This window comes from Photobacterium proteolyticum (genome assembly GCF_001939735.1).
Taxonomy (GTDB): Bacteria; Pseudomonadota; Gammaproteobacteria; order Enterobacterales; family Vibrionaceae; genus Photobacterium; species Photobacterium proteolyticum.
In genome coordinates, this window is sequence record NZ_MJIL01000084.1 from 1 (window position 1) to 57,671 (window position 57,671).

Below are 57,671 nucleotides of genomic sequence, written 5' to 3' on the forward strand. Positions count from 1 at the left end.
TTCGCGCATCTCGACATTCGCGCCGTCCATCGTACCGATGGTCAGGGCACCGTTCATCGCGAACTTCATGTTACCTGTACCCGATGCTTCTTTACCGGCAGTCGAAATCTGCTCTGATACGTCTGCTGCAGGGAACAGGATCTCTGCCAGGCTCACACGGTAATCAGGAATGAAGACCACCTTCAGCTTGCCGCCAAGACGAGGATCGTTGTTCACTTTCTCGGCAACCTTGTTGATAGCAAAGATAATATCTTTCGCCAGCGCATAACCTGGCGCCGCCTTGGCACCGAAGAAGAATACGCGAGGCTGCATATCGAACGTCGGGTCGTTCAGCAGACGGTGGTACAGCGACAGAATGTGAAGCAGGTTCAGGTGCTGACGCTTGTACTCGTGCAGACGCTTGATTTGAATATCGAAGATAGCATTGGTATCCAGCTCGATACCCATGTTCTCTTCAACCCAGTCAGCCAGACGTTGTTTGTTCTCTTTTTTCACTGCCATGTAACGCTTCTGGAACGCTGCATCTTCAGCAAACTTCTCCAGACCGGCAATTTTCTCAAGCTTGTTCGGCCAGTCGTTACCCACCTTCTCGCTGATCAACGCAGAAAGGCCCGGGTTACAGTATTTGATCCAGCGACGTGGTGTGACACCGTTAGTCACGTTCTGAAGACGGCCAGGGAACAGCTCGTTGAACTCAGGGAACAGGTCACGCTTGACCAGCTCTGAGTGCAGCGCGGCTACACCGTTGACGGCATAAGTACTGACCACACACAGGTTCGCCATGCGTACCATGCGCTGAGGGCCTTCCTCAATGATAGACAACTTGCGCTTCACTTCATTGTTGCCCGGCCAATGCGCTTCAACCAGCGTCATGAAGCGGTGGTTGATTTCGAAAATGATTTCCATGTGACGAGGAAGCATTTGGGCAATCAGTGCTTCGCTCCACGTTTCCAGTGCTTCAGGCAGCAAGGTGTGGTTGGTGTAGGCGAATGTCTTCGAAGAAATGGCCCACGCGGCATCCCAACCCAGCTTGTATTCGTCAATCAGAATACGCATCAGTTCTGGGATAGCGATAGTCGGGTGCGTATCGTTAAGCTGGATAGTTTCAAGCTTAGCCAGATCTTCAATCTTGTTACCGGCACCGATGTGGCGGCGCAGGATATCGGCAATCGAACAGGCACAGTGGAAGTACTGCTGCATCAGACGCAGTGCTTTACCCTGGTCATGGTTGTCGTTCGGGTAAAGAACCTTGGTCACGTTACCGGCTTCCAGTGCAGAGTACTGAGCCCCCACATAGTCACCGTCGTTGAAACGCGCCAGATCGAACGGTGCATTTGAACGGCATTCCCACAGACGCAGCGGATAAACGCTCTTGTTATCGTAACCGACAATAGGCAGGTCCCAAGCCACACCTTCAACCGTCATTCCCGGTATCCAACGGCGGCGGGTATCACTGTTCTCGTCAATATAGACTTCTACGCGACCATAAAGGCTCACTGTCTGAGAAAGCTCAGGGCGAATCACCTCCCACGGGTAACCTTCAAGGCCACGCCATGCATCAGGAGCTTCTACCTGACGGCCTTCAACAAAAGACTGACGGAACAGACCGTACTCGTAGTGCAGGCCGTAACCTACCGCCGGGTACTCTTGTGCAGCCAATGAATCCATGAAACAGGCAGCCAGACGGCCAAGACCACCATTGCCAAGGGCTGGATCACGCTCTTCTTCCAGTAAGTCAGTCAGATTCAAGCCTAGCTCTTTCATTGCCGCAGCAACGTCTTCATACAGACCCATGCTGATCAGGTTGTTGCCTGTCAGGCGGCCGATAAGGAATTCCAAAGAAAGGTAGTTCACACTACGCGCTTTCTCTTCTGCTAGTTGTTTTTCTGTTTCCAGCAGATTGCCGGTACTGATTTCTGCCAGTGCTCGGCCCATCGCCAGATACCAGCTACGTGGAGTGGCAGTCTCTGAAGTATTCGCATAAGTCGTCGTCAGGTGTTTCTCTACGGCTGCTTTAAATGCTGCCTTGTCAAATTGCTGTGTTTGCCCACTTTTAGACATGGTTCAATCTCACTCTAGGATTATTTCCAACTGGTGACTATGTTGCCTTCAAGTGTATGTTAGAACATCCTCCGACCCTCGAAGGATTATGGATGAGTGCTTGGGGCGTAGCTCCCCTCCTGAGTGTGACATCCTGCAAAACTTTGAGGTATAGATAACTAAGCCTGAACATTGCGATGCAACTTAATTCATTAGAAAGTGATTAAATAACATACTCAATAATAAGCTGAATATTAAATGTTCGTAATAGGTTTGAACCATACTAAAAGCGGCCTTACTCACTCTATTGCTTTTCCGTTACAGCCAATTAAGTGTTAAGATCACAAAAATCATAACGCTTTGCGGATCGGTGACATAAATGTCACGGACAACAAATAATGAAATGATATCAAGGGATACAGTGCCCAGGCGTTTTTAGCATTTGTTTATAGCACCCCATCATGTAACCCAAAGCGTATATCAGAATATTAAAAAGGTTATTTTTCAAATGAGTAGTCAGACTATCCAATGGTTCCCGGGCCACATGCACAAGGCTCGCAAAGAAATTGAAGAAGCCATTCCAAAAGTCGATGTCATTATTGAAGTACTTGATGCGCGCATCCCTTTCAGTAGCGAAAACCCGCTGATCAAATCTTTCCGTGGTCAACATGGTGACAATGATAAGCCTGTTGTTAAGGTTCTTAACAAACGTGACTTGGCCGATCCTGAGATGACCCAGATGTGGATCGAGCACCTTGAGAAAGAGCAAGGTGTTAAAGCGATTGCTATCACCACGGAAAACATCAGCGAAGTGAACAAAATCACCGAACTTTGCCGCAAACTTGCCCCGCATCGCGAAGATATGGGTAAAAACATTCGCACCATGATCATGGGGATCCCGAATGTCGGTAAATCAACCATCATCAACACACTTGCCGGTCGTACCGTTGCAGTAACGGGCAACCAGCCAGCTGTAACCCGCCAGCAACAGCGTATCAACCTGCAGAACGGTATCGTACTTTCCGACACCCCGGGAATTTTATGGCCGAAAGTAGAAAACCCGCACAGTGGTTTCCGCCTGGCAGCAACAGGCGCCGTAAAAGATACTGCAATGGACTACATTGATGTGGCGTTCTTTACGGTCGAATACCTAAAAGAAGCGTATCCGGAGCTACTACAGGCACGCTACAATCTCGATGACGAGCTGCCGGAAACTGAAATAGAGCTGATGGAAGAAATCGGCCGTAAACGCGGTTGCCTCAAAGGCGGCGGTCGCGTTGACCTGCATAAAGCCTCTGAAATCCTAATCAATGAGCTTCGCAACGGTACCCTTGGCAAAATCACCATGGAACGCCCTGAAATGATCACCGAAGAGTTGGTCAATGTCGCGATTGAAACAGAACGCAAAGCAGAAGAAAAAGCGAAGAAGAAAGAAGAGCGCCGCAAGCGCTACCTTCGCAATAAACGCTAAGCAACGACCCTGTTACGATAAATGCTGCCAACTGGCAGCATTTTTTATGTCTAATGTAAGCCTACTCACATAATAAAAAGCGGTGCTGTTTCCCCGCTACTGAAAACAGCACCAATACGTCAAACGACAAAGGATTATGTACCATAGCTGCAGTTTTCCAGATTTAGACTATGCAATAAGCAGAACCACGCTAAATACTGCAACACCGCAACTATTAGGTAGCAACCATTATGCCAACCGTTCATAGGCTATAAATCAATTAGTTATGGCATGAGTACATCAATCATGCACCTTCAGAAGGAAGATCTGCACTGTTAAGGCGCAACAAACCAGCCATCTAAATCGCTAAGAACAAAACCTAACTTAAAACATAAGACCCGCGACATCTTGCCGGGTTTTTCGTCACACCTTGCTATCAAGACTTCATATATTTCCGTTTTTCATATTTGTTTTTGTACCCCACAGAGTCAATCTGCGTTAGCAAAGGTGTTAGAGATTTAGCCCGAAAGCTCAGGCAACATGGTTAGCACTTGATCTATCAGAGCACTTTCATCTTTTATCAAATCATAAGGGATAACCCTAACGGTTAACTCGTCATCAAACCTAAACGCCGGCAAAGGCTGGTTAAAGTGCTCATGCTTGGGGTAAATCAGGTATACCGTACCAGTACCTTTCAAATATTTGTGCCCATAAGCAAACATCTGATACATGTCAGATTGACTAATACCATATTTGTAGCCAACGTTATTCCTTTTCGTTTTTATAATTAGTCTATTCTAAACCCTAAGCGTTCCAAGGTTGCCTTCATTGATTTTTGAAAATCCTTCATCGACTTCATATCTGTGATTTGAGCCAGATCGATTAAACCATCATCAACAAGTTCATTGAGCTTTAAACGGGTCGCAGGTTCACCTAGATGTTCTTCCAACTCACCTTTTAAAGAGTGCGGGGAGTCGTCGTTACCAGAGCGGCCTTCAAATGCAGTACAGTCTTGATAGCCGTTTTTCAGGGCACATAGTAGCCAAGCTTCTGATTTAGGTTGGGCAACGAAAGGAACACCATTTTCAAACTCTTGAGCAATAAAGCCATGCTCCATCGAAAGTCGCTTAGTCTCGTAATTGGGCCACTTGTTACTGTCTGAATCATGAAAAAGTACAGCCAAGCTTGGTTGGACATCGGCATTTTTGGCCACATGCGCTAAAGCACGTGCTGCACTGTAAAACTCGCGGGTTTCGTGCTGGGTCTTTTTACCACGCCTAGAGAGTGGCTTGATGATGCTTCTATCACGGGAGATACGAGTAATCTCTGTCTCATGAACGACTTCAAGCATCCCCGCATCCAATAACGAGTATTGAGTGTACGGTTCAATAAACTTATCAATCAACTTACTAAGCGGACCAATTGCTTCATTGCTTTTACCGATGTCGGTTTCACCTTCACCACTGACAACTAAATACATGCTTAATGCTCCTTTTAGTTGTCAGTTTTTTCTAGTGACGCGATTTCAGATGCAAGATTTTCAAGCATAGTGTCTTCATAAGCTTCGCCCGGGCCCATGAAGTTCAGCTTGTGCTGCATAGAAGGAATATCAAACAGACGAATCGCTTGAGTGGCACCCTTTTCATTCTTATACAGATAGACAACGCCCGCTTTCGCGACTTCATCTTCCATGTAATTAAGGATCATTGGGCTGTGCGTTGTGACAATCACTTGAGTATTTGCCGCTACTAAGCTGTCTACTAGCTTTTCGATGAGCTCTGGGTTTACGCCATTCTCAATCTCATCCAGCAAAAGCGCACTTTGCTTTTTGGTTAACTGAGCGAAGATAGCCATAAAGCGAAGTAAGCCATCATTGATGTGTCTGGCTTCGGTTTTGATGGGCTTCCCGCCAAACTTTTCTTCTATCTCAAGCTTTACTGTGCCAGCTGATTTTTGAACCGTTGCATCCACTTTGACCAAGCTTGGGTACAGCTCTTTCAAAGTCGATACTAATTTCGCTTTCTCTTCTTTCGTCATATTACTGATAAAGCTTGAAAGCATCTTACCGCCAGCGCCTAGAGTTTTACCGCTGATGTGTTGGTCACGCAGCATATCCGGTGAAAGCATGTCTAATGCATTTAGCTCATTAAAGAAGGTTTTAAACTCCACCAGCTCTTTAGGAAGCTGGTTTTCTCTTAATTGGGATAGAATCGAACCTTGATAATCAAAGGTGATTGGTGCTTGAAGGTCCTCTGTAGGCAGTGAGAACTTACCATCAGCGACGTTAAGCAGAATTTGACCACCCCAGGTAATTTTCTCAGCTGTACAGAACAACTCTGTTCTGTTGAAACTGCCTTCCCAAATAACTGGTTTATCCGAGTAAGAAAGCGCTACTGTAAAAGTAATATTGGATTGCTTAGTGAGCGTCGAATTTAGGTCTTTAGCACTCCATTGACGGCTTTCTAGCCATTCATCAATATCACCACTGACCTGCTGAGAGAGGAAGTCAATAAACTGTAATACCGTTGATTTGCCCGAGCCGTTTAAACCCACTAGGCAGTTAAACTTGCTAAACGGCAGGGAAAAATCTACCAACGACTTAAAGTTGTTGGCTTTGATGTTGACTAAAGAGAGTGATGGATTCATGTCGTTTATTATACCTTCTCTGCCGTTTTCGCTTTGGTGGTGCGTTTGCGAGTGACTTTTTTCGGCTTGTTCTGCTCTTTTTCTGCAAGAATACGCTCTAACAACTTTTCTGCTGGTTCATCATTTGGATCTTGTGGCACCAACTCACCTCGGAAAGCTTTGGCTAGAATCGATTGTGTTAGGCGGTCTAGGCGAGCCTTGGCGTCTAGGTATTGTTTTTCGACTTTATCCGCCTTTCTAAATAACTTCTCGACTAAACCAACAATATATTCTTGCTCTACCAATGTAGGTAAAGATATCGGTGCTGCAGAAACTACTGCTTGATTAATTTTAGGCATATTGCCAGTTGTACCGGTTGCATTATCCCTAAAGTATTTTCTTACTACCTCTGATGATAATGCGTAATATAGATATTTAGGCAATATACAATCGTTAGCTCTGCATTTCATAATCAGATCAGGGTAGATATATTTATCATCTTCACCTTCATATATCGCACTGACACCAACATATTCGATTGAGTTAGCTCTTTGAATCAAAATATCTTGATTTTTCACCCACAAGTGGGAGTTTTCTGAAACATCAAGATCAACAAACTTGAACTTATTTTCGACAAAATAACCAGGAGTGATTGCGGACAAAGTTAAGTTTTTGATCCCCGTGTCGAAATCAACGCCTTTTGGTGATTTACCATTACGAGGCTTAGTTTCAACAACATCTATTAGCTTTACACTCTTCCACTCTTTTGAAGTAACACTCGAATCAGTCAAGTCCCCAGACGTTGCGGCAGCCAATACTGATTGACGGAAACGTTTTAGGATTGCAGGAATTTTGTCTAAGCGAGCTTGGGCTTTGTCGACCTTAGCAAGGATAGAATCTAACTTATTGGCAATGCGGATTTGTTCGTTTAGTGGGGCAACACAAACTTTCATCTCTTTTAGCTTTGCTGACTTAATCCCTTTAACTGTCGTACCAGTCGACTGTTCTAGCAGCAAAACTTGAAACAACGGTGATCTCATAAAGTAATGCACAAATTTTGAAACTGACTTGTCTGATATTTGAAGACATATAGCCCGTTGCGCCAATACAAATTTTTCTTCAATATCAATACATGCCACATTTCCTAAAGGAGCTTCTGAGGTAATTAGAATGTCTCCAAATTCAGGAATGCCCCGAGTCATCCAACCTTCATAACTATCTTCTGTCACATATTCACGAGGTTCTCGGTTGATATAACCGTCTCTAATGTTTTTTGCAGTAATTAAAGGTAAACCGGCGCTTACCTTTTTAGGAGTTTTTCCTCTGTAATCAATAAACTTACAGATTTCCTTCAATTCGATAGATAACCAGCCTTTCGGTAACTCGCTCACAGAGCCACCTCATCACTTTCCGCTGAATCTAAATCTACCAAAATCGCTTTTAGCTCTTCCATCGCACCCGCCATTTCAATCAGCGCTTCATTGATCAACACATCTGGCGCAGGCAGCTTCGACGCGTCTTCATTGTTTTCATCACGGATCCAGCTTAAGTCAAGTGACTCATCTTTGGTTTTAATTTCATTGCGGCTAAAGCAACGTAAGCGGCAACCATCAATGTCATTTTCATGCTTGCTCAAGAAGTTTTGACGAGCTTTCTCGTCTACCTGAGTTAGGTCGCTGCCGACTGCCTCGTAAAACTCTTCAAAGTGTTTTTTAGTTAGTACGGTACGCTTACCAAATTTCGGCATGTTGGATCGTAGGTCATACACCCACACATTTTGAGTTTGACCTTTATCTTGGGTTACGTTTTCTGGTTTGGAGAAGAACAACACGTTGGTTTTTACCCCAGCAGCATAGAAGATACCCGTTGGTAAACGCAGGATAGTGTGAAGGTTACATTTCTCCATCAGGTCTTTACGGATGGTTTGCCCGGTTGAACCTTCAAACAATACGTTGTCAGGCAATACCACCGCCGCTCGACCGCCCGGCTTAAGCATCTTGTGGTACATCAAGTGCAAGAAGGCTAGCTGCTTGTTACTGGTGTAGTGGATCAAATCATCACGCGTGGGTACGCCACCGCCCTGCTTGGTACCAAATGGCGGGTTAGCAAGAATCAAGCTAGCTGATGGCAGGGCTTTACCTTCATTAGAAAGAGTATCACCAAACAAGATACCGGAGTTTTCATCATCCACCGCTAAATCATGCAACATGAGGTTCATCATGGCTAGGCGGCGCGTATCTGGCACCAACTCCATACCAAAGAAAGTTTCATGCTGATATTTGTCGTATGAGAGTGTGTCTAACGCTTCAATGTCATTGTGAGCTTTAACGTAATTATGCGCACTGATTAAGAAGCCGCCTGTGCCTGCGGTTGGGTCGACTATCACATCGTCTAAGGTTGGCTTCATCAACTCAACCATTACATCGATTAGAACTCGGGGAGTAAAATATTGCCCTGCACCGGATTTCTTTTCACCTGCATTGATTTCTAGCAAGCCTTCATACATGTCACCTAACCCTTCGGTTTTAGCGCTGTACCAATCAAGTTTGTCAATCTCTACCACCAGCTTATTCAACGTGGCAGGCTTACGAATTACGGTGCTGGCATTGGCAAAAATTGCTTTAGTGATCAATGAACCATTTGACCCTAAGTGCAGAAGCAGCTTTTTATACTCATCAAGGCGCACTGCAGAGTTATAGGCTTCTAGATCTTCCCAGCGGTAACCTTTGGGCAGAAGCTCATCTTGACCTGTTTCATCAACCATTTTTAAGAAAACAAGGTAAGTTAACTCGTTAAGGTATTCGTGATAGGTCACGCCGTCGTCGCGGAGTAAATTACATAGATTCCACAACTTGGCGACGAGATCTTGAGTGCTCATTTATTTTATTACCTTTATGAGTGCGACAGCACTAAGCTGTTTTTGCTTGCTGCTGCGGAGCTGACTGTTGAGGTGCTAGCCACAGCGCTTTGTTAAATTGGAGTAGAACATTCCCGATAGGTTGTTCAAACAGTTTGTTGGCACGTTTAATGCCACCTTGTTGTTGCTTAAAAATACCCTGATCTAGTGCAGGTAAATCAACAATGGTGGTCGCTTTCATTTGCTTAGCGATAAGCTCTAACCATTTCTTTTGTGGTGTCTTCCACTGCTGACTAGCCAGCATAGTTTCTAATGCTTTATCGACACGCAGATCAAACGGAATAAGGGCTTCACCCAACGCTGCTTGGCGAATAAAGCCGATGATTCTAGCAGCGATTTCTTCATTTGTTACTTCGTTCCAGGCCACTTGCAGATCTTGTTCTCTAAAGCGGTTCTTTTCAAGCTCTAGAGCCAGTTCTTTGAGGCTTTTTCTTGTCAATTCCCAAGGTTTTTGCACAACTGTTTGAATTGCAACCAATCTATTGCTGTTAGCTTTAACAAAATCGCTGAATGCTTGAAGATAATCGGATGGTTTTTGCCCATCGCCGTAACCTGTAGTGACATTGGTCACCTCGTCGTCATGGTCAGAAATAATTACTGGAGGGCGATTACCTCCTCCGGTCACTTTACTATCTAACAGTTCGCCTAATCCCGGATGCTCGGTAAACCACGCTGCGACTTCATTGACTGGTCGACTCTTCAGATCTTGAATAAAGTCTTCAGGGGATTGACCAACAATGGTTTCAAAATCTTCACGCTGCGAGTCTGTTAAGTGACGACGTTTGACCTGAAGCTTGGCGATAAACTGATTTTTAGCTAACGTTTGTAGCTCTTCTTCATCGACTTGAGTCATTTCATTCTCAAGCTCGCTGAATGTAATATTTACGTTGGTCACAACAGGCTTCATGCTGTTCACGTCTTCAAGCTGAGTATAGATATCGACCGCATCGTAAATTCTAAATGGCCCCTTGGCGATCTCATCACATAAACGTGTGGCGCGACCTAGCATCTGTTCAAACAAAATGCGACTATTCACTCGACGCATGAAGACCAGATTACAAATCTTAGGAACATCAACCCCTGTTGTTAGCAGATCAACCGTCACCGCAATATTGGGTAAACGATCATTCTTAAACAGACGGATTTTTTCTAATGGCTTATCCGATGCTCCGGTGATCTTTTGGATGGCGTCGTCTTCCACCTCACCATGATAGTGTTCACACGCTTCTTTTAGCGCTTCTACTACTTGATCGGCGTGTTTGTCGGTCACACAGAATATGAGAGTTTTCGCTTCAGAGTATGGATTAATCGCGTCACTTTCGATTAGCCATTTGGTCACTACTTTAGTGAAGTTTGGACTCACCACTTTCTTATTAAACTGCGACACATCAAAATCGAGTTCATCTGGCGTGCGATATTTTTCAATCGTATTGTCTTCGATGTTATACGCCTGAACTTCTTCGTTGATGTTGTAATGAATACCCTGCTCTGCAAGCTTGGTGTGAATTCTAATCGGTGGCAGGTGATCGTTAAGATAGCCATCAATAACCGCTTCCGTATAGGTGTAGCTAAAGATAGGCTCACCAAAGATATCTACTGTATGCAGCGCTGGCGTGGCTGTTAAGCCAATTTTGAAGGCATCAAAATAGTCCAAAACCGCTCGGTACTTGGATTGGTAATCTTTTTGATCACGAAACTCAAGCTCAGTCTCGCTCTGAATTCTGTCAAGCAGATAGCCGCGGTGACACTCATCAACCACAATGCAGTCGTATTGTCCAACGCCTGGTTTGGTATCGCCATCGTTCGGGTACAGAATACGTTTAACTAAGCCTTGCACGGTCGCTACATGTACCTTGGTATCGTCTTCAGGTTTAGCGACTGGCGGTTTATCTGCTTCCATACCAATGACATCGAATGTATCGGCAAAGGTATTTAAGTTCTCTAATCGAACTTCACCAAAGTCAGTGGTTGCCTGCACACCAAGCGCTGAACGATCAACCAAAAATAGAATGCGACGAAAACGTTCTGCTTTGAGCAAGCGATACACTAAAGCAATACAGGTTTTAGTTTTACCTGTTCCAGTTGCCATTGCCACCAGTGCGTTCGTCTTACCTTGTTTAATCGCCTGTTCTACCGACTGAATAGCCTTAACCTGGTAGTCACGGAGTTTTAAGTCGTAATCAAATCCCATCTGGTCAAGTTCTTGCTCTGCTTGCTGCGGCGTTTGACGAAGGTACGCTTTAATTTCACTTGGTGAGTACCAACCTTTTAGCGCTCTACGGCGGTTGGTCGTGTCTCGAACATCTAAAAACCAGATGCCACTCTCTTGTTCCAGCTGTTCTAAGTATGGGCGACCGTTAGTCGCAAACACGACAGGAACTTTGAACTCACCGTAAGTGGTTTCAATAATAATTCCGCCTTTATTGGTTAAGCCTTTGGCATAGCGCTTCGCTTGGTCAATTGCACCATATACATTCTTCGCACTTTTCTTTGCTTCAACCACGGCTACAGGGGTTAACCCCATAAATAAAACGTAATCTGCTGGCCCAGAGCTAGTCGGCCATTCGGCTATGGCACGGTTTTCGTTGGCAACTGGCCTCGCCCCTTTTGAATATTTGAGGTTTACGCTGTCTGCTTTCCATTTCGCATCGTTTAGCTGCTCGTCGATAAGGACACGAGTCTCTTCTTCATTTAATTCCAGACGGGACTTTTCTACTTGCTCGATGACTTTTTCTTGGGCTTGCTTGTCTTGCTGATTAAATGTTGCAAAGTATATAACATTTGCGTCGTCCATTTTCTGGCGATAAGTAGACAACGTCGATTCGTGTTCCGTCGCGACTTCTTCCCAAAGCTGACTTTCTGCCTGCATTTGCTCGGCGCGTTTCTTATTGGCTTGCGCTTTATCAGCTTCTATTTGCTTAAGTTGTTCTGCAACTTGCAGCCGCTCGGACGTTCGCTGCTGTTTAACTTCTAACGCTTGTAACTGTTCCTCTAAAAGACGTACTTCTTCTGATGGGTCTTTGGGCTTAATGAAAGCCGCAGGTTTAAACCCTTTGGCCTGCATACCACCAAATAGGGTGTGATACCAAGCACTAAGTGCATGGCCCAAGACAAGGGATTTAAGCGCATCTCTGTGGCTAGAGGATGTGAAGTCATGAGTTGCTGTATTACCTAGCTTTCTAATGGTATGGAAAGAATCATTAATGCGGGGATCAAGAGTAAGCTTATATTCAAGATTACGCAGCAAATCTATCTGCTTGATATCTTGCCCATAGTCAACACCGACTCGAGCCGCTACGTTTTGCGCCAGTGCTTCTCCCAGTTGGCGAATCTTAACCAGTGTTGTGTTCGGGTCCGGCACAAAGCACTGCTCTGCTCGATTAGCTAGTTGAAACAACAACTCATCGTGATGTTTTAAAAACTCAAAATTACTCTTTTCCACGACAAAGTTTCCTTACTCTTGAACACAACAAATGCAACTAAGCTAGCATATTACTACTTTTGAGACTGTTAGTTAATTCAGAGATTTAGCTAACCATCTTCAACCTAACTGAGACCATCTATAAAGCAAAAACCAACTAATCTTGCTCTTGTGAGTACTTTTCAACATGTAGATTAAGAAAGTGCATGCCTGCTGAACTCAAAATGTAATGCTTATCACCACATTGATAGAGAAAGTTTCTGTCTGCGAGGTAGTTTAAGGCCTTATCCCATGTCTCTATTCCGAGTGCTTGTCGGATGTCATCATAAATCGTTTGTTCGGCAATTTCTTCCAGTGCCGTACGCCCGAGCCCAATGACTGGCGTCATTAAATCGTCGAGGTCATAGCCTTTGTCTACCCAATAGCGGGCGATAATCAACAACATTGCCTGAATTTTGGTGGCATTAGTGTCGGCGTCTTCTTCAGCTTCACTGCGGCTAATATAGAAAAACTCGCCGTCAACATTGAAATTAAGCGTGTAGCCTATATGAAGGTAGAGTTGGGTAAAGTGCTCTAGGTTGTTGTAAAGTTCGGTATAGAGTTGACTCTCTAGAAAACTCTGCTGATAAAGGTCATAAACCTGTTTGGTGATCACCTTACCATTGACGAAGGTTGCGTATATCTGCTGGCTTTTCACCATGTTGATTTGGGAAAATGGAGTCATTACTGAGTTACTCGCTCTGTTCGAATTTTACGGTATAGATAAATATTGTCGCCTTGGGCGAGACGCTGACGAAAGTTGGTCATTTTGACTGTATGTCCATCTAGCATTGCTTCACTTCGCAATATGAAGTTGAGACCTTCTAATAGGTCAACAAAGTGATAGTCAGAGAAATAATCTTTAAGGCGACGATGTAGTGAGAGAGTGAGATCTTGATACTCTGCCATTTTCATATTTTTGACTAGCTCAAAGATCTGCTCTGCGCGCGCGAGCCTCTGCTCGGTGGAATCATCTTTTACGCTGACTAAATCCACATAACGGCTCTGCTCTAGCAAACTCCTATCCACAACCCGCGCTTCAATATCACTCACTACGTTGTTTAGGTAGGCTTCTGAACTACTGATACGCAGCACTTTGGGCCTAGCTTGCTGCATTAACCCCATAAAGGTTCCGTTATCACGAGCAAATTGCCCATCAATCTGGCTGCGCTTGAGGTTTTGTTTTGTGGCATCTAATGCATTCACTAACTCACTAAAGGCACCTTCAATTGCATTAAACTGTTGAAGGCGTTTTTTGGAACGAGCCAAAAACTGATCCACCGATTGAGAAACTTTGCTGATCTGTTTGTGAAAACTATTAAAACTCACCTCATACCTTAGCATCGCATTAGCCCGCTGATGGTCTTGATGGAGGTCGAACTGATTGCGTAAGCTTTGCAGACATTCAAACAAGTTCGGGCCATCTTTCAAACGGCTTTTTTCATCCAAAAACTGTCTAGTAGGCAATATGTGGCGAGACAGTAGTAAAGAGATTTTTTCTATCGACTCTTGCTGAAGAGCAGAAAACACTTTTGGATTATGAGACTTGGCGACAAGTTCACTCGCATCGCTGAGCTCTTGGTTGATAGTCTGCATTTTGACCAAGTTCAAGCGGATGCTGTTAAGCAGCTCACTCAATTGATGAAATAGCTCGTCAATCAACTCCTTGAAATCTAGATCACTATCGCTATACAGCATGGAACCCGATTGGAGCTTTTCTAGGAGTATACGTATGCCCCCGAGCTGGAGCTTAAGTGCCACATCAGTGAGGTCTTGAAATAGGCTGCGATCAAACAGACGAAATACCCCGATCACCGCACGATCAAAGATCAGGCGACTCTCGCCACCGAACTCATCTTTGTCCACCAAAATATGGGAAGCTAACAAGTTGTCGGTAGAAAAAGCAGTACGTAATTGTTTCTGTTTATCTTTGCTTTGCCCCTGTATGTAACGGTGCAATCTAGAGATAAAGGACGCTTCTCTCACATAAGGCTCACCACTCTCATCCATTGTGCGGATCACATCTCTCATGATGGTGTGATGTTCAAGCATTATGGCAAACGTAGGGATGGTTAGAAGTCGTTGATCACTCATCTGCCTCTCCAAACATATCGAGTTGCTCTCTATCCAGCGTACTCCCTTTTGTCACAAAGCTTTCTGGCATGCCAGTAAAAACAATGGTTCTTGCTTTGCTATAAGGGGTTGCGGTACGCATGGCATCTAATCGAAAATGCTGGCCAAACTTAAAGATGATCTCACTGGATGCAGAATTAGTCGATGCGCTTAAGACTCTAAATCCTGCTTGTTTCATATTGGGCAACAGCCAATCAAATTGAGAGCTATCAACCGAAGCACCTTCGTCAATAACCAACGGAAACTGGGTGGAACAAGCGCTGTTTCTCAATCTACCAAGTAAAATTTCAACCAGTTTGATGTTGATAAGCATAATGGTCGAAGTAGATTGTGACTTACTCTCCCAGCCTTCTTGTCCCTGCTTTTTCACTCGGTATGAAATACCAGACACTATCTGCTCCATCGTTAACAATGCGGCTTTGCCTTCTGGGAAGAATTTTTTGCTAAAGGCCTTAAGACGTTCAATAAATTGTTCGGAGGCTTTTTGATCAGAATGAGTATCAAAAAACTCTATTTCATTCACCAAGTCATCAAATCGAGCTTCCACTTTGATTTTGGCTTCTACCTGCGACAAATCATTAATCACTAACCCCTGAAACGCGCGATTGATACTCTGCTCAAATTGGTGAACCATTTCTCGATTGTTTTTTAGCTCATTGATAATGGCGTGAACAGAGTGCTTATGTTCAATAAAGTGTTTACGCAGAATATCAAACTCCTCATCTAGGCCTTGATAGCGCATTTGAAGCTGGTGAAATGCATGTTCTAGAAGTTCATCATCTAGGTGAGACAGCATCAACTTATCGTCATTTTCTAGCACCTGTTCTCTGACGAAATCTTGTAGTCTTTCCGTAATATCTGTCTTTGCTTGACGCTTACTGTTTAGACTGTCAATTTGCTTTTGTAGTGTTTCTCCCGACAAGTCCACTGTCTGGTCGGGTAAGACTGAAAAATCGCTTACTGGCAGATGATGCGCCTGAAGTTCCGCTTTGACCCTAACGCTGTATCCGGTTAATTTTTCTAACTGTTCTTTTTTCTCGGTTAGTTTGTCAGTTTGCGCGTCAAACAATTGCTTCTCTTGTGCCCACAGATCATTTTGCGCGTCGAACTGTTTTTGTAACGAGTCACGAGCTTGTTCAGCTTCCGCTAGTTCTTTATTAATCTCTTGAAGCTGATGTGTGTTATTGGTGTATGCAAGCAACAAGCTGATTTCATTTTTCGTGCGCTTAATTTCAGTTTTCAACGCCGTAATTTCTTTAATACGCTCAATGCGGGATTGATTTCCCATCGCACTGAGTTCTGCGACTCGCATGCGTTTTTGCTCTAAGGTCTCTTGTACTTTAGATAACCGCGTTTGATCGGACTCTCGATTTGTGGGTTGGATAAACTCTAATATTAAATCCCAAAGTGCGTAGTGCTGCTGTTTTTCTTCTAATAAATCGGTAAATGACTCAATTGCCTGCCGCTCAGATGAGGATAACACTCTTGCAGGGTTAGACTCCGCCAACTCCTCATTAACCGCTGCTAACTTCATCCAAACACTTTCAGGTAACTGGTTAAACAGCTTGTATTGTTGAGCGTTGACCGAGGCTTGATAGCGAGCTTCCGTCTCTTCAAGGTTGGAAATTTCCTGCTTGAGCGTTTCCAATTCAGTTTGTAGAGCCTCTGCATCTTCCTTTAATCTTAACGCTTCCTTTCTATCATCTAGGTGTTCACGGTGGCCTGAAACAATGTCGTCTATCGTCTCACTTTCATCGTATATATTGATGATAAGCCCCGTCTCTTGCACAACCTCATCGAGCTTTTTCTGTTGACGAGACAATACGTTAATCTCACCTTGCAGTGCCTTTTGTTTATCAGTGGTGTCATCACACGCTTTCTTAGCAGAGCGTACCTTTCCTTTCTGTAACGTTAACTGTATCTCTTCTTGCTCAAGAATTTGGTTTTCTTGTGTGATTCGGCTGTCAAGCATCATGGCGTACTGCATCAACGCATCTTCAGCATTTCTATTGCTCACTAATTGTTGATGACTGAGGGCAAGCTTTTCGTACTCAGGTCTTAGGCTTTCAATCTTTTTGAGTATTAGCTCGCGGCGTGACAACATGTCGTTATGATTAATAAAGGCATCAATATCGAAATTAAGCTCGTCTTTTCGCTCCTTCTTTCTGGATTCAATGATGTTGGCGACCGCTAAACGAACCGTGTCCGAACCGGTCTTCATATCAAATAACAAACGAACGAGCGCGCGAAAGGCATCGACATCTGCATCTTTAGTTGAACTAAGAGGGAACAAGCAAAAACGCATCGCATCAATATCGAGTAGTTGATTAGCGTAGATCACCTCTTTAATTTTTGCTGAACGCGTTACTGGCTTAAAGTGCTTATCCTCACGCTTGAGAAAAGTCTGTACTTTGCTCAGCGTTAAATCATCCACTCGACCACCAATACAATCGTCTCCGGCATTGTCATCCCAAAAAAGGTGGCGTATTTGCTCATATCTTAGCGAGGTAAACATGCGGCGATAATCGAGTTTTTCTGAACTACCACGATAAAGTATCTGACAGTGAGGGATAGGCCCGCCTAAATAGTTATCGCACTCTAAGATCAAAAAGCTGGTGCTGCTCGGAAAGTAGTGTTCAAAACACTCGTCATTGGAGTAAAAGTTGCCTTCTTTATCTGAAAATCCGAACTTGCTTTTTGAGTCTTTGAAGTTTTCTTCTGGTAATAAAAATAATCGAATCGCATTGAGGATCGACGTTTTACCAATATTCCCGCCACCAATTAAGATACCGCCCTCTCTAAGGTCGATCTCTGCGATGGCCACCCCCGCCGAATCAATAGCAATTAAACGTGAAATACTAATAAGCAAATTGTCTATGGCATTCTTTAGCATAAATTAATCCTTTTTAAATACAGGAAGGAAGGCTTCCTGCTCCATAAAATGACGAGTTTGGTTCATGAGATCAGCTTCTTCGTTTAAACCAAGATCTCGAGCCAGCATTATTGCCTTAGCCAAGTTAGTACCATTTTTTGGTTTGAGCTTAAATTTGCTTCTAAATGGTTCCCACTCAATTGGGGCCAGCCAAACGCATTGAGGAAAAGAGGCTTTAAGAGTGTTGAATATTGTTAATCCCCCTAATTCAACATCTTGCGCGCAGTATATTTCATCATAAATCGATAGAAATGGCGTATTCAGATGATGGCATATTTGATTGCCAGAACCGAAAATAATGTCTGAGTTTTCAGCCAATAACGGATGACCAATTAACTCTAGAAACTCCCGATATCGATAGAAATTTTCAATATTCTCTATAAGAACCGCCCGCTGGCCAATAAGCTTTCCTTGGGTTTTGTAACCATTGGCATCAGATATAACCACAAAAGGAACCTGTGACTTAGTGGTGCTGTTCAAAACTAACACATGGGCGAAACTACTTGGAAAAGCATGCGAGCGCCCCAAATGTGATGAGCCTACTCTATCGCTTACCTCTGGTTCAAAAAGCGCGCTATGTCTCTCTTCATCAAGCACCTCCATTTGATGGCCATCCCGAACACGAGTAGCACTATAGATTTTTCGCCATTCATTCATGTCTGAGAATGGTAAGCACTTGATAAAGCGAGCTAGGTTGATCGAATCTCCCTGCGAAATTTTGTTGAGATATTGATTCAGTTTCATTTCAGTATGTCCAAATTCATTAGATACCTAACGCTAAACATTCCATGGAATCTCTATATAACAGGCAAACCGACTTATTTAGGGGCTTTGCTCATTTTAATACACACCCTATTGACGGGCGTAAAACACCCAAATAATATGACGTCACTAGCGACAGGTAAATACTGATTACATATACATGTCGCATAATTAGACAGGATTAACACTGATGAATAAATGGCCGATACGCTGGGATCTTTTACTTCGCTATAGATTGGTCGAAATCATCGCCCTATGGGAGGGCAGGCTCACGACCAATCATCTAATACAAAGTTTTGGGATTGGTCGGCAACAAGCTTCTAAAGACATCAACAGTTACCTAAATGATATTGCCCCTGGAAGCCTTATATACGACAAGTCGTTAAAAGGCTATAAACCTAGTGACTCCTTCATACCAAAACTAACAAGCGGCCATGCTGATGAATATCTACACATACTTGCCCGCAGTGAAGATATCACTATCACTTTTGGTGAACTTGACATGGGGTTTGAGAATACCTCCATGGTTCGCCCTATCACTCGCAATATTTCACCTCAAGTTCTTCGCCCACTCATTCAGGCAATCAGAGAAAAGAAACGTGTCGATATAAGCTACACATCACTAAAAGATGGAAAAGAGGTCGAACGCATCATTTCACCTCATACATTAATTTGTACTCCATTACGATGGCACGTTAGAGCTTATTGTGAACACGCAAAAGGATATAGAGATTTTGTGTTAAGTCGGATTCGGAACATACCTGATGTCAACGACAAAATGATTATGGGAGTAAACCAAGATAAGCTATGGAATACAAAAGTTACTGTTGAGTTAACACCAGACTCACGCTTTACTGCTGCTCAAGCAGCTGTCATTGCCAATGATTATGGCATGAATGACAACGTCCTTCAGATTCCGACTAATGCGGCATTAGTTCGCTATGTCTTAGATGCTTACAATATTGATATCAACGTTTTGGATTCAAACCCAAAGGGGCAACAAATCATCATCAATAACTTCGAAGAGTTGAGGCTATATCTTTCTTACTGATTTTTGACCTGACTTACCCAATACCATTTAAGTAAACTACCAATCAGATAATTTACAGGGCCCTATTACAGCGATATAAGTAAAAGCAATTAAGAGTAAAAAAACGCTGTTGCTGGCTATTACGTCTTTGCTGGGAGTATGACGTAGGCTGCAAAACGGTGGTATTTGCCAATTAGGTGGGGTTATAAAAAAGAGCGGGCGCGACATTCGTCGCGCCCTTAGGTCTTACTTGCAGCATTCCCGCTACTATGGTGCTCCCTGCATCATTCCATGATTTTGCTGATTCCTTCAGCTTAGTCCTTTTTGTCTCTTTCCTAGAGATGTCCTTTCGGTCATACCTTGACCCGTCGAAGCATCCTGTCTCGACTCTCATCTCCTTCCTGGAGGTGTCCCTTGCTTCATCCTGAAGTGGTCCATTTTGTCATCCTGACTAGCAAATTTCCTATTTGCTATATCGGTTCCGTCCGATTGTCCCTTCACAGTCCATGTTCGATAAATCTTCCTGATCTACCGTCCTCATCCTGAGGTTGCCAATCTCCCTGGCATATTTCCTGTTCCGTTCCGTCAGTTCCTTCCGACGAGGTACAGATTACGTTATTTCAAAATCTAAGCAATACACGAAGTTCACATTTTTCTGTCTCAACTTCAGCAAAACTGACAGAACAGACATAAACACTTGAAAATTATCGACTTTACTTATCTTGCGAGAGAGAACCCTACAAAAATCTTTCACATCTCCCACGCCTTTGTAAGAGATCTCTTACAAGAAACCGCGCTGAAATCGCCTCCCGACACCTAACTCCACCTGCAAAAATCCTTGTTAATTATGCATATTGAGTCAAAGATTCCAGCTTTTCTAACAACACTTCTTTCTTAAACGGCTTGGCAACATAATCATCCATACCTGATTCATAACACTTGGCAATATCTTCATCCAGTACACTGGCAGTTAAAGCAATAATCGGCAAACGGCTTGCTTTACTCTCTTTTTCCCAACGTCTAATTTCCTCTGTTGCCGTAAAGCCATCCATAACCGGCATCATACAGTCCATCAAAATCGCTGAGTACTGCTTGCCTTGCTTGATCGCATCCACGGCCTCCTGACCATTGTTCACGACATCATAACCGAAGCCCGCCTTTCGCAAGAACAAGGAGGCAACCTTCTGGTTCACCAAGTTATCCTCGACAATCAATATGATATTTTCTTCATCATCAATATGCTCAGTAGCCACCTGGTGATTAATCGTTGTCGGAGAAATGTTCTGCTCTGACTGCGTATTATCCAATTTGACAGCCAAACTTGGTTCTACAGCCTTTACTGCCGCCTGAATGGCTTTAATAAAACGCAGACCAAGAAGAGGAAACGTAATCACACCATCTATTTCTGAACCGAAGTCGTGTAATGCATCGCTATGTCGACTACATATCACCAAGGCGGCTTGTGGAAGGTGCTGTCTGATGATTGGTATCTTTTGTTGTGTCAGATCCAGGGACTGCTGACAATATATAACCAGGCTATAGTTACTTGAGGTCAGATCCATCGCTAAGAGATCGGCACTAACCGAGACGTTTATCCCCCACTTTTGACACTCCGCCCGGATAAGCGCAACGGTCTCGTCATCACCTCCAACCAACAAACAGCGCAAGCCATCCAAGCCTTGCGAAGGAGGAGTAGCAACCACATCAATATCCACCTCCAGCGTAAAAGTGAAAATACTGCCAACCCCTTTTTCAGATTTCAGTTGAATATCCCCTCCCATCAATTCGACGAGCTGACGACAAATAGCCAAACCAAGACCTGTCCCACCAAACTGACGGGTAATGGAACCATCTTCCTGAACAAAAGGTGAAAAGACTTGTGATTGTTTATCCTCTGCAATCCCAATACCCGTATCTATGATGGAAAAAAGTAAATCGGCTTTATTGGCCGGTTTAAGTAGACAATCTACAGCCAGAGTCACACTTCCCTCCGGCGTGAATTTAACGGCATTAGACAACAGATTCATCAACACCTGGCGTAGTCGATGCTCGTCAACAACCACACTATACGGAACATTCGGTGCAATCTTCACCTGTAAGTCTAGTTTTGACTCGGTCGCCCTCGTCATCACGATACTCATGGTGTCGTAGACAACTTCACTGACATTGCATTCATTAGGCGCAAGCACCAAGTTGCCAGACTCGATTTTAGATAAGTCTAAAATATCATTAATTAACAACAACAAAGTCTGCGAGGACGTTTCTATAGTCTGGAGATACTCAGCCTGAGAGGGTGAGAGTTCAGTATCAGCCATAATACCCGACATACCAATAATGCCATTTAGAGGAGTACGTATTTCATGAGACATGTTGGCCAAAAAAGAGCTTTTCGCCATGTTCGCCTTCTCGGCGGCTTCTTTAGCTTTCAGTAGGTTAGCTTGATTTACACTACGCTCTTCGATGAGTACATTCAACTGGCGTGTAAAGACGGTAAATTCATCATTGCCATCTTCTTTTATCCGCAAGTCACTATTATTCTGCTGTTCAATATTAGCCATGGTCTTTAAAATATGACCAAGATAAGAAATAACTCGTCTAGCCAAATTTGAACCAAGATAGCCCATGATCAGCAAAGAGAGGACAATGACGGCTAAATACACAGTCATCAGTTGCTTTGACTTGGATATACAATCATTCACTTCATAAATTAACTGCGCACTCACCTCATTGACAACAAACTGAATTAAACGAAAACGTTCATCAAACGCTTTCATACCTGCAGAAATATCTTTCCCCGATTCTTCTCCTGCCAATATTTCACTACGTAATTTATAGCTATCGGAAAAAGCAGGGTTTGTAAATGTTCTGCTGAGTAAATCGATTTGCTCCGGTGTGGCATTAATAGACAGATAACGTTCAATGAATAATTGCTGCCTTTCTATAACCGAAACTAAGAGGCTCTGATAATACTCGTCTCTTGTTACGTCACTATTTAGCAAATGCACATACCAGTTTTCTTGCTGAGCCCAAATTTGAAGCCACTTTAACTGGTAGAGAATAGATAGGTTTTGTTCAATCTGATCATCGTCCACAGTAAGGCTGCTTTTCTCCAGTTGCTCAAGAGATTGTCCGACGAGATCGGAAGCCCAGTCTGACCAATCAGTTACATCCTCCTTGGCAACGCCTTCAAAATCTTGAAGAACCTCAATCATATCCGACGCAACAGCAGAAGCTTCAACCTGCTCGGCAGGATCAAAAGCGACAGTAAGCAAAGTCGAATATTGTGATGCAGCTTCAATAGCCTGATTCTTTTCATCAAACACATCCGCAGACTCCAATCGACTTGTCCTCAATTTGTGAACCAATGTCCCAAAAGTCGATATTTCTTCAAGTAACTGAACTCTTGCGCTCAAACTATTCAAAGAGTGGACTTTACTATAGAGTTCACTAAGCTCTACGCCTGTAAAAATGGAGGAAAATGTTAGTGGCAACACCACTAGGCAGAGCAGCCTTGTCTTTATTGATATTCTATTTAACAGGCTCATACCTTCTCCTTGAACGTGAACCTTTGCATATGTCCATTTGTAGTCACATCAATGTATACTATTATTTATATTAGAATTATTTTAGGATAAATGGAATTTTTTGATGTGCAATGGACTGAACACTAAAAGTTTTATTTCCCTTCTTGCTGCAGGGATAATGTTCTTACTGCCTTCATTTTCTAGTTTTGCTAGCGATAGCAATGCAAAAGATGTCGAGTTCGCTGTTTTTTCACTAAATGATGAGATCCCTTCCCTCAGTAAAAGTAAGGCGAGAATGCTTTATAAAGGAAGAACTAAAAAATTAAATGGCAGTATTAAGATTGTTTTGGTTGATTTACCCACTACATCCATACTCCGGGAAGATTTTTATAATATGTTACTGGGCAAATCCATTTCCCAAATGAATGGATATTGGGCAAGCCTGTCTTTTTCCGGAAAAGGAACGCCACCGGAAGAGCTCAACAGTGACGATATAAAAGATATTATCGAATGGCTGAACAGAAACCCTAACGGAATAGCCTACGCACCTGTCAGTGAGGTCCCGGAAAATGCCAATATTCTTATCACAATCTTACAGGGAGAGTAAGATTATGAAGACTTCAACATTCATTCTTATACCGCTTATAGGCATCTCTTTTGCGTCGAACGCTGCAATTAAAGTAACCGACAATTTCTCTATCGGCGGCTTTGGCTCTACCTCAATGACCAAGTCTGATAACAGCACACCACTCTTTGTTCACAGGGAAATTGACGATAGTACCTGCTATGACTGTGACACCACCTTTGGCCTCCAAGCTGATTTAACCATGACTGATGATGTTAATGCCTCCTTGCAGATCGTTAAGCGCCCGCAGGATGATTGGTCTGACCCTGAAATAGAATGGGCCTACCTTGGCTATCAGTATGAGGACTTTTCATTCAGGGGCGGTCGACAGCGAGTCCCCTTGTTTCTTGTCTCCGAATACTACTATGTTGGTCAGGCCTACACTTGGGCCAGGCCACCGCAGGAAGTCTACGACAGCCTTATGGGCTTCACCTTCTACGACGGCCTTTCTGTAACCTGGCAAAGTGATATTTCTGACGAGACAGCTGTGACGGCGTCACTTTATTATGCCTTCGAACACGAATACAAAACTGAACTAGGTAACGATAAACTTACCTTTGATACAGATAGAATTGCCGGAACATCGGTTGGCCTGAGCGGTTTTAACTACCGAGTGCATTTAGGCTATGCGCACGTAAAATTCACTCAGTTGCCCGCAGCCACGCCAACAGCAGAAATCTTAAATGTCTATACCCTTGGCGGTGAATACTCACATGAACAATGGCAATTTATGGCTGAAGTTCAAAGCGACCGGATACAGACAAATTGGTATGTCAGTGGTGCCTATAACTACGATATGTTTACCCCATATCTGGTCTACGCAGAAAGTCACCACCGTAGGCAATCACAAAGCCTTACTGCGGGACTGCGCTACGATATCAGCTACTCCATCTCGCTGAATGCCGAATGGCAAGGTATCTTTATGGATAGCAGCAGCTACGACAAATTCGGGACTGGTGCCTTTATTTCACCCCCTAAGCTCACCGGGGAAGACAAAGATGCGCAGTTATATACTCTAATGCTTAATTTTGTTTTCTAAACCGCTAGACTCCGCACAAACAAACCTTCATAAAAGAAGAGGCCATCAGCCTCTTCTTTTTTCTAACTCTTTTCAGGATCATGCCACACTGCACAATGGCGCTTTTCTCAACGTACCCAACGTGTCGTACACAGGAACTACTTGACCAGCATTGCCGCTCCAAACACGCCAGCACTATCACCAAGCGCTGGTTTCACTATTTGGGTTTCAAGTACCGGGTTGAACAGATGGCGTAGGATTGCCTTGGGGCCGTATTCATAAAGTACATCAACATTGCCGACACCGCCTCCCACAACAATCACATCCGGATCGATGACATTGATGATTTGAGCAACAGCAAGGCCGAACTTCTCAATCAGTCGAGTCAAAGTGTGCTGAGCATAGCTATCGCCGGATTCGGCCAACTCAACAATCTCGGGCAGGCTCGCCGACTGATTGGCCAGTCGTTGATAATAGCTCTCCAGCCCTTTGCCCGAAATAACTGTTTCCAGACACCCGGCTTTACCGCAGTAACACGGATCGCCATTGGCCTCGAGGACGTTATGGCCCCACTCGCCCGCAATACCATGTCGGCCATTGATCAGCTTACCGTTCACTACCAGGCCAGAACCGACTCCTGTGCCCATAATGATACCGAAGACCACTTCGGCATCGGGTTTGACTTTCGGCACGATACCCAGACAGGTCTCGGCCAACGCAAAGCAGTTGGCATCATTTGCCAACTTAACTTCAGTCTGCAAGAGGTTTTCAAGATCTTTATCCAGCGGCTGGCCATTCAAGGCTGTCGAATTGCAGTTTTTCATCACACCAGTTTGCGGATCTAAGGTGCCCGGCGTTCCAAACCCGACACAAGCCGGGTATTCACCCACTTCTTTCGCACATTGATCAATGAGCCGTTTGATCCTCTGCAAAATATGCCGATAGCCTTTGTCTCCTTCGGTCGCAAGACGCTTGCGCAACACACACTGATCATCTTCATAAGACATCACTGCACACTCAATCTTGGTCCCACCCAGATCGATGCCCCAATAATAACGGCCCATTTCAACTCCACTGGTTTATATCTAGCGATAACATTCAATTTGGATAAATTGACATAGTAAAGCCTGATTAAAAATCATTGTGTTAGCCTTGATTCTAAATATGTGATTGAGAGCAAGTGAATGGCCATTGTCGACGCCAGGCGCATTAACCGCCAAATACAGCAAAATCGACCATACTTAAACCGTTAAGCGAGAAATCATTACGCAATAGTGGAGGCTCTCGGTATGTTTTTGAAAGAGGCGCGGACTGGAGATTTAGTCGATGTTGTAGATATGGCATCACTGATTAATCCTTTCTCACAGAATGTCACTGTTCAGTTCCAATCAGGGGAAGATCTTGCCGATCCTGTCGCAATCGACAAACAAGAGCTGGCTTTCCCTTCAGGGGAGGAGCTTCCCGAATGCTGGTTAAATGGCTATTACCGCTTCCAGCATAAATAACAACCCAACTCGCCACCTGCTACGGGTAACTTTGTTCGGCACGGTGGCGAGATGCTCTACTCCCAGTACTTCATCTTGTACTCCCACCTAACACCCTGCTAAAGCAAATCAGATTCACAGCCGTATTGTTATATTTTCAAATTCACAATGAAATGTGGCTAAGTGATTCAAACTTTTGATAAATTTTATCTGAAGAGTTAGTTAATACAACTTTGTTGTGCAAAAATCATACAGGCCAGTAGGCTCATATCAATAAAGGAATAATATGAAAATACAAGAGATACACCTCGCCTCTCGTCCGGAAGGAATACCAACAGCAGATAGCTTTTCTCTAGTAAACAGGGAAGCCCCGGCAATCAAAGACGGTGAAGTACTGGTCAAGAACCTTTGGATGTCGGTCGACCCCTACATGCGTGGCAGAATGAGAGATCTACCCAGCTATATCCCTCCATTCGAGCTCGGCAAAACTCTTGAAGGTGGTGCCATTGGCGAAGTGATCGACTCCCGCAACCCTCAATTTCCGATCGGTACCAAAGTGAGCACCATGCTTGGATGGCGCAGCCACTATATTAGCGCCGGAAGCGAGTTAACTCCGCTCCCGGCGACCCCCTTCCTCTGCAAAGCTTTCTCGGTATCATGGGAATGCCGGGGATGACAGCCTGGTCGGGCTTATTCTACATCGCAAATCTGCAGCCTACGGATACCGTTTTTGTTTCGGCGGCCTCCGGTGCTGTCGGCAGTGCTGCCTGCCAGATAGCCAAGTTGCACGGCTGTACTGTCATAGGATCGGTAGGATCAGACAAGAAAGCGAGCTTTCTCAAGGAGATGGGAATCGACGCTGTCATCAACTACAAATCTGAGGCGAATTTATCTGACGCCCTCGCCGCTGTTGCCCCACAAGGAATAGATGTCTACTTTGACAATGTTGGCGGCGTACATCTTGAAGCCGCGCTGGATAACATGAACAACTTTGGCCGGATCACGGCCTGTGGCATGATTTCAAACTACAACGACGCCGAGCCTCAATCAGGGCCAAAAAACCTCATCAAGCTCATTGGCAAGAAACTTAAAATGCAGGGCTTTATTGTCACTGATCACTGGGAGCACTACTCCGAGTTTGCACAACAGATGGGAAAATGGATTGCCGAAGGCAAGATTAAGTGGGAAGAAACCGTATTTGAAGGTTTAGACAAAGCACCCGATGCCTTTATCGGGCTGTTCGAGGGAAAAAACACCGGCAAAATGCTAGTAAAACTGTAACCACACCGCCACAGTTACCCTCCTGGGAACCTAGCCTCTCACAGGCTAGGTTTTCGTAGTAAATAGCGATAATCGCTGAGCCATTTGGGTCGTTAAACGGTTAATGGCTTCCGACAACGCTTTGACTTGTGCATCGTACCCGTCTCGCTCCAACGGTACTTGAAAAGCAAACGGGTAGACCCCCTGCAGTGCGCCTTTCGCATCAAGTAACAACCACTCACCGCTAACCTTGGCGACCCCGGAGTAATGGCCATTAAACTGATTCACTTTTACTTGAAGCCTCGGCACTCCCATTGTTGATAAGGCTGGCGTTAGCTCCGTCGGCCAATACTTGGATTGCTTCTGGCGAAGGTCGTTGTTTATTCTGCGTGTCAGTTGTTCGCTGATACTTTCAGCCCACAAGTTTTGTTGCGCCTGTACTACCTCGGTGTCACTAAGCTGATAAACCAGCCCAGTGCCTGACAAGTGCTCGGCCATTTCCACCGGGCGAACCACCAGCAAAGGCTGATTTGTAGCAATCGCAGACGTGACAGTCTGATTTCCGGAAGGTAGCAGATAAGTATTGCTGACAGCTTCAGGCTGACTGCTGCAACCAACAAGGAGTCCTCCCAAAATAATTAACCAGTTGCGCATTACTTAATCCCCCCGACGGGAATAGGATCTTTGGCCTTTTCTCCCGAAAATATCAACGAATTTGGCTTGTCATTTATCTGCCGCAATACAGGCTGAAGCTCTGTCATCACCTGCTCAAATCGTGCTAAAGCCTGTTCCAGATTACGGTACGGCTCGGCGTCAGGCCCAAAACCATCTAAGGTATTCTGAATTTGCTGCAGGCTGTTACGGACTTCGCTGGGAATAGCCTGGGTGTCCTGGTTTGCCAAAATCACAGCCAGCTCGTTCGCCATTTTCTCAGTAGCGAGCAACGTTTTCTGCGAAGCGTTCAGGCTGTTATTCAAGCTTTCCAGGGTATCTTCAACCGGCAGGTTATTTATCTTGCTTAAAATAGCGCTAATTTGTTTTTGAATTTGAGCAAACCCACCAGCCTTGGTCGGAAAAATATCATACCTTCCATAGCGAGGTAATTCAGGTAGCGTTTCTTCCGGATAGAGTTCAGTATCAACCAGCAGTGCCCCTGTTAACAGGTTGCCGGTCTTCAAAGAGGCACGGAGCCCGGCCTTAAATTCTCGTTCAAGATTCTCTTTCAGCTGTGGCAAACTATCAACATCGACATGTTCGTATATTCGCCCCAATTCGATGCGAACCAAGACCGGGATCTGCTTACTTGCAAACCCGCTCACAGCCCGTGGCAGTTCCAGCGGGACTTTCCTCACCGTCCCAATGCGAATACCCCGGTACTCAACAGGAGCACCTGAATTTAAGCCTCGAACGGATTCGTCAAACAACATGACGTATTCGAGATATTCATCAAAAAAGCGCTCCCTGACCTGCTTGAGGTTGTTGTAGAGCCGAAACCGGCTCAACTCCTTAGTGATCAACTCACCCGGCTCATTGCCTCTTGGCACCCTGAAGCTGACCCCACCGGTGATCAGAGACTCGATCGAACCTATCTTAAAGTTGAATCCTTCTGCAGACATCTGCAAATCCACGCCGGATGTTAACCAAAAACGGGTTCGCTTGCGGATAAGACTGTTATAGGGCTCGAAGATAAACAGCTGGTAATTGGCTTTCTTGGCCTCTGGATCAAAGGTTATTTTCTCTACCCGCCCGACCGTAAAACCTTCATACAATACCGGATCACCCACCCCAAGCTTACCGGCTTCGTTATGATAAAGAACCAGCCGGATCCCCTTGGCATCGGGTGGAGCAACAGGCGGCACTTCCAACACGGTAAACTCAAGTTTTTCCTTTTTTGCAACGCCCGGTTGCAATTGGACATAGGCACCTGAGAGTAACGTTTCAAGCCCGGATACCCCCTCTTTACCAATTCTAGGTTTTACCACCCAAAACAAAGTGTCTTCTTTGAGCATACGAGCGGCATCTTTGTCTATCTGCGCTGTGGCGATAATGGCACTGTAGTCATCATTTAAGCTCACATCCGTAATAACCCCGACCCTGACATTGAGTGCTTTAACCTCCGTTTTTCCAACCTCGATCCCCTCGGCAGTACTCAACAACAAGGTAACTTCCGGCCCCTTGCTCATCATATATTGAGCAATCATCCAAATGCCGATTCCCAGCGCAATCACCGGAACAAGCCAGATAGAAGAAATCTGCTTGATATCCTGGACTTCTGCTTTTTCCTGCTTGTTATCCGTCATAGTTGGCTTCTCTTTACTATTGATTACCACTGCCTTGTCTTATGATGCCTGCTCGTGATTCTTCGAAGAGGCAGTCGGCCCTTCTTCTGTCCAGAAGATCCTCGGGTCAAAGGTCATTGCCGACAACATGGTTAAAATAACAACACTGGCAAAAGACAGTGCTGCCGGTCCCGGAAAAATTGCCATCAAATTCTGTAGTTGCACCAAAGCCACCAGAATGGCGACAACAAAAATATCAATCATTGACCAGCGCCCAATCAACTCCGTGATCCGATAGAGCCTTAATCGCTGAATAGCCTGCCGACCGCCAGTGGATCCGACAGACTGTGCCTTCATGTACAGCCAGAATAATGCGAAAATCTTGGCAAGCGGAATAATAATGCTAGCCAGGAAAATAACTCCAGCAATCGGATACGAGCCTAACTGCCACAGCAGAACAACCCCCTCCATGATGGTAGAGCCCTCCGAGTTACCGAGACTTACAGTGAACATCATCGGGTACAAGTTGGCAGGCACAAAAAAGACAACGGCTGCGATTAATAATGCCCAACTTCGTTGCAGGCTCTGCTGAGGATGATAAGGATGCAAGGTACTATGACAACGAGCACAGCGCGCATGTGAAGTCACTGGCATCGCATTAAGCTGGGCACAGGTATGGCAACTAACATGATTGGCCGATTGATGACTATCACCAACCTTTAGCCCGGGCAAAGGCAACATAGGGGCAAACTGCAACCATAACCAGGTTCTGTCTACCATGGACACACATTTCACAACCAGCAGCGTATAGAAACAAAACGCCCAAAACGACATTCCAAGGCCAATGTCAGCCAATGATGCGATCTTTATCAGGCTAACCAGCACCCCGATGAGAAAAACATCCACCATCAGCCAGGGCTCAATAACCGTCATACCCCGACATAAACGCTTTTCGAACATGCGAACTGACCTTGTCCCGGCAGATAAAGACAGCTTTTTCGCAACCCAGTAGAGATACAACACGATGGTGATATAAACAGCAGGCAAAATGACCACCGTCAGCAAGAGCAAAGCAGCCAGTAAACTATTTTGGAAACTGCTGAGCATTTTCGCAGCATGAAGCAGAGTGATCTCCTGGGTGATCCCCTGCACACTGAACGACATAAACGGAAAGCTGACACTGAGCACCAGCATAACCAAACAGGCGATACCGTAAGATAACGGCCGCTGAAAAGGCTGGCTGATATATTTTGCCAATGTGTGGCCGCAACGTGGACAACAGGCTTTCTGCCCGTCAGTTAATACAGGCAGTTCTGTCACCAAGCCGCACTCCTCACAACCGACCAGCACTTTAGATGGCTGTTGCTTGCTCATTATCTGCCTTTATCTTTACACTTATCCACTGAGTATAGAAAATCTCAGGAAAATACCTGTACAAAATTGAGATAAAGCCTTGATATAAAGCTGATAGATGCAGAATCCAGTACGCTTTCTATATGGCGGTACTTAGACGGAAAATAAGAACCTCCCAAGTGGGAGGTTAAGTTAAGCAAGATAAAGTGAACGTCTAGTTACTACGAAGCTCATATGAGCAAATCTACTTATGGATGGATCAAGTGGTTTATTCGCCTAATAACACTACTATTCACAGTATAGTTAACAATCCATGACCTTATTAAATACGTGGTTATATATTTGACCTTTACAGATTTAACGATTGAAAGGCTAAATCTGTTTTCGCTGCACAGATAAAATCATTTTTATGCAGCCCTTTTACTGAATGGCTCCACCAGCAAACCGTCACTTTCCCCCACTCCAGCGTAATGGCCGGGTGATGAAACTCTTCTTCGGCAAGCGCCGCCACTTTGTCGGCAAAAACCCAGGCCAGTTTGAAGTTCTTGAACTTATAGGTTCGCTCCAGCTGCTTAATCCCTTCCCTGCTAAGCACGTCCCACTGAGGAATATTCTGAGACAGCTCAATCATCTCACGCTCGGTGACCATCGGGGCACCAACCTGGCAGGCTTCACATTTCAACTCATGTAATTCAGACATAGTCTCCCACAATCTCCTTATTCTTCGGTGGAAACATAGGCTCATGCAAGCCTAGTGATTTAGCCTCTAACACCATACTCATAATGTCTTTCTGGGCCAGTTCATAAAGTTGGTCAATGCTATCGAGCACAAAATATATCGGTTGCATAATATCGATACGGTAAGGCGTACGCATAATATCAACCGGATCAAACGGGCGGTAAACAGGCTTGTCACTGGTTACCGCATATTCTGTTTCACCGGGTGACGATAAAATTCCCCCGCCGTAAATGCGCAAGTTGTTATCCCGTCTAAGCAGGCCAAACTCAACCGTAAACCAATACAGACGAGCAAGATAGACACGCTCTTCTTTGCTGGCTTCATACCCCAGCCTACCATAGGTGTGGGTAAACTCGGCAAAAGCCGGGTTAGTCAGCATGGCACAATGGCCAAATATCTCGTGGAAAAAATCAGGCTCCTGGAGATAATCGAACTCTTCGCGACGCCGTAAGAAAGTGGCAACAGGAAACTGCTTGTTAGACAGCATACTGAAGAAACGATCAAAATTGATCAATGCCGGCACCTCGACACACTCCCATCCGGTTGTTGATCGCAGCACCTGATTGATTTCTTCTAGTTGCGGTACCCGATCCAGAGGCAAATCGAGCAAATCCAGCCCTTTAATGTATTCATCACAGGCCCGGCCATCAATACTATTGAGCTGTCGAATTACCAAATCATGCCAGATTTGATCTTCTTCCGCATTCCAGTCAATAAAGCCATTTTCATCCGGCTTCTTCGATACATATTTGTTCGCTACACCCATAAAATAACCTACTTTGTCTGTTCGCCTCTCCTTGGCAATCTTCAATTATTCCCGTCTTCAATTTCGAATTTCCTCTATCTTCATTAAGGTTAGGTGCTTTCATGATGGCTATGAAACCACTGAAAGGAAAACATACCCACGCACAGGTGTAACATTTTTTTTACATTATTTTTTAGGGCACTTGCTCGAAGCTGAGCTTGCATTTTCAAAATATAGCTTTAGTTAATAGATGGTTATGTAAAATCATCGGCACACTCGAGCAGATAAAATAATCCGGATTTAGTTGCTTGTTCGTCCTTGCTCAGCCAGAGTTAATATATTGAGTTAACAAAACATTAACTTTAAGGATAAGGCAATGCGACATTGGTTTCAGTTTCCAATCATTGAGGGAAAAGCATCCCGCCAGGCTCACTGTGATTTGCCCGAAGGGACCTTTGAACGTGAATGTGGCAAGGAAGGCTTTTTTGGCCCGGCCAGCCATATGTATCACGCCAACCCGCCAACAGGCTGGACACAATGGGAAGGCCCGCTTCGTCCCCGCGCTATTGATACAACCAAGCTGAAGCAACCGGGTACATCACCCTGGGATGCATCATTATTGCTATTCAACAACAACCTAAAGATGCGGGTATGGAACAGCAAACACAGCATGGATCATCTGGTGCGCAATGGTGACGGCGACGAAGTCCTGTTCATTCACCAGGGCCGCGGACAGCTATTCTGTGACTATGGCCACCTCTCGTTCCGCGACGGCGACTATATCGTGATCCCCCGGGCGACAAGCTGGCGTATCGAGATTGAAGAGCCAGTATCCATGCTGCTCATCGAGGCCACAAACAGCGGCTACCAAATGGCAGAGCGCGGCCTGGTCGGCCAGCACGCGGTGTACGATCCGGCAATTTTGGAGTATGCCCGTATTGATGACGCTTTCTTGGCCCAGCAAAGCACGGAGCAGCAATGGCAGGTGAAACTGAAAGCCCGCAACCAGCTCAATACCATCACTTACCCGTTTAACCCTCTGGATGCACAAGGCTGGAAGGGTAACCTGACTGTTTTCAAGCTTAACTGGCGTGATATCCGGCCTTTGATGAGCCACCGCTATCACCTGCCCCCTTCGGCACATACCACCTTTGTCGCCAACGGCTTTGTGATCTGCACCTTTGTACCCCGGCCGATCGAAAGTGATCCCAAGGCATTGAAAGTGCCCTTTTACCACAACAATGATGACTATGACGAAGTGCTGTTCTATCACCGAGGTAACTTCTTCAGCCGCGATAATATCGAGGCCGGCATGATCACCCACCACCCTTGCGGCTTTTCCCATGGCCCACACCCCAAGGCGCTGGCCAGCAGCATGGAAAACCCGAAAAAGGAAACCGATGAGGTTGCAGTGATGATTGACACCCGGTGGCCGCTGGAAATCGCCGATTTACCTGAAGACGTTGAAAATAAAGACTATGTTTATTCATGGTTAAACAAGAAATAAGCCATTGACGCCAGTGATAGCAACGATTAACCCGATTAAATAATTTACATTGTAAATAAGGAGTCGAGAGTGAAACTAGCTTCTTTAAACCATGGCCGAGACGGGCAACTCATTGTTGTCTCTCGTGATTTAATCCAAGCCGTGCATGCGCATGACATTGCACCCACCTTGCAATTTGCTCTCGACAACTGGGATCAGGTTGAAGGCGATCTTCAGCACCTGTACCGCAACCTCAATGACGGTACCGCCCATGATGTCTTCCCGTTCAATCCCAAGCTTTGCGCCTCGCCACTTCCCCGTGCCTACCAATGGGCTGACGGCAGTGCCTATGTCAATCATGTCGAGCTAGTGCGCAAGGCCCGCGGCGCAGAAATGCCAGAAAGCTTCTGGACCGATCCGCTGGTCTATCAGGGCATGTCTGATGCTTTCCTAACCCCAACCCAAGATATCGACGTCACCGACGAAAACTGGGGCATTGATTTCGAGGCCGAGATCGCCATTGTCACCAATGATGTCGACATGGGGATCCGGACCGAGGAAGTACACGGGCACATCAAATTGCTGATGCTGGTCAATGATGTCTCGCTTCGCAATCTGATCCCTGCCGAATTGGCTAAGGGCTTTGGTTTCTTCCAGTCAAAACCGGCCTCGGCTTTCTCTCCGGTAGCGGTCACCCCGGACGAATTGGGCGACAACTGGCATGACTATAAGGTTCACCATCGCCTGACGGTTCATCACAATGGTGTTTTGTTCGGTCAGCCCCACGCCGGAACAGATATGACGTTCAACTTTGCCGAACTGGTTCAGCATGTTGCCAAAAGTCGTCCGCTAAGTGCCGGGACAATTATCGGCTCCGGCACCGTTTCGAACAAAGACAGTTCCAGCGGCTCTTGCTGTCTTGCCGAGCGCCGTATGCTAGAGATCATCGACAACGGAGTCGCCGAAACACCTTTCATGCGCTTTGGTGATACGGTCAGAATCGAAATGTTCGACGACAGCGGCCAGTCTATTTTTGGGGCAATTGAACAGAAAGTGGCGCGTTATGAACATCGCTACCATGATGAAGACCTCAACCATCACAGACCAAGCTGAGCGGGGAAATCATGAAGCTTTATGACTATTATCGTTCTTCCGCTTCCTACCGGGTACGCATTGCCCTCAATCTTAAAGGACTGACCTATGAGCATTGCCCGGTTTCGTTGTTGGATAACGAGCAGCGCAGCACCAGTTACACGTCACTTAATCCCAGCGCCCTGGTTCCGAGCCTCGAGTCAGACAGAGGACTACTAGGTCAGTCGATTGCCATTATGGAGTACCTGGAAGACTGTTACCCCGAACCCGCGATCTTGCCGAGTTCTCGCTGGGAGAAAGCCAAGTGCCGTGAAATATCGCTGGCGATTGCCTGTGATATTCACCCACTGAACAACCTGCGAGTCCTGAACTTCCTTCACAGTGAGTTCGGGGTGCACCAAAACGAGAAAATGATTTGGTATCACCATTGGCTCAGCCAGGGATTTCAAACCCTTGAAACGCTGCTAGGCAACAGTACCCATCATTTTTGCTGTGGCGATACGCCAACCATGGCCGATATCTGTCTGCTCCCCCAAATCTACAACGCACGGCGCTTTGGGTTTGATGTTGGCCCCTACCCTACCCTGCAGCGCATTGAGCAGCACTGCCTGCATCTCGATGCGTTCGTCCGTGCCCACCCTGACGCCCAAAGTGAACAAGGAACTTCCTGATGACAGATAACGGTGATGATCCTACTTTTCAGGTTAATTCGACGGCTCATCCACAAATGATGTGGATGCCTGAGAAAGATCGCATTCATGACAGCCTGCTGTACCAGTTCATGGTGGATCTAAGCGAAAAAAAGAACACCTTGTACCATGATTACAACCAGCTTCATCACTGGACCATCGAACACAGCGAAGAATTTTGGGATATGCTGTGGGACTTCTGTGACGTCAGGGGTGAAAAAAAACCACCTATCACCCAATGCCCCGCTAACAGCCAGTTGCCGGCAAAAGAAACCCAATGGTTTCCTCATGCAAGCCTCAACTTTACCGAGAATTTACTAAAAAACTGGAATCTTCACGCCGCTGCCGATGCCATTATCTTCCATTGCGAAGGAGATCCAGAGCGGCGCCAGCATCTCAGCTGGCAACAGCTATACCGCCAGACTTCGCAAGTTGCCGCTTTCATGGCTGAAAACGGGGTTAAACAAGGCGACGTCGTAGCTGCCTATATTCCCAATATTCCCCAGGCAATCATAGCGATGCTGGCTACGGCTTCACTGGGGGCAATATGGACGTCAACGTCGCCGGACTTTGGCGTGGAGAGTGTTGTCGAGCGATTTGGCCAGACAAAGCCCAAGCTATTGATCTGTACCGATGGCTACTTCTACAACGGGAAAACGCACAACAGTCTGAATAAAGTCAGTGCGATGCTGGAGAAACTCCCCAGTGTTAAGCAATTGCTGATCATCCCTTATACAGAAGGCAGCAAGACAAAAGATGACAATACAATAGAAAATGAAAGGGGCACCGTTTCTCGGTCTTCTGGTTCTCGATCTTCTGGCCAGCAACCGGTAACTACAACGTGGTGGGATGAAATGCTCGAGCAATACCCGGCATGCCCCCTTTCTTTCACTCCGGTACCGTTCAATCATCCGCTGTATATCCTCTATTCTTCGGGAACAACAGGAAAACCCAAGTGCATCGTCCATAGCACCGGCGGGACCTTGCTCAACCACCTCAAAGAGCATCAGTTACACTGCAACCTCAAATCGGGAGACCGGCTGTTTTACTTCACCACCTGCGGCTGGATGATGTGGAACTGGATGGTCAGCGGTCTGGCATCCGGCGCCAGTCTTGTGATTTATGATGGCTCGCCCTTCTTTCCTGATGGCAATGTATTGTGGGATATGGCCGAACAGGAATCGGTTACTCTGTTCGGCACATCGGCGAAATACCTCGAAGCGCTGGAAAAGCAAGGCTATCAGCCGACATCAAACCATGATTTATCATCACTCACTACCTTATGCTCGACCGGTTCAGTACTGGCTCCCGAGCAGTTCGACTACGTCTATCAATCGATAAAATCCGATTTACAGCTCGCGTCTATTTCAGGCGGCACTGACATCTGCGGCTGTTTTGCCATCGGGAATCCCCTCAACCCTGTCTATCGGGGAGAATGCCAAGGACGAGCGCTGGGTATGGATGTACAGGTATTTGATGATAACGGCCGTTCACTGTTCCAGCAGCAGGGGGAGCTGGTTTGTTGCAACAGCTTTCCCAACCAACCGATCGGTTTTTGGAATGACGAAGATGGCAGCCGCTATCACAAGGCCTATTGGCATACCTTTCCCAACACCTGGCACCATGGTGATTTTGTCTCGCTGAGCGAAACAGGCGGAATGACCTTCTACGGCCGCTCTGATGCCATATTAAACCCTGGTGGAGTGCGAATTGGTACCGCCGAGATCTATCGTCAGGTAAACCCTCTCGAAGAGATCACCGATTCAGTGGTTATCGGCCAACACTGGCACAATGATGTTCGGGTGGTACTCTTTGTCCAGCTAGCAGAGGAATGCGAACTGGATGATGAACTAAAGGCAACGATTTGCCAGCGGATCAGACAGCATTGTTCGCCGCGCCATGTACCGGCTGTCATACTGGCGGTTAACGATATTCCCCGCACTAAATCCGGCAAACTGGTCGAGCTGGCCGTGCGCAACATCGTCCATCACCAACCAGTCAAGAATGTCGGGGCACTGGCAAACCCGCAAGCTCTTGAACAGTATAAAAATCACCCAGAGTTACAAGATGAAGCAAATTAAGTTGTCCAATCTGGCTCAGATAGGTTTATAGAATGATATGATGCCTTCATCAGGCTACAAGGAGAACTGTTACCCAAATGAAGCGCATTCCAACCAACATTATCACCGGCTTTTTAGGTGCCGGAAAAACGACTTCCATACTTTCTCTGCTGGCGCGTAAGCCAGAAAATGAAAAGTGGGCGATTCTAATCAACGAGTTTGGCAATATCGGCGTTGATGGTGCGATTCTTGACCAACAAGGCGCTATCGTGAAAGAAGTACCGGGTGGTTGCATGTGCTGTGTAGCAGGCTTACCGATGTCCGTTGGCATTAATGCTCTCTTGGCACAAAAGCCTGATCGTCTGCTGCTAGAGCCGACCGGTCTTGGCCACCCGAAGGAAGTGATCGCCAAGCTCACTTCTGAGAGCTACCGTAACTATATCGACCTGAAGGCAACCATTACTGTTGTCGATCCGCGTCATTTTTCCGATACCCAGTATACCGACAACCAAAACTTCCAGGATCAACTGGCGCTGGCTGATGTTGTTGTCGCTAACAAAATAGACCAGTGCGCTAACGAAGATCTGGCTGCTTTTGATGCATTTACTGCCAAATTCGATCCTGCAAAAGCCGCCATTGGCAAAGTTGAACAAGGTCAGCTTGACCTCGACTGGCTGGCTATCGAGCGAACTGAGCGTCAGGCACAGCACAGCCATCATCACCACAGTCACGGCGAAGCCGCGCCATTGGAAGAGTTTGAACTGGCTCCCGGCGAAACCTTTGCCCGTCGCGAAAACAGCGGCCAGGGCTATCGCAGCTGCGGCTGGTTCTTCGCCGCCGATCAAGTTTTCGACTTTTCTAAACTCTTTACCCTGCTTTCCAATGTCAACGCCCAGCGTGTCAAAGCCGTGGTTAATACAGAACGTGGCTGCTTTGCCTTCAACGTGGTCAACCAGGTCGTCTCAGTCAACGAGCTATCGCTGAACGGCTTCGAGTCACGGATAGAATTTATCGACAAAGAAGCACTACCGTGGGATGAGCTAGAGGAGATCCTGTGCTCTTTGGTCACGGCTCAATCATGATTTGCGACTCAAGATTTTGAATTTCATGCTAATAATGAGTATGGATAGCATTAGAATTGCAGTCGAACAGAATTAATTTGTCCATTGAAAGGCCCTGTTTGGCAATGGACCTAATCACAAGCAAGGAGCAAATATGCTAAACCCTGCTACTGCGAAAGCAGTCATTGATCATGCGCTATTCCTCGGTGCTGACTTTGCTGAACTCTTCGTTGAGCATCACCAGTCCAGTTCCGTCGAGCTTATCTCCGGCGACATTGACAAGGTAAACTCAGGTATCGACTTCGGTATCGGGATTCGCTTGTTCTTCGGTTATAAAGTGCTGTACGGCTACACCAACAGTACTGATGAAGAAGAGCTCAAGCGTGTTACCGGGCTGCTGGCAGCCAAGGACAAGCGAGACCAGATTGCCAATGCGGCAGCCTTGAACCTCAGCCGCTATAGCAACAAACACCAATGCCAACTGCCACTGGCACAAGGGGCCAACCTTGAAGCAAAAATCGCTTTCCTGAGAGACACAGATCAAGCTGCCCGTGGCGAAGACGAAAAGATATCTCAATTCATCGGTCGCATTCTGCAGCGCGAGCAGCAGATCGAGATCTTTAACTCAACCGGCCTGCATATCGGCGACACACGCCACTATACACGCGTCGCTGCTACAGCTATTGCCCAGAACGGCAGTGAGCAATCGACAGGCTTTGAAGCACCTGGCGCCCTGACAGGCTGGGAATTCAATACCCGCCTTGATGCACGTGAATTGGGCCAGCACGTTGCCAAGCAGGCCATGGTGAAGTTGTTTGCCGATAACTGCCCATCCGGCGAGATGCCCGTTATCATCGGTAACGGCTTTGGTGGCGTGATATTCCACGAAGCCTGTGGTCACCTGCTTGAAACAACATCGGTTGCCAAGAAAGCCTCGGTATTCCACGACAAGATGGGCGAAATGATCGCCAACCCTGTCGTCAATGCTGTAGATGACGGCACCATGACCAACGAATGGGGCTCTATCAATATTGATGACGAGGGCATGGAGACTCAACGCACTCAGCTTATCAAAGACGGCAAGTTAACCAGCTTTATGGTTGACCACATGGGCTCGCTCAAAACGGGTTATGAACCAACAGGTTCCGGCCGTCGTGAATCGTACAAGTTCGCCCCGACATCACGGATGCGCAATACCTTCATTGAGCCAGGCGAGAGTTCGCTGGACGAGATGATCAGCAGCGTCGAACACGGTATTTTTGCCAAGAAGATGGGCGGCGGCTCGGTTCAGCCGGGTACCGGCGAATTCAACTTCGCCGTGCAGGAAGCCTACCTGATTGAAAATGGCCAAATCACCAAACCACTGAAATCAGCCACGCTGATCAGCACCGGGCCAAAAGTGCTGAAAGAGATCAGCATGGTGGGCAAGGACTTCGAACTGGCAGCCGGTATGTGTGGCTCTGTCAGCGGTTCGGTGCCGACAACAGTGGGACAACCGGCTCTGAAAGTCGACAATATTCTTGTGGGGGGTGGCAACTAATGGCCGATCAAAACAAACTTCAACAGGCAATTGATCAGGTTCTGGAGCGAGCCAAAGCAGCCGGTGCCGAAGCCGACGTCATTGCCAACCGCAGCAATAACTTTTCACTGAAAGCCAACGCCGGTGAGCTTGATGAATACAAGGTAACGTCAGGCCAGGTTATTGGCGTTCGTATCGTGAAAGACCAGCGTATTGCGACCTGTTATTCAGAGTCATTGGAGCCTGCCAGCCTGGATACCATGGTGGAACAGGCATTGCAAAACGCCCTGTACACCAAGCAGGACGAACACCAGACGATCAGCTGTATCAACAGCCAGTTAACCACTGACGTTGCCGAAATCTATCAACAGGACGAAGCAACTGTTGATGACAAAATAGCCCTTGCCCTGTCACTGGAAAGCGGCGTTGTTTCCAAGCCTAACGCCAAAACCGCTCCTTACAACGGCTTCGGTGAGTCAGATAGCCAGGTCATTATTGCTAACACCCAGGGAACCTTGTGTCAGCACCAGGAGCGTTCGACCTATTGTTATGCCTATACCCTTTACGAACATAATGACAAGCAGTCAATGCACGGTGGCATGTCATCGGGCCGACGCTTTGACGAACTCGATCCTAACTATTGTATTAACCACGGCTACGAGACGGCCAAAGCGCTGTTAGATGGAACTCCCGTTACCACCGGCAACTACTCGGTGATTTTTGATCTCAGCTGCCTGAGCAGCCTGTTTGGTGCATTTGGTATGTGCCTGTCGGGCCAGTCAGCAATGAAAGGCATCAACCCATGGCGCGAGGCCCTGCACCAACAGGTAGCCAGCCCATTGCTAACCGTGTCTGATATTGCATACATTAAGGGGGGCTCAGCTATCAAAGCCTTTGATAGCGAAGGTTATGCAACCAGAGATACTATCTTGATCGGCGAAGGCCAGCTACAGAGCCTGCTTCATAATAGCCACACAGCGAGCTTCTTCGGTATCGACAACACCGCAAATGCCTCGCGGTCGGCGAAAGGCGGACTGGGGGTATCATCCCGCCATACGGTAATTGCAGCCGGTACCAGTTCGGAAGCAGAAATCACTGCTGGCGAGTACCTGGAGCTGGTTGAACTTCAAGGTGTCCACTCAGGAGCCGATGCTGTCAGCGGTGACTTCTCGTTTGGTGCCAGCGGCTTCCTCTGCCGTGATGGCAAGCGTATTCAGCCAGTCCGTGGCATTACCGTCGCAGGCAATTTCTACCAGCTTCTGAAAGAAATTGATGCTGTCGGCAATACCCTAACCCACGACTACGAACGTGATTTCTTTGCCCCTCAAATTCGCTTTAACAAGCTAAGCATTGCTGGCAAATAAAAGCCGATAATACTAGAAGCTGACGCGAATGCGTGGCGTCAAAAATACCAATGGCGAGCCTGAGCTCGCCATTCTTTTCATTATTCGTTATTGCTAACCAATCGCTTTGTCCGGATCAATCTGATAGTAAGTATTGACACTTGCACTTGCCAGTTCAGGCTCAAGGTACTCTCTTATACTCTCAATAGAATCCGCTTCCCACATGCATTGACATATTTGTTGCTGTTCACTGACCAAGGTTGAATGGAGCCGCATCCCAGATGGCGGATGGGTTAATGCCCCGCTGGCTTTTTGCCAGAATAACTCAGGATCAGTGATTTCATGTTGAATCGCAATAAACATATCCCGCTCCCTTAGTTCTATGCAAAGTATAGCGAGGAATAAGCAAAGTGGTTTAAACCAAATCATGATTTAACGATAAGGTGTTGGATCAATATTCTCAGCATTTAGACTTAATCCACGCTCAATAACTAGCTCTTTATGTTTAGCCAGATTGACGACATCAACCTCGATATAGCGTTTATACCTCATCGAATAAAAGCACTTAATAATGGGTTGAAGTAGCGATGACTCATTGGACTCCCAGACAATACCGGCTCGCCCGTCTGAAAGTTCGACAAGAGAGCCAACCGGGTAGACACCAATATTCCAGATAAACTTGTCTAACAAGTCACCATCTAATTGATGCGGCGTCATCGAACGGAGGATTTTAAACGCTGCAGCGGGGCTAAGAGGCTCTTTGTAACAACGGACTGCGGTTAATGCATCATAGATATCGACAATTGCACTCATTCTCCCGACTAAAGAGATCTCATCGCCAGTCAAACCTTTGGGATAACCGCTACCATTAAGCTTTTCATGATGAAGCAGGCTAACCTGACGACTCATCTCTGACAACCCGGGTATACTGGCGATGATGGGCTCTGACAATGTTTGATGCTGCTTTATATGTTCAAACTCCTCATCCGTCAGCCGACCCGGTTTATGCAGAATATCATCATCAATTTGGGTTTTACCTACATCATGCAATAAACCGCCAATAGCTAGCTGTTTTAGGATATGTTTATTAAACCCTAAATATCGGCCAAAATTTACTAGCAAAAATGCGACATTTAATGAGTGTTCGAGTAAATAGGTATCTTTATTGCGTATTGCCGATACACATTGGATCGCATCCGGATTACTTAGAATAGAACAAACAATATTGTCTGATAGCTCCGCAACAGGGCGAACATCAATATTCTTCCCTTGATATAAATTATCTATCGTTTTGCTCAACAGATCCTTTGACTGTGTCACAATGGACTCCGCCCGTTTCAGCTCGACTTCAAAAGATGTGGTTTTTAATAGCTTTGTGTTGAACTGATTTATGCTAGGAATATAGTTTTTGAGATCCGATTGGTTAAAATCGACCCAAACGACTTTTATACCATTTGCTCTAATTTGAGATATTTGTTTCTCTGTATGGATTCTTCCCGGATGATTAACCCGAAGGCGTCCCTTGGCATTTTCTAGTTCTACGACAAAAAGACCTTGGCAAATATCTTCGACTTTAACTGCTTGTATCATTATTCCCCCATCCCTGAGTGGTCTTATATAATTAATACATAACAAAGTATGGATTGATGTTACTTTCATTAAAAAACAAGAATTTATAGTTGAGTTGCTTTCCACTCAACATTTCATTAAGTGAACTCTATTTTGTTTTTATTCGCTTCTTTACTCATTTTTTCTAAATAATCAATAACCAAACTTCCCGCCTCTTCCATTTTGGCCAATAAAGTAAAAGCATCATCGATTTTCTCATTCTTGAACGCCTCTATCGCTTTAGCACCAAAATAATGGGTATCAATATGAGGCTTTTCCAATAACTTATAGCTTGATAGGTGAGAGAAGAATGCTTTACCGTTACCTTTATAATACCACTGACCAAGTCTGCAGTGGCAATGGTCAACCAATTGGTTAGCATCTAAACGTGTCTCGCGAATACGCTTGTAAATGTCTATTTTCCATGAGACATGATCTAACTTAACCAAATGAATGAAGAGCTGAATGTAACTGTCTCTCACCACCTTATGGAGTGTGTTTGCGTTACCGACAAATTGGGAAACCATGTCTACAAGTGTATTAAGCTTTTCCCCTAACAGGGAAAAATCATTCATCACATCGTTTACACCTTGTTGACAAGATGATGTATTTACACCAACATCTTTGATATGCTGTGCTGAATTGCGAGCTGTCTGCGCGAGTACCCTCACTTCATCCGCCACCACGGCAAAGCCACGTCCGTAGTCCCCCGCACGAGCTGATTCAATAGCAGCATTTAGCGCAAGCAAATTTGTCTGCTCTGAAATACTGTCTATCGAAACAATATATTTTGTGATTTCATCGGCATTTAACGTAAGCAGATCAACCTGATCTCCCACTCCGTTAACACGATCTTTTGTTGCAAGTAACGTAGCCTGGAAGCTTCTTAATAATTCAATACCATCCCGGGTTTCTTTCTCGTATGAATCTAAGAAAAATTTCGTGTTCTCCACAGACTCTGATATATTCTTCCTTATAACCTCAAGCGGATGCGCGGTATCTAACACCCTAGAGAATAACCCCTCATAGTAATATCTTTTTTTTATTTCATTGGTGACATCACTTTTTAAGGCATCAATCTTATGCTTAAGTTCATCACGCTGGTTATTGCATCGATCGAGTTCACTTTTTAGAGTCTCTATCTGAAACTCATAATTCCTAACATCACTGTCAAACAGAACTGAAAACATGAATAGTCATCCTTATAATAATTCGTTACAGTTTTAGCAGCCAAAACAAAACAAATTATTAATATTAAAGATAGCAATAAACTGCCTGCACAATATAACAGCAAGCTAGTTATTATCATTCAATAATTTGAATCATTGTTCTACTAAAGCTATTGATAACAATAGCAAAACATATCTATAATATATACTTATATTATAGATATGCCGACATTCTTTCGTTTTTTGTACATTATTATCGAATTCTAATATCTTGTTGTCATTATTTCCATAATTAGTATTTACAAAATAAAATATCATACAATTACTCAGTCTTATTTCTCTTTAATGTATCTTTAGGATATTCATGGAACAGCTCGAAATACTCACCACTAAACCGCCCTGGGTTTTCGATATTCAATTTATTCAGAGTCTGTCCGACAGACGAACTACCAAACTTCCTTTCAAACTCAAACCGAGCAAAATTCAACCTCGCCATCAATAAATATTGCTTTGGCGAAATAGACAGAACCTTCTTAAAAGCATATTCTAGCGTTCTCGTACTACAAAAACAGTTTCTTGCGAGATCACCTACTTCAAGTTTTGATTTGATATTTAGGTTGATATAAGCAAAGGCACGCAGAATGATGACAAACCGCTTATCATAAACCAAACTCGACTCTGTATAAATATCAGACTTATTAAGCAATAACTTGACATTTTTAAATATATAATCCTGAACTAGAAGGCTCATTTCAGGTGAAATAAAAATATTATACCTCAATGAATATTCAATGATGTTAATAACTCTTTTTGAAATCAGCTGGATTTTTGGCAATATTACTTTTCTATTTCTAATTTCACTCGATAACTTAATTATATGGCTAACTTCTTCTTCCCCTAGCACATCTACCAAGTATCTTTTCTTGATCAATAGGACAAAGACTTCGACACCGGGAGGTAAAACAGAAACAATTTCCTCGTTCGGTGCCACAATAAAAACATCATCATAGCCTAGCTTTACTCCATTTACAGTGATAGCATCATCTCTATTAAAGAAAGCTATATATAGATAATCACTAGTACATACGCCATGGTAAAGCACTTTATTATTGGTTATTTCCTTTGATGCTTCTAATTTCGGAAAGCTCAATACATACCTTGATGCTTTAAACTCTCCTCTAGATAGCTGGCATACAACCTGATTTAATGGATCACATGAAAGGCTATATTGTTCTATTGAGTCATAAGTTAAATGCCGTATTTTTACCATATACTCCAAGTTCTTCTATTGTCTTATAAAAGTAATTGGTAATTGTATTAATCACTTCTCTTCCAAATGATAGTAAATAGATGTCCCATTAGTTTTTTTTGCTTGGTACATAGCTTTGTCTACTAACTTTATACCCATATCCAGATCCAAGTTATTCATATCAAAAACACCAACGCCTATACTTGCGTTAACATTAAGCAAGAACTCTCTTGTTTTTACTCTTTCAGAAAATACATTTCTTATCTTATTTGTCATTGAGCTTATTACTGAGCTTTTTAGTCCTGTAAATACCATAACAAATTCATCACCACCAAATCTTGCTATACAATCATCATCTCTTATGCAGTTTTTTAGTCGATGTGCGACAGTCACAAGAACTTCATCACCAACTGAATGTCCTAAAGTATCATTAAGCTTTTTAAAGTGGTCAATATCGATATAGAATATAACAACAACCCCGTCAATACTTACATTGTCATCTAATATTTTAGTCAATTTATCTTTGAATATTCGTCTATTCGGTAACTTGGTCAGAGGATCAATGTTCGCTTCTATCCACAGTTTTTCTTTATCTAACTCACGCACTCTTAAATCTCTCACAATGGCGACAAAACAATCAGAACCATTGTAATGACCAATAGAGATATTAATTTCAACAGGAATCGAAGATTTATCTTTTTTCAAATGTGTCGATTCTATTGTGATACTTTTTCTTCTCTCAACCAACTCGGCAATTTCATTCCATCGCCCTATTACTCCATTTGTACAGTCAATCTGAGAAAACCTCATCCTCAACATTTCATTATAGGTATATTGCAATCGGCTAAATGCATTCCGGTTGCACCCAATAATTTTCATTGAAACTGGGTTGATTATATATATGGCATCATCAGTATTAAATAATAAGGATCGAAATGTAGTGTCATCATTTTTAAACATAGATAAAAATGAACTTGCTAATTTTTTTGTTATTTTTTTCACATGCTGATTTACACCAAATTTTTCAGAACTGCGGTAGCTACTTACGTTTCTTGCAAAGAGGAAGTTCACATATACAGCGATAGCGAAGATAAGCCTGATAATGTCCATCGGAAGCTTATATGCAACAGCATGCTTTGCTTTTTTCTCATAAAATAATCCGTCATTACCATTTTCCCAGAGAAAAAGCTTACTGACTTTCATATTAAAAATCTCCTCTCGCTATTTGTACTTTTACTAAATTATCATTTTTACCCCATAAAAATTTCTCTATCTCACTTATCTGTCTATATCAGACAGATTATTCATCATACATATTTAATTGGAAAATCGGTATTACCTTAAAGACCTCTCTTATATATGTATGATAAATTTTATGTAAGATTATTAATATGCCTTTTCAGTTTATTGATAAATATAACTGCTAAAGTTAGGTTTATAAACAGAACAGACGACAAATTGCGTATATTGTACATTTCACAATATGCAATTTATTTTATCTTTTAATGTTAGTGTGTTGCGGACGTGTCGATAATGAGCACGTAGTTTTGAAAGGACGGGCAGGTAAGCTGTTTTTCCAACGTTATCGATAGCAAACTAACGCTAGGCGATAACAAATTTCCACCTGTTATCAAATACTCTCATTGCATAGTTCATCAAGGAAAACCCTAACAATTGTATGCATGTAATGCATATTAAAGAGAAAGCCTTCATGAGGCTTTCTCTTTAATTCTGAAAAAAGCGTTACTTTTCAAGAATTATCGGGATGCTAATCCACTGTTTCTGAGCTGCACTTTCAGCTGCAAGCGATGGCTGATCAAACAACCCTGATAGTCTATTACCCGCAACATCTTCTAAGATGGGATCAATAAATAACTGATACTGTTTTTTGTCCCACGCTATATCCGGATAAAATAGCCACATTTTTTCGTGTTCTGAAAGCTCAATACTCCCTGCAACAGTTTGCCCCTTCTTATCTTTCACTCTGATACGATATGCCAGCGAAACATGATCCATCTTGCCATTAAGCTCAATAGCCAACGCTTCGCTTGAGCCCATATTAGGGTTATGAATAATCCACTTATCCACATCAGGCACTTCATAATCAGCTTCAACGGCTTTAAAAGGCTTCCGGTATTCCTGTTCTAATTGACAACCTTCAGTGTCTACCGCTGTAGTATTGATAACCAACTGATAGTCTTCACCGGGTATCAGAGCCCGTCCCATCGCATTATGAGCAACCAGACCTGTTTTCACTCGACCCGGGTCAAACAGTAATGTCAGGCGTGAACTGTCTATACTCCAGAGTGAAAATTTGTTATCCAAAAACACACCTTGCAGCCTTTTTCCCTCCTTATCTTCTAAATAGACTGAAGATAAAATATCCTCACGCTGCATTGGCTTAGAGAAATACACATAAAACCGAAGCAGGTTCTCAGGAAGCCTATCAGCCGTCGGATAGACTGCTGATACATGTGCTTTCTCTGCTGCTGGCTCGCAGGTTGAAGCAATAGCCGTAGATGAACAAATACTTAGCCCAATAGCCAGACTAAACAGATAAGCTACTCTCATATTCCCCTCCTTTAACGAGCCAGGTCGCTATATCCTGCATCGGTTTTCAATAGGTTCTGAAAGTTCCGGAACATTTCCTGCTCAGGAATATATTTATAGTTGGAGAAGTTATACTCACTGATAAAGTCATTCAGACGGAAGTATGCCCCTTTGCGGAACGAAACCAAGTCCATGTCACCCGTCACCAGATTTCTTTTTAATGTGGCGATGAACTGTTCATCCTGATCAGCAGCCTGAAGCACACCCGCCAGCGGTACCGGGCGCGTGGCGACACCGGCTTTAGCCCACATCTCAGGCGTAGAGAGACCTTGCTGCTTATTAGCATTTGCGATATCTGCTACACGTATTAAATCAGCGCTGCGCTCTTTATGTAATACCAGCACATAATCTTCCATCTTCTGTTGTTCATTCTGAGCTGTAAAATGAACGACATCCAACGGCGTATTGCCATAGCCCAGCTCTGCAATAGTTTTGCCTTTTACGTGAGCACCATCGTTAAGTTTGCTTGTCGGTATCGTCACTAATGGAGTACAGGTATAAGCAGCGACAACAGTTTCTTCTCCATCCAAATCCAATACTGTCATCGCCCGAATCGGTGCTCTTGTCTCAGTCTGGTTATGGACGGTGTGATAAATCTCAACATGTGAAGTGGTCGAAGATTTATCAAAAGGGTATGGAATCTTTCGCAACGTAGAAGAAAACTCACCCGTGGACAAGCTGGATACGTAGAGTGAACCATTCACATAATCCAGATCGGTTATTCCTAATGTTGATGCAGGAATATCACGCCAGAACTTCACACCGTCGTTTGCCGTTTTGGTCAATTTCTTTACCGTATTCGGCAGTGACTTCAAATCTACTTTGGTGATTACTCCAGCCTGGTTGACACGAATAATAACAGGCGTCCGCTTTCCCTTTTGTTGAATCGACAAAGAAATATAGGCTTCTTTACTGACCGGATGAATCGCAATGTCATGATAGTTCAGTAAATGGCTATCCACTCCCAGCAACTTGGCGATTTGAGTGCCAGCCCCCTCAAGGTTATAACTCATTGACGTTTTCGCCGATTTTACATCTGGCAAGGTATAGGCAAATATCTGCCCGCCGTCAGAGTCGGCCACAAACAATGTGTTGTTCTCTGCAAACTCAAGAATGCTTGCTGATACAGGCTGAGCCCCGGCAATGGCTGTCTGGCTGGCAGTACCCAAAGAGAGTGCTGCTATCACGTTGAGTGCAAGTACATTTAACTTCTTCATAGTCACCTCTTCTTTACTTACTCTTTATCAGAACCAAACCAAAATCGTCATCTGACTTAAGTTCCAGTGAATCACCTTCAATAAGATCACCGGCTTGAACTGATACACCATTAGCCTTAGCCGTTCCCTCAGTGATCATGGCGATAAATGGCTGTTCACAGTCAACTGTCTGCCCCTTTGCAATGTAACCAACCTGACAGACCATATTGCTACGGAAGCTCTCGCCACCATTGCCACCTAATACAGTCGCAAGCTCTCCCTGTTTTAAGGCAAAATTCTGGTAGGCTGGCTCCAACCCGGTTTCTGGCGGCAAAAACCAGATCTGCAGTATTTCAGCTTTGGTATTATTCATACTGAACTCGGCATGTTGCATACCTGTACCTGCACGCTGAACCTGAACACCTGGACCTTCGATAACGGTCCCGTCCCCCAGGCTACCTTTATGCCCGACAGCACCGTTCAAAATAACGCTCACGATATCAACATCATTATGTGGATGCAGAGGCGCCCCTTCATTTGGCTTAAAATAGCCGCTCGCAAGGTAAATGAAATCCCCCAAACCATGGCTGATGTCTTTACGGTTCTTTGCATCTTTCCAAATCAACGGGCTCTTCACCATATGGGTTTCGACGATGCCCGCAAAACCACCCACCGGGAGATCATTACGATGGATTATGCGTAGTGGTTGTGTATTCATTTTGTGTTCTCCTTACGGCTCTTGCGCACGGTAAGCATCCGTAAATCTAGTTGAGTTTAGTCAATACCCATGGGGTTGCTCCTTTGTTAAAGACGATAAACCATTCCTGTCAGTATTAAATCTATGTTAATTTGAATACTGGGTATTCTTAGTGGGAATAGTAGAGATAATGGATACACTCACTGCAATGCGTTCATTTGTAAGAGTTGTTGAGACGGGGAGCTTTTCGGCTGTTGCCCGGGAGGAAAACACCACCCAGTCAACAATTAGCAAGCGAGTCGCTATTCTGGAATCAAACCTTGGTACGCAGTTGCTTGTAAGGGGGGGCCGCCTTCACAGTCTTACGGAAGCTGGGCAAAATTACTATGAACGGGTGATTGGTATTTTACGAGACCTTGAAGAGGCCGAAAGCGAAGCGCGTTCTTTAATAGCTACGCCTCGGGGTAAACTGCGCGTATCTGTTCCGGTAATGTTTGGTACTTTGTACATTGCACCTGTTATTCCCGAGTTTTTATCGGCTTTTCCTGAGGTTCAACTTGATCTTAAATTCAGTGAAAAGATGGTGAACTTGGTTGAAGAAGGCATAGACGTAGCCATTCGGCTGGGAGACTTAAAGGATTCTTCGATGATAGCCAAACACTTAGGTGATGACGACCTGATTATTGTCGCCTCACCCACCTATCTGGCAAAACATTCTGTCCCTCAACACCCCAGTGAGCTGAGTGCACACAACTGCCTTGTCTACAGTTTGGGGGCAAGCGGTAACACCTGGACTTTTTCTGATCAACACTCCGATACAACGGTCCAGGTCGCAGGAAATTTTCAGGGTGATAGTGGATGCGGGTTGATGGAAATGCTGCTAGCCGATGCCGGGGTCTCATTTATGCCTAGCTGGCTGGTTTCCCCTTATGTTCAGTCCGGTCAGCTTGTGCACATTCTGCAGGATTACTATAAGAGTTATCCTATCAATGCCGTTTATCCCCTCAACCGTAATGTTCCTTTAAAAACAAAAAGTTTTATGGATTTCATTCAACAAAAACTCAATCAGAACCCTATTTTATAACCCCTTAAATAGACTCTGAGCACTACGGCTAACGGGTAACTTATTTTTACCGATCAGCACTGAGAGTCTGCCGGTAAAGTCTTTATGTACTTTATCGATTGCTGAAACATTGACTACTGTCGAGCGGTGGATCTGCCAGAAATGTTCATGGTTGAGCTGATTCACCAGTTCTTTGAGCGCACTGCGAATAACATATTCATCCGCGCCATTTGGCACTGCCTCATTTTTCTTATACACCGAGATATACTTGTCTTCGGCTTTAAAATACAAGATATCTGAGACCGAAATAATATAAATATCGTCTCCTTTGCTAGCTTTCACCCAGTTCAGATATTCAACCGGCTTAGGCTGAGACATCTGATTTATTTGCTCAATCAAGCTACCGAGCTGTTCATGACTATAATGCCCTTGTGCGGTATTTCTATCAGCACTTTCTGCAATACGGGACTTCACCTTGTCACATGCCTGTTCCAGACGCTGCTCCGAAAGCGGCTTTAACAAGTAGTCGAGTGCATTCTGCTCAAATGCATTTATCGCATACTCTCGATAGGCGGTAGTAAAGACAATATGCGGCGTCTTATCCAGTTTAGACAGTGCCTTGGCAACCCCCATTCCGTCTAGCTCCGGCATTCTTATATCAAGGAAAACAACATCAGGCTGGTGAGTACTTATCGCTGCAAGTGCTTCAACACCATTGCCCGCTGCAGCCACAATTTCAAGCTCCGGCCATACTTCTGCCAATGCCCGGCTCAAATGATGGCGTAAGATCGGCTCGTCATCTGCAATTACGGCCTTGGCAAACTTACCCATGCACTTCTCCTTGTTCCTGCAATGTCATCAACTGTGCCTTGGGTAAGCAGATCGTCGCCGTCACCCCGCCCTCTAAAGGTTCTTTTATTGTCAGGCTGGCCTTATTATCAAACAAAGACACTAACCTGCCACGGATATTTTCCAGACTGACTCCATTTCCGCCGGAAGACATCGTCGGCTGAATACCTTTCCCATTATCCTTAACCTGCACCACAAGCTCATGTTTGTCTTCTTCTATATGCAGCTCAATAGCGCCCCCTTCTCCCTTTGGCTCGATACCGTAATAGACGGCATTTTCAACAAGCGGCTGGATCAGAAACGGCGGAATCGGCAGCGTCAAACTCACATCATTGCTGATAATTTGATAGCTCAACCTGTCACCCAATCGGATCTGCTGAATATCAAGGTATGCCGAAATAAGACCGATTTCCTCTTCCAGCGTCGTGACATCTGCGCGGGTTCTGTGCAGATTGGTATGTAACAGGTCGGTCAGTCGAACCAGCATCAACTTGGCTTTGGCGGTATCCTGATCGATCAGTGCAATCGCATTGGCCAATGTATTAAACAAAAAGTGCGGTTCTATCTGGCTCTGTAGCTGACGCAACTGACTTAGCACCAAGGCTTTTTCCTGCTCTGACTGTTTTCTCCGAACTTGCTCCATCTCATGCTGGGCCAATAGCTTTTGCTCGTAGGAGTAAAAGTAATAAAAACAGATAAGCGTGAACAATAACGCCAGCATGATGACAGGTTTCATTTCGGCTAATGACTGGTAGGTGTCTGGGCCACTCAGCCAATAAAAGGCGTTGGCTGTACCCAGCACCATGGCAGACAGCACCGTTAAGACATTCACCTGGCGGTAACTCAAACTCGGAAAAAAGTAGGTGGTAAACCTTGCCGTCGCGATGGCACTCGCGCCGTAACCAAAGCTGACAGCGAGATCTTCATAAAAATTATCCGGCCACACAATATAGGTGACAATAGCAATTCCCAAACAAAACGCACTGGTGATTGCCACCGATTTCAACCAGGGAAACGGATTACCTGTGTACTCACTCTGACTCATCAGAATCGTCCTTTAAGATTTAGCAAAATCATACGCTTATCAGATAAATTTCGGTAGACGGATTGTTTGTCTCCAGTCAAAAAACGGGCCGCAATCTCAACGTCGAATTGCACATCGCCGGTATCAAGAACGGAATACCCTAACCACTGAGTCATTATTGCCCCTTTGTCTTGCGGAGAAATCAACACATCAAATGTCGGTTTAACATTTTGCAGCCAGGATACATTGCGAGACCAGTCCCAGTGCTGCCAGGCTACCGGATCCAGTGTCCAATGAAACATCACGTTATGGCTAACCAGATTGACATGCTGTAGGGGTTGGGCATATGCATGCCTCAATCCTGCAGGTAGCCCACTGGCATCAATTTGTTCAGCGTTCCGATAAGCTTGCTGCCATTGCCCGTAGTCCCAGCTTCGGCTGTCATACCAATACTCCAAAATCACGCTCTGCCCGCTTTCACTCGTCCATGTCAGCCCGGCCAACGCTTGTAGCCCGTTATCCTTTTTGTCAGAAATAACAGGCTCACGCAACGAATCTGGCACCCGGAAGCTAAAATATTCTTTCTGATACGCCGCGGAAGTGTGGAACTCCCAAGCATCATCCAGAACAGTCACCCAGCTACCACCAACCAGACCACGCCTGATATCATCGTAATAAACAATTCCCTGCCATTCGCTATCGCCAGCAAGTCCGTAACGTCTGATACCGACTCCTTGCTGTTCATTAAGTTGATCCAGCTCGCTGCCTTGTTGCGTGGTCCAGGAAGAATCAGCATAAATTAGCGTCCACTCACCATTAGCGTCAAAATAAGAGGCAGCAGCGACTCCTGCCCCTTCCTCAACCTGGATACCAACTGGGTTTCTACGATATGGCTTGATAATATCCAGCGGCCGATATCCATAGCCCACGCCCCAATCCACCCGCACCTTACCGAGGGTAATATCTACGTCAGTACCTGCCAGCGATATTGCTCCCTGCCAGAACAACTCCCTGACGATAAGCTCGCTATCGCGATCAACACCGGACTGGGAAGAATAAAGATCATTACCTTTTAGCGCTAACACTCCAAGCCACTGTTCGTAACCTAGTTCGACATCCAGCAAGGCGTTCACCGATTGCCATTGCTCATCCTGTTCATCAGGAAGGTATACGCTGTTTCTTGTCTCATGATGCTCGACACTGACCATCCAGTCCCAGCTCGCATCCAATGTATTGGCGAATGCCTGTCGTGAAACAAACAGGCAAACGATCAGCGACACCAACCTAAGCCAACAGTACAAAGCAGAAGAGCAGTTCATGTTATAGCCCCGACACAGTATTTCGAGACAAATAAGCCGGATTGTAATACTTAGCCTCCAAGGCCACAGGAGAGATCTCCTGATAGTTGATGACTGTCTTTTTACTTGGCTGAATACGATCGTGCAGAGTCATGGCTACAACACTAGTACGGGCGTTTCGCTCCCCTTTGGTAAACCAGGCCTCTTTTGCCAACTTACCTGACCGAAGATACATGGTTGCCCGGATGGGAAAATCACTCCCCTTTTCGAGCCACAGTTCAATACGCTGATAACTGGCGCCCGAGGTTTTGGCTGTCAGCTCCAGTTGGTTGACCATTACACTCTCGGACATCGGGAGTTTCAGCTCTAAAGACTGGACCCATTTACCCTGATAGTCGGCACTCCAAGTTAAAGTCGAGATATCACCGACTGATGCTTCGCCCAGCAGTTTCTGCATGGGAGTGATCCTGATAGGACGGCGGCTTTTTGGCATCAACAACCAATAGTTATCTCCCAACATCAGCATTTTTTGTCCTGCTTCAACTTTCGACTTAAACACCACCAGCGATTCACGTTCAGGACGGGTGTACACGGTATAATGACGCGTTGTCTCCAGTTCATCGTTTTCATACAGCTGTACCTCAGACACCACTTTAGCTGCCGCACTATCCAACCGATACTGATCAGCCCGCAGCAAGATTTCCTCAACGCTTTTTTCAGGCTGAGCACTGACATTAAAAGCCAAAATGCTGATCAAAAAGCCAACCGCTTGCTTGAAATTAGACACATTACACATATGACAAAGCCTCTGTAATTGGTTTGTTGACCCCTTTACCGGCTGAGAAAAATGCTGCAACCAGGCAAATGACAAGTACACCGCTCGTGGCGTATAGCACCAATTCCAGTGATAAATAAACCTGTAGCGGATAGCCCTCGCTGTAACCGGGAGGCGGTGGCATATTGACTTCAACCAGCATCAAAAACAGGCTCAGAGCTGCGCTCATCAGGGCACCAATAACGGCTAGCAATCCGGACTCGCGTAAAAATCCTCTGATAATTTCACCGCGAAAACTGCCCAGCGCCGACAATGTACCGATCTCGCGAGTGCGTTCTGTTACCGACATCGTCATGGTATTAAACAGGGAGACAAATACGACTAGCCCCATTACCAATCCCATCATGCCGAAGATAAGGTCATAGAGATTTTTTACGTTGTTGTAGAAAAATGCCCGGTCTTGCCATGGCGTCAGTTCAATGCCCTGCCCTTCGACCATTAAGTTGAGTTGACTGTCGATAAGCGGCATCATCGCATCGGTTTGAGCGGTATCATTCAGAAAGACAGACAAGGTACTGACTTTATCGGACAGCAGCAGCTCTTGTGCTGACTGGATGTGAATATAGAGCTGGCGTTTGTCTAGCTCAGGAACGCCCGTCGAATAAAGGCCACGCACCTTGAAGTCATAAGCATTTAACGCCCCTTCACTGGTAGTCGCCAACAGGGTTATCCAGTCTCCGACGCCGACATTCATATTATTGGCCAAATCGGCACCCAACATAACTTCGGGCTCAGCCGGATCATAGCGACTCGAAGTAACATCAGAGAGCGTTTTACCTTCCCTCATCGTTAGGAAAGGGCCTTTGAGGCTAAACTCACGATCATTCACCCCTGTTCCGGTGAAAATGGCGGACTTCCTACCGTTAGACACCAGCCCGGTAAAATAGATCCGGGGCTGAACGGCACGTACAGTGTCATGTTTCAGTAACGCGCGGATCAGTGTCTGCGAATGGTTCAGGCCGTTGCTCAACGGCATCTCTTCGTCTTTTTCAAAATAGCCCGGCACACTTAAGGTTATATGGCCGACATCGCGGGCAGTAGATTCCTGCAATGATTGATAGGTATACAGGCCAAAGCCACCAGCCGCCGTCATCGCAAACACAGTGATCGCAATGATCATCACCGAAAGCAAGCTGCGGCGAGCATTTCTCTGCAAGTTCAACCACGCCAGCTTGAAGTGATAAGGCACCACTTTTTCAGCCAGCATACTGACAGTTAGCTTACCCATCGCATTGCCTCCTGCTGGATATATCCATCTAATAGCTCAATCCGACGATCACAGCGCTCAGCCATCCGCGGATCATGGGTCGCGACAATAAACGTGGTTCCAATCTCATGACCGAGATCTTTCATAATTTCAACCACAGCATTGGCTGTCTGGCTATCAAGACTGGCGGTAGGTTCATCAGCTATCACCAAACTCGGTCGATGCACCAATGCGCGGGCAATGGCAACACGTTGTTGCTGGCCGCCCGATAAGTGATCAGGGCGATGATGAAGCCACTTCCCCAGCCCGACTCGTTCAAGCATCTCAGTTGCTTTCTGTTGCTGCTCTTGTTTCGAACATCCATTGAGATGCAATGGGTAGGCGACGTTTTCCAGCGCTGTCATTACAGGAACAAGGTTGAACCGCTGAAAAACAAACCCGAGCTGGCTCCGGCGAAATCTCGCTGCATCAGCAGACGATTGCGGTGCCGGTTGCAAGGCTGACGTGGTTTCCCCGAACAACACTTCCCCCTGATAGTCTCTATCCAGCAAACCAAGGATATTGAGCAGGGTGCTTTTTCCCGAGCCCGAAGGCCCGCAGAGCGCCACCATCTCACCGTTATCAATCACTCCTGACACACCGTTTAGTGCGCACACCTCTTGATTGCCCAACCAATATTGCTTACGTATTCCAGAGAACTGGATCATGTTTCCCCCTCAGCCCTGATTGACCAAATCAATAGCCTTAAGCGTTTGCGGATGATTGGCGTCCTGTTGCTGCATTTGCGCAAGCCAGTTTCTCGCCTGTGGCATATCTTCTGCCCGAATTGCCGCCTGCACAGCAAAGCCATATATCCAGGCAGTCGCTGCAAAGGGTTCCTTTGCAAATTCCGGCTGCTCCAGCAAAGAAAGGTAAATGTCGTAACCACGCTCGAAGTAGTTAAACATGTCAGGTAGCAGAGTGAATGTTGAGGCCGAGATAGCCTGTGCCAGATAGTACTCATGAATACCAGAGATCACCCGCTGATCGGCAAGAGAAAGCGGATTGGCATCAAGCATATCCAGCCCCTTATCAATCTTGGCTAGCCCCTGCTCGACATATTTCATCTTGTTCCAGGGCATCCAGGCATCACGACCTTTTAATGTTTCAGTGCCGCCTAAATAAACCATTGTCAGCGGCTGTGGCCCTTCAGCCTCAATCAGGTTCTCAAGTTGCTGGTATACCGTTTCGACTTTAGCTT

48 protein-coding genes and 1 pseudogene (1 of these 49 running past the window's edge) are annotated in these 57,671 nt (G+C 45.3%); 15 read left to right on the plus strand and 34 right to left on the minus strand.

Going from position 1 to position 57,671, the window contains the following annotated elements:
• Nucleotides 1-2,061, minus strand: a 2,061-nt coding sequence (locus BIT28_RS16425; RefSeq protein WP_075765658.1) for a glycogen/starch/alpha-glucan phosphorylase, incomplete at its 3' end; no start/stop codon positions are given.
• A 487-nt stretch (nucleotides 2,062-2,548) separates the two neighbouring features.
• On the opposite strand from BIT28_RS16425, the gene ylqF reads away from it, so the two are divergent.
• Entirely contained in the window at nucleotides 2,549-3,511 is a 963-nt protein-coding gene (gene ylqF, locus BIT28_RS16430; protein ID WP_075765660.1) for a ribosome biogenesis GTPase YlqF, read from the plus strand.
• A gap of 497 nt (nucleotides 3,512-4,008) precedes the next feature.
• Here ylqF and BIT28_RS16435 read toward each other — a convergent pair whose 3' ends face one another.
• The 10 genes from BIT28_RS16435 to BIT28_RS16480 all read right to left on the minus strand — a co-directional run bounded on the left by BIT28_RS16435 (nucleotide 4,009) and on the right by BIT28_RS16480 (nucleotide 18,301).
• Nucleotides 4,009-4,221: a hypothetical protein gene (locus BIT28_RS16435; RefSeq protein ID WP_083651910.1), complete on the minus strand. Its 213-nt coding sequence runs from the start codon at nucleotides 4,219-4,221 to the stop codon at nucleotides 4,009-4,011.
• Nucleotides 4,222-4,277: 56 nt separating this feature from the next.
• Nucleotides 4,278-4,970 carry a hypothetical protein gene (locus BIT28_RS16440; protein ID WP_075765662.1) on the minus strand — a complete coding sequence of 231 codons (693 nt, stop codon included), beginning with the start codon at nucleotides 4,968-4,970 and terminating at the stop codon, nucleotides 4,278-4,280.
• Between the two features lie 14 nt (nucleotides 4,971-4,984).
• Nucleotides 4,985-6,136, minus strand: a complete 1,152-nt coding sequence (locus tag BIT28_RS16445) for an AAA family ATPase (RefSeq protein WP_075765664.1) — start codon at nucleotides 6,134-6,136, stop codon at nucleotides 4,985-4,987.
• A gap of 8 nt (nucleotides 6,137-6,144) precedes the next feature.
• Complete coding sequence (locus BIT28_RS16450; RefSeq protein WP_075765666.1) at nucleotides 6,145-7,506, minus strand: restriction endonuclease subunit S; 1,362 nt, start codon at nucleotides 7,504-7,506, stop codon at nucleotides 6,145-6,147.
• A complete protein-coding gene (locus BIT28_RS16455) occupies nucleotides 7,503-8,993 on the minus strand; it encodes a class I SAM-dependent DNA methyltransferase (protein ID WP_075765669.1) in 1,491 nt (496 codons plus the stop codon). The genes BIT28_RS16450 and BIT28_RS16455 overlap by 4 nt, the downstream gene beginning before the upstream one ends.
• A gap of 31 nt (nucleotides 8,994-9,024) precedes the next feature.
• Nucleotides 9,025-12,474, minus strand: a complete 3,450-nt coding sequence (gene hsdR / locus BIT28_RS16460) for a type I restriction-modification system endonuclease (protein WP_075765671.1) — start codon at nucleotides 12,472-12,474, stop codon at nucleotides 9,025-9,027.
• Between the two features lie 136 nt (nucleotides 12,475-12,610).
• The gene (locus tag BIT28_RS16465; RefSeq protein WP_075765673.1) at nucleotides 12,611-13,177 is read right to left on the minus strand and encodes a condensin complex protein MksE; all 567 of its coding nucleotides are present in this window, start codon (nucleotides 13,175-13,177) and stop codon (nucleotides 12,611-12,613) included.
• The gene (locus tag BIT28_RS16470) at nucleotides 13,177-14,586 is read right to left on the minus strand and encodes a hypothetical protein (RefSeq protein ID WP_075765675.1); all 1,410 of its coding nucleotides are present in this window, start codon (nucleotides 14,584-14,586) and stop codon (nucleotides 13,177-13,179) included. Before BIT28_RS16470 ends, BIT28_RS16465 begins: the two co-directional genes overlap by 1 nt.
• Nucleotides 14,579-17,518, minus strand: a complete 2,940-nt coding sequence (locus tag BIT28_RS16475; protein ID WP_075765677.1) for a hypothetical protein — start codon at nucleotides 17,516-17,518, stop codon at nucleotides 14,579-14,581. The genes BIT28_RS16470 and BIT28_RS16475 overlap by 8 nt, the downstream gene beginning before the upstream one ends.
• Before the next feature lie 3 nt (nucleotides 17,519-17,521).
• Nucleotides 17,522-18,301, minus strand: a complete 780-nt coding sequence (locus BIT28_RS16480) for a hypothetical protein (protein WP_075765679.1) — start codon at nucleotides 18,299-18,301, stop codon at nucleotides 17,522-17,524.
• Between the two features lie 208 nt (nucleotides 18,302-18,509).
• Here BIT28_RS16480 and BIT28_RS16485 point away from each other — a divergent pair, with 208 nt between their 5' ends.
• Nucleotides 18,510-19,370 (plus strand): helix-turn-helix transcriptional regulator, encoded by an 861-nt coding sequence (locus BIT28_RS16485; RefSeq protein WP_075765681.1) that lies wholly within the window; start codon nucleotides 18,510-18,512, stop codon nucleotides 19,368-19,370.
• An 824-nt stretch (nucleotides 19,371-20,194) separates the two neighbouring features.
• Here BIT28_RS16485 and BIT28_RS16495 read toward each other — a convergent pair.
• A complete protein-coding gene (locus BIT28_RS16495; protein WP_075765685.1) occupies nucleotides 20,195-22,894 on the minus strand; it encodes a hybrid sensor histidine kinase/response regulator in 2,700 nt (899 codons plus the stop codon).
• A gap of 103 nt (nucleotides 22,895-22,997) precedes the next feature.
• Between BIT28_RS16495 and BIT28_RS16500 the strand changes: the two genes are divergently transcribed.
• On the plus strand, nucleotides 22,998-23,480 hold the full coding sequence (locus BIT28_RS16500; protein ID WP_075765687.1) for a hypothetical protein: 483 nt from the start codon (nucleotides 22,998-23,000) through the stop codon (nucleotides 23,478-23,480).
• A gap of 4 nt (nucleotides 23,481-23,484) precedes the next feature.
• Nucleotides 23,485-24,537, plus strand: a complete 1,053-nt coding sequence (locus BIT28_RS16505) for a hypothetical protein (protein ID WP_075765689.1) — start codon at nucleotides 23,485-23,487, stop codon at nucleotides 24,535-24,537.
• 137 nt (nucleotides 24,538-24,674) lie between these two features.
• Here the strand turns inward: BIT28_RS16505 and BIT28_RS16510 are convergent, their stop codons facing one another.
• The gene (locus tag BIT28_RS16510; protein WP_075765691.1) at nucleotides 24,675-25,580 is read right to left on the minus strand and encodes an ROK family protein; all 906 of its coding nucleotides are present in this window, start codon (nucleotides 25,578-25,580) and stop codon (nucleotides 24,675-24,677) included.
• 225 nt (nucleotides 25,581-25,805) lie between these two features.
• Between BIT28_RS16510 and BIT28_RS16515 the strand changes: the two genes are divergently transcribed.
• From BIT28_RS16515 to BIT28_RS29995, 3 genes are all read left to right on the plus strand, one after another.
• Nucleotides 25,806-26,021 (plus strand): acetyltransferase, encoded by a 216-nt coding sequence (locus tag BIT28_RS16515; protein ID WP_075765693.1) that lies wholly within the window; start codon nucleotides 25,806-25,808, stop codon nucleotides 26,019-26,021.
• A gap of 265 nt (nucleotides 26,022-26,286) precedes the next feature.
• Nucleotides 26,287-26,676 (plus strand): hypothetical protein, encoded by a 390-nt coding sequence (locus tag BIT28_RS29990; RefSeq protein ID WP_245823720.1) that lies wholly within the window; start codon nucleotides 26,287-26,289, stop codon nucleotides 26,674-26,676.
• Entirely contained in the window at nucleotides 26,673-27,281 is a 609-nt protein-coding gene (locus BIT28_RS29995) for an MDR family NADP-dependent oxidoreductase (RefSeq protein WP_245823721.1), read from the plus strand. Before BIT28_RS29990 ends, BIT28_RS29995 begins: the two co-directional genes overlap by 4 nt.
• Before the next feature lie 45 nt (nucleotides 27,282-27,326).
• Here the strand turns inward: BIT28_RS29995 and BIT28_RS16525 are convergent, their stop codons facing one another.
• From BIT28_RS16525 to phhA, 5 genes are all read right to left on the minus strand, one after another.
• Nucleotides 27,327-27,914, minus strand: coding sequence for a PqiC family protein (locus tag BIT28_RS16525; RefSeq protein WP_075765695.1), 588 nt, complete (start codon nucleotides 27,912-27,914; stop codon nucleotides 27,327-27,329).
• On the minus strand, nucleotides 27,914-29,560 hold the full coding sequence (gene pqiB / locus BIT28_RS16530) for an intermembrane transport protein PqiB (RefSeq protein WP_075765697.1): 1,647 nt from the start codon (nucleotides 29,558-29,560) through the stop codon (nucleotides 27,914-27,916). The genes BIT28_RS16525 and pqiB overlap by 1 nt, the downstream gene beginning before the upstream one ends.
• 39 nt (nucleotides 29,561-29,599) lie before the next feature.
• A complete protein-coding gene (locus BIT28_RS16535; RefSeq protein ID WP_075765699.1) occupies nucleotides 29,600-30,913 on the minus strand; it encodes a paraquat-inducible protein A in 1,314 nt (437 codons plus the stop codon).
• Nucleotides 30,914-31,241: 328 nt separating this feature from the next.
• Entirely contained in the window at nucleotides 31,242-31,592 is a 351-nt protein-coding gene (locus BIT28_RS16540) for a 4a-hydroxytetrahydrobiopterin dehydratase (protein WP_075765701.1), read from the minus strand.
• Entirely contained in the window at nucleotides 31,585-32,397 is an 813-nt protein-coding gene (phhA, locus tag BIT28_RS16545; RefSeq protein ID WP_075765703.1) for a phenylalanine 4-monooxygenase, read from the minus strand. The genes BIT28_RS16540 and phhA overlap by 8 nt, the downstream gene beginning before the upstream one ends.
• 355 nt (nucleotides 32,398-32,752) lie before the next feature.
• Here phhA and BIT28_RS16550 point away from each other — a divergent pair, with 355 nt between their 5' ends.
• The 7 genes from BIT28_RS16550 (at nucleotide 32,753) to BIT28_RS16580 (ending at nucleotide 41,647) form a co-directional block, all read left to right on the plus strand.
• On the plus strand, nucleotides 32,753-33,883 hold the full coding sequence (locus BIT28_RS16550) for a homogentisate 1,2-dioxygenase (protein ID WP_075765705.1): 1,131 nt from the start codon (nucleotides 32,753-32,755) through the stop codon (nucleotides 33,881-33,883).
• Nucleotides 33,884-33,952: 69 nt separating this feature from the next.
• The gene (locus BIT28_RS16555) at nucleotides 33,953-34,975 is read left to right on the plus strand and encodes a fumarylacetoacetate hydrolase family protein (RefSeq protein WP_075765707.1); all 1,023 of its coding nucleotides are present in this window, start codon (nucleotides 33,953-33,955) and stop codon (nucleotides 34,973-34,975) included.
• A gap of 11 nt (nucleotides 34,976-34,986) precedes the next feature.
• The gene (gene maiA / locus BIT28_RS16560) at nucleotides 34,987-35,625 is read left to right on the plus strand and encodes a maleylacetoacetate isomerase (RefSeq protein ID WP_075765709.1); all 639 of its coding nucleotides are present in this window, start codon (nucleotides 34,987-34,989) and stop codon (nucleotides 35,623-35,625) included.
• Complete coding sequence (locus tag BIT28_RS16565; RefSeq protein WP_075765711.1) at nucleotides 35,625-37,724, plus strand: acetoacetate--CoA ligase; 2,100 nt, start codon at nucleotides 35,625-35,627, stop codon at nucleotides 37,722-37,724. The genes maiA and BIT28_RS16565 overlap by 1 nt, the downstream gene beginning before the upstream one ends.
• A 77-nt stretch (nucleotides 37,725-37,801) precedes the next feature.
• Nucleotides 37,802-38,785, plus strand: coding sequence for a CobW family GTP-binding protein (locus BIT28_RS16570; protein WP_075765713.1), 984 nt, complete (start codon nucleotides 37,802-37,804; stop codon nucleotides 38,783-38,785).
• Nucleotides 38,786-38,918: 133 nt separating this feature from the next.
• Nucleotides 38,919-40,304, plus strand: a complete 1,386-nt coding sequence (locus tag BIT28_RS16575) for a TldD/PmbA family protein (RefSeq protein WP_075765715.1) — start codon at nucleotides 38,919-38,921, stop codon at nucleotides 40,302-40,304.
• Nucleotides 40,304-41,647, plus strand: a complete 1,344-nt coding sequence (locus tag BIT28_RS16580; protein WP_075765717.1) for a TldD/PmbA family protein — start codon at nucleotides 40,304-40,306, stop codon at nucleotides 41,645-41,647. The genes BIT28_RS16575 and BIT28_RS16580 overlap by 1 nt, the downstream gene beginning before the upstream one ends.
• Nucleotides 41,648-41,740: 93 nt before the next feature.
• Here the strand turns inward: BIT28_RS16580 and BIT28_RS16585 are convergent, their stop codons facing one another.
• The 9 genes and pseudogenes from BIT28_RS16585 to BIT28_RS16620 form a co-directional block, all read right to left on the minus strand.
• Entirely contained in the window at nucleotides 41,741-41,989 is a 249-nt protein-coding gene (locus BIT28_RS16585) for a hypothetical protein (RefSeq protein WP_075765719.1), read from the minus strand.
• A 69-nt stretch (nucleotides 41,990-42,058) separates the two neighbouring features.
• Complete coding sequence (locus BIT28_RS16590) at nucleotides 42,059-43,216, minus strand: HD-GYP domain-containing protein (protein WP_075765721.1); 1,158 nt, start codon at nucleotides 43,214-43,216, stop codon at nucleotides 42,059-42,061.
• A 116-nt stretch (nucleotides 43,217-43,332) separates the two neighbouring features.
• Nucleotides 43,333-43,809, minus strand: coding sequence for a CZB domain-containing protein (locus BIT28_RS30390; RefSeq protein ID WP_425439642.1), 477 nt, complete (start codon nucleotides 43,807-43,809; stop codon nucleotides 43,333-43,335).
• Nucleotides 43,810-44,424, minus strand: a pseudogene (locus tag BIT28_RS30395) (methyl-accepting chemotaxis protein); the annotation flags it as partial.
• A 301-nt stretch (nucleotides 44,425-44,725) separates the two neighbouring features.
• Nucleotides 44,726-45,673, minus strand: coding sequence for a helix-turn-helix domain-containing protein (locus tag BIT28_RS16600; protein WP_075765725.1), 948 nt, complete (start codon nucleotides 45,671-45,673; stop codon nucleotides 44,726-44,728).
• Between the two features lie 51 nt (nucleotides 45,674-45,724).
• Nucleotides 45,725-46,855, minus strand: a complete 1,131-nt coding sequence (locus BIT28_RS16605) for a GGDEF domain-containing protein (RefSeq protein WP_075765727.1) — start codon at nucleotides 46,853-46,855, stop codon at nucleotides 45,725-45,727.
• A 540-nt stretch (nucleotides 46,856-47,395) separates the two neighbouring features.
• Nucleotides 47,396-48,223 (minus strand): hypothetical protein, encoded by an 828-nt coding sequence (locus tag BIT28_RS16610; RefSeq protein WP_075765729.1) that lies wholly within the window; start codon nucleotides 48,221-48,223, stop codon nucleotides 47,396-47,398.
• Nucleotides 48,224-48,234: 11 nt separating this feature from the next.
• Nucleotides 48,235-49,479, minus strand: coding sequence for a hypothetical protein (locus BIT28_RS16615; RefSeq protein WP_075765731.1), 1,245 nt, complete (start codon nucleotides 49,477-49,479; stop codon nucleotides 48,235-48,237).
• Between the two features lie 13 nt (nucleotides 49,480-49,492).
• On the minus strand, nucleotides 49,493-50,176 hold the full coding sequence (locus BIT28_RS16620) for a pirin family protein (protein WP_075765733.1): 684 nt from the start codon (nucleotides 50,174-50,176) through the stop codon (nucleotides 49,493-49,495).
• A gap of 169 nt (nucleotides 50,177-50,345) precedes the next feature.
• Between BIT28_RS16620 and BIT28_RS16625 the strand changes: the two genes are divergently transcribed.
• Nucleotides 50,346-51,239: a LysR family transcriptional regulator gene (locus tag BIT28_RS16625; protein WP_075765735.1), complete on the plus strand. Its 894-nt coding sequence runs from the start codon at nucleotides 50,346-50,348 to the stop codon at nucleotides 51,237-51,239.
• Here BIT28_RS16625 and BIT28_RS16630 read toward each other — a convergent pair.
• The 7 genes in view from BIT28_RS16630 to BIT28_RS16660 are tightly spaced (at most 9 nt apart) and all read right to left on the minus strand, a layout consistent with a single transcriptional unit that may run on beyond the window.
• The gene (locus tag BIT28_RS16630) at nucleotides 51,234-52,049 is read right to left on the minus strand and encodes a LytR/AlgR family response regulator transcription factor (protein WP_075765737.1); all 816 of its coding nucleotides are present in this window, start codon (nucleotides 52,047-52,049) and stop codon (nucleotides 51,234-51,236) included. The genes BIT28_RS16625 and BIT28_RS16630 overlap by 6 nt on opposite strands.
• On the minus strand, nucleotides 52,042-53,112 hold the full coding sequence (locus BIT28_RS16635; RefSeq protein ID WP_075765739.1) for a sensor histidine kinase: 1,071 nt from the start codon (nucleotides 53,110-53,112) through the stop codon (nucleotides 52,042-52,044). Before BIT28_RS16635 ends, BIT28_RS16630 begins: the two co-directional genes overlap by 8 nt.
• On the minus strand, nucleotides 53,112-54,410 hold the full coding sequence (locus tag BIT28_RS16640) for a hypothetical protein (protein WP_075765741.1): 1,299 nt from the start codon (nucleotides 54,408-54,410) through the stop codon (nucleotides 53,112-53,114). The genes BIT28_RS16635 and BIT28_RS16640 overlap by 1 nt, the downstream gene beginning before the upstream one ends.
• A 1-nt stretch (nucleotide 54,411) precedes the next feature.
• On the minus strand, nucleotides 54,412-55,185 hold the full coding sequence (locus tag BIT28_RS16645; protein ID WP_075765743.1) for an outer membrane lipoprotein-sorting protein: 774 nt from the start codon (nucleotides 55,183-55,185) through the stop codon (nucleotides 54,412-54,414).
• A complete protein-coding gene (locus BIT28_RS16650) occupies nucleotides 55,178-56,452 on the minus strand; it encodes an ABC transporter permease (protein ID WP_075765745.1) in 1,275 nt (424 codons plus the stop codon). The genes BIT28_RS16645 and BIT28_RS16650 overlap by 8 nt, the downstream gene beginning before the upstream one ends.
• On the minus strand, nucleotides 56,440-57,138 hold the full coding sequence (locus BIT28_RS16655) for an ABC transporter ATP-binding protein (protein ID WP_075765747.1): 699 nt from the start codon (nucleotides 57,136-57,138) through the stop codon (nucleotides 56,440-56,442). The genes BIT28_RS16650 and BIT28_RS16655 overlap by 13 nt, the downstream gene beginning before the upstream one ends.
• Before the next feature lie 9 nt (nucleotides 57,139-57,147).
• On the minus strand, nucleotides 57,148-57,671 hold the 3' portion of the coding sequence (locus BIT28_RS16660) for a hypothetical protein (RefSeq protein ID WP_075765749.1). The gene runs 130 nt beyond the window's last position; 524 of the gene's 654 nt are visible here — the last part of the coding sequence; its start codon lies beyond the right edge, outside the window; it ends in the stop codon at nucleotides 57,148-57,150.

What these genes read in the sequence shown, in the direction of transcription:
- ylqF (WP_075765660.1), top strand. Translation starts at nt 2,549, where the DNA reads ATGAGTAGTCAGACTATCCAATGGTTCCCGGGCCACATGCACAAGGCT.
- BIT28_RS16435 (WP_083651910.1), bottom strand. Translation starts at nt 4,221, where the DNA reads ATGTATCAGATGTTTGCTTATGGGCACAAATATTTGAAAGGTACTGGT.
- BIT28_RS16440 (WP_075765662.1), bottom strand. Translation starts at nt 4,970, where the DNA reads ATGTATTTAGTTGTCAGTGGTGAAGGTGAAACCGACATCGGTAAAAGC.
- BIT28_RS16445 (WP_075765664.1), bottom strand. Translation starts at nt 6,136, where the DNA reads ATGAATCCATCACTCTCTTTAGTCAACATCAAAGCCAACAACTTTAAG.
- BIT28_RS16455 (WP_075765669.1), bottom strand. Translation starts at nt 8,993, where the DNA reads ATGAGCACTCAAGATCTCGTCGCCAAGTTGTGGAATCTATGTAATTTA.
- BIT28_RS16465 (WP_075765673.1), bottom strand. Translation starts at nt 13,177, where the DNA reads ATGACTCCATTTTCCCAAATCAACATGGTGAAAAGCCAGCAGATATAC.
- BIT28_RS16470 (WP_075765675.1), bottom strand. Translation starts at nt 14,586, where the DNA reads ATGAGTGATCAACGACTTCTAACCATCCCTACGTTTGCCATAATGCTT.
- BIT28_RS16475 (WP_075765677.1), bottom strand. Translation starts at nt 17,518, where the DNA reads ATGCTAAAGAATGCCATAGACAATTTGCTTATTAGTATTTCACGTTTA.
- BIT28_RS16480 (WP_075765679.1), bottom strand. Translation starts at nt 18,301, where the DNA reads ATGAAACTGAATCAATATCTCAACAAAATTTCGCAGGGAGATTCGATC.
- BIT28_RS16485 (WP_075765681.1), top strand. Translation starts at nt 18,510, where the DNA reads ATGAATAAATGGCCGATACGCTGGGATCTTTTACTTCGCTATAGATTG.
- BIT28_RS16495 (WP_075765685.1), bottom strand. Translation starts at nt 22,894, where the DNA reads ATGAGCCTGTTAAATAGAATATCAATAAAGACAAGGCTGCTCTGCCTA.
- BIT28_RS16500 (WP_075765687.1), top strand. Translation starts at nt 22,998, where the DNA reads ATGTGCAATGGACTGAACACTAAAAGTTTTATTTCCCTTCTTGCTGCA.
- BIT28_RS16505 (WP_075765689.1), top strand. Translation starts at nt 23,485, where the DNA reads ATGAAGACTTCAACATTCATTCTTATACCGCTTATAGGCATCTCTTTT.
- BIT28_RS16510 (WP_075765691.1), bottom strand. Translation starts at nt 25,580, where the DNA reads ATGGGCCGTTATTATTGGGGCATCGATCTGGGTGGGACCAAGATTGAG.
- BIT28_RS16515 (WP_075765693.1), top strand. Translation starts at nt 25,806, where the DNA reads ATGTTTTTGAAAGAGGCGCGGACTGGAGATTTAGTCGATGTTGTAGAT.
- BIT28_RS29990 (WP_245823720.1), top strand. Translation starts at nt 26,287, where the DNA reads ATGAAAATACAAGAGATACACCTCGCCTCTCGTCCGGAAGGAATACCA.
- BIT28_RS29995 (WP_245823721.1), top strand. Translation starts at nt 26,673, where the DNA reads ATGACAGCCTGGTCGGGCTTATTCTACATCGCAAATCTGCAGCCTACG.
- BIT28_RS16525 (WP_075765695.1), bottom strand. Translation starts at nt 27,914, where the DNA reads ATGCGCAACTGGTTAATTATTTTGGGAGGACTCCTTGTTGGTTGCAGC.
- pqiB (WP_075765697.1), bottom strand. Translation starts at nt 29,560, where the DNA reads ATGACGGATAACAAGCAGGAAAAAGCAGAAGTCCAGGATATCAAGCAG.
- BIT28_RS16535 (WP_075765699.1), bottom strand. Translation starts at nt 30,913, where the DNA reads ATGAGCAAGCAACAGCCATCTAAAGTGCTGGTCGGTTGTGAGGAGTGC.
- BIT28_RS16540 (WP_075765701.1), bottom strand. Translation starts at nt 31,592, where the DNA reads ATGTCTGAATTACATGAGTTGAAATGTGAAGCCTGCCAGGTTGGTGCC.
- phhA (WP_075765703.1), bottom strand. Translation starts at nt 32,397, where the DNA reads ATGGGTGTAGCGAACAAATATGTATCGAAGAAGCCGGATGAAAATGGC.
- BIT28_RS16550 (WP_075765705.1), top strand. Translation starts at nt 32,753, where the DNA reads ATGCGACATTGGTTTCAGTTTCCAATCATTGAGGGAAAAGCATCCCGC.
- maiA (WP_075765709.1), top strand. Translation starts at nt 34,987, where the DNA reads ATGAAGCTTTATGACTATTATCGTTCTTCCGCTTCCTACCGGGTACGC.
- BIT28_RS16565 (WP_075765711.1), top strand. Translation starts at nt 35,625, where the DNA reads ATGACAGATAACGGTGATGATCCTACTTTTCAGGTTAATTCGACGGCT.
- BIT28_RS16570 (WP_075765713.1), top strand. Translation starts at nt 37,802, where the DNA reads ATGAAGCGCATTCCAACCAACATTATCACCGGCTTTTTAGGTGCCGGA.
- BIT28_RS16575 (WP_075765715.1), top strand. Translation starts at nt 38,919, where the DNA reads ATGCTAAACCCTGCTACTGCGAAAGCAGTCATTGATCATGCGCTATTC.
- BIT28_RS16580 (WP_075765717.1), top strand. Translation starts at nt 40,304, where the DNA reads ATGGCCGATCAAAACAAACTTCAACAGGCAATTGATCAGGTTCTGGAG.
- BIT28_RS16585 (WP_075765719.1), bottom strand. Translation starts at nt 41,989, where the DNA reads ATGTTTATTGCGATTCAACATGAAATCACTGATCCTGAGTTATTCTGG.
- BIT28_RS16590 (WP_075765721.1), bottom strand. Translation starts at nt 43,216, where the DNA reads ATGATACAAGCAGTTAAAGTCGAAGATATTTGCCAAGGTCTTTTTGTC.
- BIT28_RS30390 (WP_425439642.1), bottom strand. Translation starts at nt 43,809, where the DNA reads ATGAATGATTTTTCCCTGTTAGGGGAAAAGCTTAATACACTTGTAGAC.
- BIT28_RS16600 (WP_075765725.1), bottom strand. Translation starts at nt 45,673, where the DNA reads ATGGTAAAAATACGGCATTTAACTTATGACTCAATAGAACAATATAGC.
- BIT28_RS16605 (WP_075765727.1), bottom strand. Translation starts at nt 46,855, where the DNA reads ATGAAAGTCAGTAAGCTTTTTCTCTGGGAAAATGGTAATGACGGATTA.
- BIT28_RS16610 (WP_075765729.1), bottom strand. Translation starts at nt 48,223, where the DNA reads ATGAGAGTAGCTTATCTGTTTAGTCTGGCTATTGGGCTAAGTATTTGT.
- BIT28_RS16615 (WP_075765731.1), bottom strand. Translation starts at nt 49,479, where the DNA reads ATGAAGAAGTTAAATGTACTTGCACTCAACGTGATAGCAGCACTCTCT.
- BIT28_RS16620 (WP_075765733.1), bottom strand. Translation starts at nt 50,176, where the DNA reads ATGAATACACAACCACTACGCATAATCCATCGTAATGATCTCCCGGTG.
- BIT28_RS16625 (WP_075765735.1), top strand. Translation starts at nt 50,346, where the DNA reads ATGGATACACTCACTGCAATGCGTTCATTTGTAAGAGTTGTTGAGACG.
- BIT28_RS16630 (WP_075765737.1), bottom strand. Translation starts at nt 52,049, where the DNA reads ATGGGTAAGTTTGCCAAGGCCGTAATTGCAGATGACGAGCCGATCTTA.
- BIT28_RS16635 (WP_075765739.1), bottom strand. Translation starts at nt 53,112, where the DNA reads ATGAGTCAGAGTGAGTACACAGGTAATCCGTTTCCCTGGTTGAAATCG.
- BIT28_RS16640 (WP_075765741.1), bottom strand. Translation starts at nt 54,410, where the DNA reads ATGAACTGCTCTTCTGCTTTGTACTGTTGGCTTAGGTTGGTGTCGCTG.
- BIT28_RS16645 (WP_075765743.1), bottom strand. Translation starts at nt 55,185, where the DNA reads ATGTGTAATGTGTCTAATTTCAAGCAAGCGGTTGGCTTTTTGATCAGC.
- BIT28_RS16650 (WP_075765745.1), bottom strand. Translation starts at nt 56,452, where the DNA reads ATGGGTAAGCTAACTGTCAGTATGCTGGCTGAAAAAGTGGTGCCTTAT.
- BIT28_RS16655 (WP_075765747.1), bottom strand. Translation starts at nt 57,138, where the DNA reads ATGATCCAGTTCTCTGGAATACGTAAGCAATATTGGTTGGGCAATCAA.